This is a genomic window from Trinickia dinghuensis (assembly GCF_003367175.1).
In the GTDB taxonomy this organism is placed as follows: domain Bacteria; phylum Pseudomonadota; class Gammaproteobacteria; order Burkholderiales; family Burkholderiaceae; genus Trinickia; species Trinickia dinghuensis.
In genome coordinates, this window is the sequence record NZ_QRGA01000010.1 from 1 (window position 1) to 56,937 (window position 56,937).

52 protein-coding genes and 1 pseudogene (1 of these 53 only partly in view) are annotated in these 56,937 nt (G+C 62.9%); 21 read left to right on the plus strand and 32 right to left on the minus strand.

The annotated features are described in order from the left end of the window. Nucleotides 1–103: pseudogene (sdhB, locus tag DWV00_RS18140) on the plus strand (succinate dehydrogenase iron-sulfur subunit); the annotation flags it as partial. A 178-nt stretch (nucleotides 104–281) separates the two neighbouring features. Further along, nucleotides 282–1,025, plus strand: coding sequence for a sulfite exporter TauE/SafE family protein (locus DWV00_RS18145; protein WP_425452800.1), 744 nt, complete (start codon nucleotides 282–284; stop codon nucleotides 1,023–1,025). A 36-nt stretch (nucleotides 1,026–1,061) separates the two neighbouring features. Here the strand turns inward: DWV00_RS18145 and rbsD are convergent, their stop codons facing one another. The 6 genes from rbsD to DWV00_RS18175 form a co-directional block, all read right to left on the minus strand. Then, nucleotides 1,062–1,460: a D-ribose pyranase gene (rbsD, locus tag DWV00_RS18150; RefSeq protein WP_115535002.1), complete on the minus strand. Its 399-nt coding sequence runs from the start codon at nucleotides 1,458–1,460 to the stop codon at nucleotides 1,062–1,064. Nucleotides 1,461–1,469: 9 nt separating this feature from the next. Beyond that, on the minus strand, nucleotides 1,470–2,420 hold the full coding sequence (gene rbsK / locus DWV00_RS18155; RefSeq protein WP_115535260.1) for a ribokinase: 951 nt from the start codon (nucleotides 2,418–2,420) through the stop codon (nucleotides 1,470–1,472). A 5-nt stretch (nucleotides 2,421–2,425) separates the two neighbouring features. Next, nucleotides 2,426–3,463: a LacI family DNA-binding transcriptional regulator gene (locus DWV00_RS18160; RefSeq protein WP_115535003.1), complete on the minus strand. Its 1,038-nt coding sequence runs from the start codon at nucleotides 3,461–3,463 to the stop codon at nucleotides 2,426–2,428. A gap of 24 nt (nucleotides 3,464–3,487) precedes the next feature. Then, the gene (locus DWV00_RS18165; protein WP_115535004.1) at nucleotides 3,488–4,486 is read right to left on the minus strand and encodes an ABC transporter permease; all 999 of its coding nucleotides are present in this window, start codon (nucleotides 4,484–4,486) and stop codon (nucleotides 3,488–3,490) included. Between the two features lie 37 nt (nucleotides 4,487–4,523). Continuing rightward, on the minus strand, nucleotides 4,524–6,089 hold the full coding sequence (locus DWV00_RS18170) for a sugar ABC transporter ATP-binding protein (protein ID WP_115535005.1): 1,566 nt from the start codon (nucleotides 6,087–6,089) through the stop codon (nucleotides 4,524–4,526). Nucleotides 6,090–6,177: 88 nt separating this feature from the next. Beyond that, nucleotides 6,178–7,143, minus strand: coding sequence for a sugar ABC transporter substrate-binding protein (locus DWV00_RS18175; RefSeq protein WP_115535006.1), 966 nt, complete (start codon nucleotides 7,141–7,143; stop codon nucleotides 6,178–6,180). A 312-nt stretch (nucleotides 7,144–7,455) separates the two neighbouring features. On the opposite strand from DWV00_RS18175, the gene DWV00_RS18180 reads away from it, so the two are divergent. After that, a complete protein-coding gene (locus tag DWV00_RS18180; RefSeq protein ID WP_115535007.1) occupies nucleotides 7,456–8,091 on the plus strand; it encodes a class I SAM-dependent methyltransferase in 636 nt (211 codons plus the stop codon). A 39-nt stretch (nucleotides 8,092–8,130) separates the two neighbouring features. Here the strand turns inward: DWV00_RS18180 and DWV00_RS18185 are convergent, their stop codons facing one another. The 9 genes from DWV00_RS18185 to DWV00_RS18225 all read right to left on the minus strand — a co-directional run bounded on the left by DWV00_RS18185 (nucleotide 8,131) and on the right by DWV00_RS18225 (nucleotide 17,963). Further along, nucleotides 8,131–8,751, minus strand: a complete 621-nt coding sequence (locus DWV00_RS18185; protein ID WP_115535008.1) for an ANTAR domain-containing response regulator — start codon at nucleotides 8,749–8,751, stop codon at nucleotides 8,131–8,133. Beyond that, nucleotides 8,748–9,917, minus strand: a complete 1,170-nt coding sequence (locus DWV00_RS18190) for a transporter substrate-binding domain-containing protein (protein ID WP_115535009.1) — start codon at nucleotides 9,915–9,917, stop codon at nucleotides 8,748–8,750. Before DWV00_RS18190 ends, DWV00_RS18185 begins: the two co-directional genes overlap by 4 nt. Before the next feature lie 16 nt (nucleotides 9,918–9,933). Continuing rightward, nucleotides 9,934–11,217, minus strand: a complete 1,284-nt coding sequence (locus tag DWV00_RS18195; protein WP_115535261.1) for an amidase — start codon at nucleotides 11,215–11,217, stop codon at nucleotides 9,934–9,936. Nucleotides 11,218–11,255: 38 nt separating this feature from the next. Further along, entirely contained in the window at nucleotides 11,256–11,963 is a 708-nt protein-coding gene (locus DWV00_RS18200; protein WP_115535010.1) for a branched-chain amino acid ABC transporter ATP-binding protein, read from the minus strand. Continuing rightward, nucleotides 11,960–13,744 (minus strand): ABC transporter permease subunit, encoded by a 1,785-nt coding sequence (locus DWV00_RS18205; protein WP_245964950.1) that lies wholly within the window; start codon nucleotides 13,742–13,744, stop codon nucleotides 11,960–11,962. Before DWV00_RS18205 ends, DWV00_RS18200 begins: the two co-directional genes overlap by 4 nt. A 55-nt stretch (nucleotides 13,745–13,799) precedes the next feature. Then, nucleotides 13,800–14,633, minus strand: coding sequence for a branched-chain amino acid ABC transporter permease (locus DWV00_RS18210; RefSeq protein ID WP_115535012.1), 834 nt, complete (start codon nucleotides 14,631–14,633; stop codon nucleotides 13,800–13,802). Between the two features lie 72 nt (nucleotides 14,634–14,705). Beyond that, complete coding sequence (locus DWV00_RS18215; protein ID WP_115535013.1) at nucleotides 14,706–15,887, minus strand: substrate-binding protein; 1,182 nt, start codon at nucleotides 15,885–15,887, stop codon at nucleotides 14,706–14,708. A 60-nt stretch (nucleotides 15,888–15,947) separates the two neighbouring features. Continuing rightward, nucleotides 15,948–16,778 (minus strand): nitrilase family protein, encoded by an 831-nt coding sequence (locus DWV00_RS18220; protein ID WP_115535262.1) that lies wholly within the window; start codon nucleotides 16,776–16,778, stop codon nucleotides 15,948–15,950. A gap of 279 nt (nucleotides 16,779–17,057) precedes the next feature. After that, complete coding sequence (locus DWV00_RS18225; protein ID WP_115535014.1) at nucleotides 17,058–17,963, minus strand: LysR family transcriptional regulator; 906 nt, start codon at nucleotides 17,961–17,963, stop codon at nucleotides 17,058–17,060. A 241-nt stretch (nucleotides 17,964–18,204) separates the two neighbouring features. Here DWV00_RS18225 and DWV00_RS18230 point away from each other — a divergent pair, with 241 nt between their 5' ends. The 6 genes from DWV00_RS18230 to DWV00_RS18255 all read left to right on the plus strand — a co-directional run bounded on the left by DWV00_RS18230 (nucleotide 18,205) and on the right by DWV00_RS18255 (nucleotide 25,049). Beyond that, on the plus strand, nucleotides 18,205–19,095 hold the full coding sequence (locus DWV00_RS18230; RefSeq protein WP_115535015.1) for an NAD(P)-dependent oxidoreductase: 891 nt from the start codon (nucleotides 18,205–18,207) through the stop codon (nucleotides 19,093–19,095). 26 nt (nucleotides 19,096–19,121) lie between these two features. Beyond that, nucleotides 19,122–20,621, plus strand: a complete 1,500-nt coding sequence (locus DWV00_RS18235; protein WP_115535016.1) for an aldehyde dehydrogenase family protein — start codon at nucleotides 19,122–19,124, stop codon at nucleotides 20,619–20,621. Between the two features lie 27 nt (nucleotides 20,622–20,648). Continuing rightward, complete coding sequence (locus DWV00_RS18240; RefSeq protein WP_115535017.1) at nucleotides 20,649–21,653, plus strand: glutamate cyclase domain-containing protein; 1,005 nt, start codon at nucleotides 20,649–20,651, stop codon at nucleotides 21,651–21,653. 59 nt (nucleotides 21,654–21,712) lie between these two features. Next, the gene (locus tag DWV00_RS18245) at nucleotides 21,713–23,032 is read left to right on the plus strand and encodes a PLP-dependent aminotransferase family protein (protein ID WP_220274712.1); all 1,320 of its coding nucleotides are present in this window, start codon (nucleotides 21,713–21,715) and stop codon (nucleotides 23,030–23,032) included. A gap of 8 nt (nucleotides 23,033–23,040) precedes the next feature. Then, the gene (locus DWV00_RS18250) at nucleotides 23,041–24,048 is read left to right on the plus strand and encodes a glutamate cyclase domain-containing protein (RefSeq protein ID WP_115535018.1); all 1,008 of its coding nucleotides are present in this window, start codon (nucleotides 23,041–23,043) and stop codon (nucleotides 24,046–24,048) included. Between the two features lie 143 nt (nucleotides 24,049–24,191). Continuing rightward, nucleotides 24,192–25,049 carry an IclR family transcriptional regulator gene (locus DWV00_RS18255; RefSeq protein ID WP_115535019.1) on the plus strand — a complete coding sequence of 286 codons (858 nt, stop codon included), beginning with the start codon at nucleotides 24,192–24,194 and terminating at the stop codon, nucleotides 25,047–25,049. A gap of 107 nt (nucleotides 25,050–25,156) precedes the next feature. Here the strand turns inward: DWV00_RS18255 and DWV00_RS18260 are convergent, their stop codons facing one another. The 6 genes from DWV00_RS18260 to DWV00_RS18285 form a co-directional block, all read right to left on the minus strand. Then, complete coding sequence (locus DWV00_RS18260) at nucleotides 25,157–26,158, minus strand: asparaginase (protein ID WP_115535020.1); 1,002 nt, start codon at nucleotides 26,156–26,158, stop codon at nucleotides 25,157–25,159. Between the two features lie 8 nt (nucleotides 26,159–26,166). Beyond that, nucleotides 26,167–26,916 carry an amino acid ABC transporter ATP-binding protein gene (locus DWV00_RS18265; RefSeq protein WP_147297938.1) on the minus strand — a complete coding sequence of 250 codons (750 nt, stop codon included), beginning with the start codon at nucleotides 26,914–26,916 and terminating at the stop codon, nucleotides 26,167–26,169. 81 nt (nucleotides 26,917–26,997) lie between these two features. Continuing rightward, entirely contained in the window at nucleotides 26,998–28,134 is a 1,137-nt protein-coding gene (locus tag DWV00_RS18270) for an amino acid ABC transporter permease (protein WP_220274713.1), read from the minus strand. Then, nucleotides 28,134–29,420 (minus strand): amino acid ABC transporter permease, encoded by a 1,287-nt coding sequence (locus DWV00_RS18275; RefSeq protein ID WP_115535022.1) that lies wholly within the window; start codon nucleotides 29,418–29,420, stop codon nucleotides 28,134–28,136. Before DWV00_RS18275 ends, DWV00_RS18270 begins: the two co-directional genes overlap by 1 nt. A 60-nt stretch (nucleotides 29,421–29,480) precedes the next feature. Then, nucleotides 29,481–30,536, minus strand: a complete 1,056-nt coding sequence (locus DWV00_RS18280; protein ID WP_115535023.1) for a transporter substrate-binding domain-containing protein — start codon at nucleotides 30,534–30,536, stop codon at nucleotides 29,481–29,483. 403 nt (nucleotides 30,537–30,939) lie between these two features. Continuing rightward, nucleotides 30,940–32,256 carry a serine hydroxymethyltransferase gene (locus tag DWV00_RS18285; RefSeq protein ID WP_115535024.1) on the minus strand — a complete coding sequence of 439 codons (1,317 nt, stop codon included), beginning with the start codon at nucleotides 32,254–32,256 and terminating at the stop codon, nucleotides 30,940–30,942. Nucleotides 32,257–32,410: 154 nt separating this feature from the next. Between DWV00_RS18285 and DWV00_RS18290 the strand changes: the two genes are divergently transcribed. Continuing rightward, nucleotides 32,411–33,313, plus strand: coding sequence for a LysR family transcriptional regulator (locus DWV00_RS18290; RefSeq protein WP_115535025.1), 903 nt, complete (start codon nucleotides 32,411–32,413; stop codon nucleotides 33,311–33,313). Between the two features lie 35 nt (nucleotides 33,314–33,348). Here the strand turns inward: DWV00_RS18290 and DWV00_RS18295 are convergent, their stop codons facing one another. Together DWV00_RS18295 and DWV00_RS18300 are read right to left on the minus strand one after the other, a co-directional pair. Then, nucleotides 33,349–34,536 carry an aminotransferase class V-fold PLP-dependent enzyme gene (locus DWV00_RS18295; protein ID WP_115535026.1) on the minus strand — a complete coding sequence of 396 codons (1,188 nt, stop codon included), beginning with the start codon at nucleotides 34,534–34,536 and terminating at the stop codon, nucleotides 33,349–33,351. A 79-nt stretch (nucleotides 34,537–34,615) separates the two neighbouring features. Next, entirely contained in the window at nucleotides 34,616–35,488 is an 873-nt protein-coding gene (locus tag DWV00_RS18300; protein WP_115535027.1) for a LysR substrate-binding domain-containing protein, read from the minus strand. A 221-nt stretch (nucleotides 35,489–35,709) separates the two neighbouring features. Between DWV00_RS18300 and DWV00_RS18305 the strand changes: the two genes are divergently transcribed. The 9 genes from DWV00_RS18305 (at nucleotide 35,710) to DWV00_RS18345 (ending at nucleotide 44,593) form a co-directional block, all read left to right on the plus strand. Continuing rightward, entirely contained in the window at nucleotides 35,710–36,537 is an 828-nt protein-coding gene (locus DWV00_RS18305; RefSeq protein ID WP_115535028.1) for a transporter substrate-binding domain-containing protein, read from the plus strand. Between the two features lie 16 nt (nucleotides 36,538–36,553). Then, on the plus strand, nucleotides 36,554–37,246 hold the full coding sequence (locus DWV00_RS18310; RefSeq protein ID WP_115535029.1) for an amino acid ABC transporter permease: 693 nt from the start codon (nucleotides 36,554–36,556) through the stop codon (nucleotides 37,244–37,246). Nucleotides 37,247–37,250: 4 nt separating this feature from the next. Further along, the gene (locus DWV00_RS18315; RefSeq protein ID WP_115535030.1) at nucleotides 37,251–37,943 is read left to right on the plus strand and encodes an amino acid ABC transporter permease; all 693 of its coding nucleotides are present in this window, start codon (nucleotides 37,251–37,253) and stop codon (nucleotides 37,941–37,943) included. 27 nt (nucleotides 37,944–37,970) lie between these two features. Further along, nucleotides 37,971–38,732, plus strand: a complete 762-nt coding sequence (locus tag DWV00_RS18320) for an amino acid ABC transporter ATP-binding protein (protein WP_147297939.1) — start codon at nucleotides 37,971–37,973, stop codon at nucleotides 38,730–38,732. A gap of 82 nt (nucleotides 38,733–38,814) precedes the next feature. After that, the gene (locus DWV00_RS18325; protein ID WP_115535032.1) at nucleotides 38,815–39,411 is read left to right on the plus strand and encodes a cysteine dioxygenase family protein; all 597 of its coding nucleotides are present in this window, start codon (nucleotides 38,815–38,817) and stop codon (nucleotides 39,409–39,411) included. 149 nt (nucleotides 39,412–39,560) lie between these two features. After that, nucleotides 39,561–41,189, plus strand: a complete 1,629-nt coding sequence (locus DWV00_RS18330; RefSeq protein ID WP_115535033.1) for a rhodanese-like domain-containing protein — start codon at nucleotides 39,561–39,563, stop codon at nucleotides 41,187–41,189. A 108-nt stretch (nucleotides 41,190–41,297) separates the two neighbouring features. Then, a complete protein-coding gene (metC, locus tag DWV00_RS18335) occupies nucleotides 41,298–42,494 on the plus strand; it encodes a cystathionine beta-lyase (protein WP_115535034.1) in 1,197 nt (398 codons plus the stop codon). A gap of 118 nt (nucleotides 42,495–42,612) precedes the next feature. Then, nucleotides 42,613–43,971, plus strand: coding sequence for an NAD(P)/FAD-dependent oxidoreductase (locus DWV00_RS18340; RefSeq protein WP_115535035.1), 1,359 nt, complete (start codon nucleotides 42,613–42,615; stop codon nucleotides 43,969–43,971). Nucleotides 43,972–44,098: 127 nt separating this feature from the next. After that, a complete protein-coding gene (locus DWV00_RS18345) occupies nucleotides 44,099–44,593 on the plus strand; it encodes a phosphatase (protein WP_245964927.1) in 495 nt (164 codons plus the stop codon). A 39-nt stretch (nucleotides 44,594–44,632) separates the two neighbouring features. Here the strand turns inward: DWV00_RS18345 and DWV00_RS18350 are convergent, their stop codons facing one another. From DWV00_RS18350 to DWV00_RS18360, 3 genes are read right to left on the minus strand one after another with little or no spacing between them, the layout of a single operon-like run. Continuing rightward, on the minus strand, nucleotides 44,633–45,907 hold the full coding sequence (locus tag DWV00_RS18350) for a sensor histidine kinase (protein ID WP_115535036.1): 1,275 nt from the start codon (nucleotides 45,905–45,907) through the stop codon (nucleotides 44,633–44,635). 44 nt (nucleotides 45,908–45,951) lie between these two features. Next, entirely contained in the window at nucleotides 45,952–46,692 is a 741-nt protein-coding gene (locus DWV00_RS18355) for a response regulator (protein WP_115535037.1), read from the minus strand. Nucleotides 46,693–46,739: 47 nt separating this feature from the next. Beyond that, nucleotides 46,740–47,291: a redoxin family protein gene (locus DWV00_RS18360; protein WP_115535038.1), complete on the minus strand. Its 552-nt coding sequence runs from the start codon at nucleotides 47,289–47,291 to the stop codon at nucleotides 46,740–46,742. Nucleotides 47,292–47,636: 345 nt separating this feature from the next. Between DWV00_RS18360 and DWV00_RS18365 the strand changes: the two genes are divergently transcribed. Together DWV00_RS18365 and DWV00_RS18370 are read left to right on the plus strand one after the other, a co-directional pair. Beyond that, a complete protein-coding gene (locus DWV00_RS18365; RefSeq protein WP_181885511.1) occupies nucleotides 47,637–48,044 on the plus strand; it encodes an organic hydroperoxide resistance protein in 408 nt (135 codons plus the stop codon). A gap of 59 nt (nucleotides 48,045–48,103) precedes the next feature. Then, nucleotides 48,104–49,123, plus strand: coding sequence for an alpha/beta fold hydrolase (locus DWV00_RS18370; protein WP_115535039.1), 1,020 nt, complete (start codon nucleotides 48,104–48,106; stop codon nucleotides 49,121–49,123). Between the two features lie 49 nt (nucleotides 49,124–49,172). Here DWV00_RS18370 and DWV00_RS18375 read toward each other — a convergent pair whose 3' ends face one another. The 6 genes from DWV00_RS18375 to DWV00_RS18400 form a co-directional block, all read right to left on the minus strand. After that, on the minus strand, nucleotides 49,173–50,201 hold the full coding sequence (locus tag DWV00_RS18375) for an SGNH/GDSL hydrolase family protein (RefSeq protein ID WP_115535040.1): 1,029 nt from the start codon (nucleotides 50,199–50,201) through the stop codon (nucleotides 49,173–49,175). Nucleotides 50,202–50,540: 339 nt separating this feature from the next. Next, entirely contained in the window at nucleotides 50,541–52,220 is a 1,680-nt protein-coding gene (locus DWV00_RS18380; RefSeq protein WP_115535041.1) for an ABC-F family ATP-binding cassette domain-containing protein, read from the minus strand. A 154-nt stretch (nucleotides 52,221–52,374) separates the two neighbouring features. Beyond that, nucleotides 52,375–53,241, minus strand: a complete 867-nt coding sequence (locus DWV00_RS18385; RefSeq protein ID WP_115535042.1) for a PA4780 family RIO1-like protein kinase — start codon at nucleotides 53,239–53,241, stop codon at nucleotides 52,375–52,377. Nucleotides 53,242–54,132: 891 nt separating this feature from the next. Beyond that, nucleotides 54,133–55,098, minus strand: coding sequence for a formylglycine-generating enzyme family protein (locus DWV00_RS18390; RefSeq protein ID WP_220274714.1), 966 nt, complete (start codon nucleotides 55,096–55,098; stop codon nucleotides 54,133–54,135). An 80-nt stretch (nucleotides 55,099–55,178) separates the two neighbouring features. Next, nucleotides 55,179–56,645, minus strand: coding sequence for a sulfatase-like hydrolase/transferase (locus tag DWV00_RS18395; RefSeq protein ID WP_115535043.1), 1,467 nt, complete (start codon nucleotides 56,643–56,645; stop codon nucleotides 55,179–55,181). 79 nt (nucleotides 56,646–56,724) lie between these two features. Next, a protein-coding gene (locus DWV00_RS18400) for an MFS transporter (RefSeq protein ID WP_220274715.1) crosses the window boundary here: on the minus strand, nucleotides 56,725–56,937 show its end. 1,179 nt of this gene lie beyond the right edge of the window; only the last 213 of its 1,392 coding nucleotides appear in the window; the start codon falls outside the window, past its right edge; it ends in the stop codon at nucleotides 56,725–56,727.

Here is a 56,937-nt window from a genome sequence, read left to right on the forward strand (position 1 = left end):
TTGCCATACGATCATGAACTGCGTCGACGTGTGCCCGAAGGGGCTCAACCCGACGAAGGCGATCGGCAAGATCAAGGAACTGATGGTGCGACGGACGGTTTAAAGAACGGGCTTCAATCCGCCTCGAACTTTGGGACTCGAAAGGCCGGCGATTTTCGCTGGCCTTTTTTATTTGATTTGCCCTTGGTCGATCCTTGTTCGCGGCACCGACTTTGCTGTCGCACGCTTAAACAAGGTAGGATCGAGCCGTTCAGTACCGCCAACCTTTCCGCGCTCGATTCATGCTGCTAACCCTCGTTGTCGTCGCCGGCCTGTGGGCCGGACTCCAAAACACGCTCGCCGGCGGCGGCTCGTTCGTCACGCTGCCCGCCTTGATCATTTCGGGCATGACGCCGCTTGCCGCGAATATCACCTCGACGGTCGCGCTCTTTCCCGGGCAAGTCGTCTCGGGGTTCGCCGGCCGGCGCCTCATCAGCGGCGCCGCCAAGCTGCCGTTCTCCGTGTTGTTCGGCGTCAGTATTGTCGGCGGCGCGGTGGGCGGGATTCTGCTGCTCGTCACGCCGTCTTCGGTGTTTACGAAGCTCGTGCCTTGGCTCGTGCTGTTCGCCACCGCCGTCTTCACCTGGGGCAGCTTCTTTCGCAAAGCACAAGAAACGAAGGCGCACCTTTCGCCGATCGCCGCCGCCTTCGTTCAATTCCTGATCGCGATTTACGGCGGCTATTTCGGCGGCGGCATCGGCTTTCTGATGATGGCCGCCCTCACGATGGCAGGACTGCCCACGCGCAACGCGGGCGCCACCAAGAACGCCCTCGCCGGCGTGATGAACGCCGCGGCCGTGGTGATTTTCGTGACGTCTTCGCTGCTTCACTGGCGCGAAGCGATCGCGCTCGGAGCCGGCGCCATCATCGGCGGGCTGGCCGGTGTCTGGGCGCTGCGCCGCGTGAACGAGCGCGTCCTGCGTATCGCGATCGTCTGCATCGGCGTTGCGTTGACGATCGGGTTGTTCGTCAAACCGATTAGCTGATTGGCAGCCGCCTGGGGCGCCCGTCGCCCGGAAAAATCAGAAAGTCACCCCCGCCACCAGCATCAGGTTCGCGTAGGGCGTGCACTCGCCCGTACGCACCACGGCGCGCGCGAGACGCGACATCCGCTTCAGTTCCTCATGCGAGACCACTTGGCGCGAACCGATGCGGCCGGCCCATTCGCTCGCAAGCCAAGCGTCGTTGCGCGCCAGCGTTTCGCTTGCGACGACATGCGATTCGACCTGCATCTCGGTCAGCAAGATTCGCACGGTGGTCGCGAAGTCCGGCACCCCGCGCGTGAGCGCGAGATCGATGATCTCCGCCCCGGATCCATGCGGAGCCGGCATCCCGGCATCGGTGATCAGCACCCTGTCTCCGTGGCCCAGCGTCGCCACGAGACGTGACAACGCACTGTTCAGCAACTCCGTCTTCTTCATTTCCGTCAATCAACCTTGGAACGTGATTTCGTGCAAATAAGGAATCGAGGTTTGCGCCCCGGCCCGCGTCACCGATAGCGCCGCCGCGGCCTGGCCGAAGCGCACGGCTTCGTCGAGCGGACGCTTCGCGGCGAGCGCCGCGCAAAACCCGCCCACGAAGGTATCCCCGGCTGCCGTCGTGTCGATCGCTTCGACCTCGGCGGGGAGGTAGTGTTTGCCCGCCTCCTCGCCTTCGCCCTCGGCCAGCACCAGCACGCCGCGCTTGCCGAGCGTGATGATCACGTTGCGCGCGCCGCCCTGCTGCAGCACCTTCGCCGCGCGCCGCGCGCTCTCCGGCGAATCGACGGCAACACCCGAAAGCACCGATGCCTCGATCTCATTGGGGATCACGAAGTCCGAGGATTCGAGCCACTCGCGGGAAAGCGGTCCGGTCACGGGAGCGGGATTGAACACCACCGTCCGCCCCAGCGCGTGCGCTTTTTGCATTGCAGCGAGCACGGTCTCGCCCGGGACTTCCAACTGACAGACGAGCACGTCGGCCTGCGCGATTGCCGCCTCCTGCTCCGCGATCGCCGCCGGCATCAACGCACCGTTGCTGCCCGCCACGATGACGATCGCGTTTTGGCCGGCATCGTCGACGACGATCATCGCGACGCCGGTCGGCAGCGCTGCATCGGTCGCAACGCCGTTACAGTCGATGCCGTCGCGATGCAGCCCCGCCACGAGTTGCTTTCCATTGTCGTCGTCGCCGACGCACCCGATCATCGCGACTTGGGCACCCAGCCTCGCGGCCGCAACCGCCTGATTGCCGCCCTTGCCGCCCGGCACGTGGTCGAACGACCGGCCGGCCAGCGTCTCGCCCGCGCTCGGCAAGCGCGGAGCGCGAATCACGAGATCCATGTTGAGGCTGCCCACCACGGTCACGCGACCTGACTGTTGTTCCACTGCAGTAGTTCTCATCGATGTCATCGGGCTATTTGATTCGCTTCATGTCCCGCCCGCTCGACCACGCGCGAACTGGACTCGCGCACGAGCAGGCGCGGCTCGATCATATGCGTTTGCGCCGGGCCGGTGACCGTGCCGTTGATCCGCGCGAGCAAGGCATTGGCGGCCGCGTCGCCAAGACGCAAAATCGCCTGCCCCACCGTCGACAACGCCGGGTACACGTACCGGCTCATTTCGACATCGTCGAATCCGACGATGGAGCAATCGGCCGGAACGCGCAGCCCGCGTTCGGCGGCCGCGCGCAGCGCACCGATCGCCATCATATCGTTGCTCGCGAAAATGGCCGTCGGCGAAACGGCGTCCAGCAGTTCGCATGCCGCCGCGTAGCCGCCCGGGCACGTGAAACTGCCCTCCGCGACCGCACCCGGCAAGACTTCCACGCCGCGCTCCGCCATCGCGCGCCTGAAGCCGGCGACGCGGGTCGCGCTGACTGCCGTGTCGCTCGCGCCGGCAATGCACCCGATGCGCGTGTGACCGAGATCGAGCAGATGGCGCGTCGCCATCATCGCGCCGGCCTCGTGGTCGATCTGGACGAGATCCGCATCGAGCCCCGCAATGGGCCGATCGACGATCACGACCGGTACGCGCACGGCCTTCAAATCGTCCGCCACCGACGCGTCCTCGCCCACCGATGCGACGATCAGACCGTCGATGCGGTTCTGATGCAGCACGCGCAGGCACTCGCGCTGCGTCAGGATGTCGTTGTCGGAGTTGCACAGGATGACGCAGTAGCCGCGGCGCTTGAGCGAGCCCTCGATCCCACGCGCGAACTCGGCGAAATAAGGATTCGTGTTGTTCGGTACGATGAGACCGATCGTGGCCGTCGTCTTCGCCTTGAGCGAGCGCGCCGGCGCCGACGGCACGTAGTTCATCTCGGCAATGGCCGCCAGCACGCGCGCGCGCTTGTCCTCGCTGACCGGGCGCGTGTTGTTCAGGACGTGCGACACCGTCGTGTACGACACGCCCGCCCTCTGAGCTACGTCTCGGATAGTCCACATAATGAAAGTAACGCCCGGCTGCCCTTAATCGCGTCTCGCCCCGCGGCGGCTGCGATAGGTATCGAGCACGACTGCGACGACGATGACCGCCCCCGTGATGATACGTTTCGTCGGCTCGTTCGCGCCAATCTGCGCGAGCCCCGCTGCCAGTACCGAGATGATAAGCACGCCAAAAAACGTGCTGATCACCGAACCGCGCCCGCCCATGAGGCTCGTGCCGCCGATGACGACGGCCGCGATCACTTGCAGCTCGATGCCGACGCCGGCGTTCGGATCCGCCGCTTCGAGGCGCGAAACCTGAAACAGCGATGCGAGCCCGGCGAGCGCCCCCATCAGCGCGAACACGATCACCTTGTAGGGACGCGGATCGATGCCGGCGAGCCGCACCGCGGTTTCGTTCGTGCCGATACCGATGAGGCAGCGGCCGAACACGGTGCGCCGCAGCACCAATTGCGCCACCACCATGACGACCATCGCGATCACGAACGCCGGTGAAATGCCGCCCGCGAACGGGTTGGCCAGCCAATCGAACGTGCTGCCGATATAGGACGTGCGCGAGTCGGTCAACTGATAGGCGAGCCCGCGCGCCATTTCGAGCACGCCGAGCGAGACGATGAACGACGGGATTCTCCAGGCAACCGTCACCATCCCCGTCAAGCCACCAGCAAGCGCGGCGAGGGCGAGCCCCGCGAGGGCCGCGGGGATCGCGCTCCAGTGCCATTGCAGCGCGACCACGCTGACGGCCGAAGCCGCCAGTGCGAGCACGGAGCCGACCGAGAGATCGATCTCGGCGAGGATCAGCACGAACGTCATGCCGACCGACATGACCACGAGATCGGGAATCTGGTTGGCGATCGTGACGAACGTTTCGTACGTGAAGAAGTGCGAACTGAGCGTGGAGAACAGCGCGATCATCGCGGCGAGCGCAACGATCAGGCCGAGGTAGCTGGTGAGTTCGAACCGTGCGGGGCTTTTGCCTTTCGGAGCCGCGACGTCGACGGGCGTGTTTGAGGAAATCGTCATCGTGTTTCTCTCTTTAATACGTCAATACATCCATACATCAATACGTCAGTAGCTCGTCACGCTTCGCATAGCCGGAGAATGCCGCGGCCAGCAAATCGTCTTGGGTCCATTCGTCGCGATCGAAGATGCGAACGAGCTTGCCGGCCGACATCACGCCGATCCGATCGCAGATGAGCATCAGTTCGCGCAATTCGCTCGACACGACGACGAGCGCCTTGCCCTTCTTCGCTTCCTCGCCGAGCAGGCTGTAGATCTCGAACTTCGCGCCCACGTCGATCCCGCGCGTCGGCTCGTCGAACAGCAGGACATCGGCGTCGCGTTCGAGCCAGCGTCCGATCACGACCTTCTGCTGATTGCCGCCGGAAAGTTCGCCGACGCTCTGCTGCCCGCTAGAGCAGCGAATCCGCATCGCGTCGATATGGCGCTGCGCAAGCGCCCTTTCGCGGGCGCTGTCGATCCAGCCGAAGCGCGACACCACGCCAAAATTGTTGAGCTCGAGATTCGACGCGATCGACTGCGTCAGCATCAGGCCTTCGCTCTTGCGATCCTCGGTGATCAACGCCATGCCATGCCTGACGGCGTCGGAAGGCGTATTGATGTGCGCGGGCCGAGGCGGCGTACCGATCGATACCGTGCCCGCGTCTTTCGCATCGGCGCCGAAGATCGCCCGCAGCAGTTCGGTCCGTCCCGAGCCGATCAAGCCGCTGATGCCGAAAATCTCTCCGCGCTTCACCTCGAACGAGACGTCTTGAACCGCGGCCCCGCGCGAGAGTTTGTCGACACGCAGCATCGGCGCGCCGATCGTGCGCTCGCCGAAGTCGATCGTCTCGCCGATATCGCGGCCGACCATCTGCGTTACGAGTTGATCCGTGGTGTACTCGGAAATCGGCCCGACGCTGACGAGCTTGCCGTCGCGCAGCACGGCAACGCGTTCGGAGATGCGCGCCAATTCCTCGAGACGGTGCGAGATATAGACGATCGACACCCCGTCGCGCTTGAGCCGCTCGACTTGATGAAACAGCAGATCGACTTCGCGCCCGGTCAGCATCGCGGTGGGCTCGTCGAGTATCAGCACGCGGCAATCGCCGATCAGGTTGCGGGCGATCTCGACGAGCTGCTGGTGGCCGATCCCGAGTTCGCTGACGGGCGTATCGGGATCGAGCGCTTCGAGCCCGACGCGCGCCATCGCCACGCGCGCGTCTTCGCGCAGACGCTTGCGGGAAATCCAGCCAATCCCCTTGACGGCCGGCAGGTTGTTCAGAAACAAGTTTTCGGCGATGGTCAGCGTCGGCAAGAGATTCAGCTCCTGCATCACCATCCGCACGCCGAGCGCTTCCGCTTCCCGGCGGCTCGCGGGCGCGTACGCTTGCCCGAGATAGTGCATCGCGCCGCATGTCGGCTTCACCAGACCGCTGACGATCTTCGACAGCGTGCTCTTGCCCGCACCGTTCTCGCCCGTGAGCGCGAGCACTTCGCCCACGTTCAGGGTGAGATCGATGCCGGCCAGGACCGGAACCGTGTAGGTCTTGCCCACCCCGGCGACCGTGAGCACGGGACTGCCGGGCGGCGCAAGTTCCTGCGTGCTCGTTGTAACTGCTCTCATGCACCCACCTCCTTCAAGAGCACCAGGGCAAAGCCCCATCCGTGATCCGATCCGGCCATGCGGCTTGCTAGCTTGCTTTTCAGCGAACTTACTTCTTGACGACCAGTTCGACCGGCGTTTCGACGACGCTCGCCAGTTGGCTCTGCTTCTCGTGGTCATGGATCGCCTTGAGCGCCGTATCGATGCCGAACACGGCCTGCTTGGCGGCGAACTGGTTGACCGTGGCCAAGATGCGGCCGTCGGCCAGCATCGGCTTCACGGCGTCGATATCGTCGTAGCCGATGACAGCCACCTTGCCTGCCCGGCCGGACGCGCGAATCGCGGAGACGGCGCCGAGCGCCATGTTGTCGTTACCGCACAGCAGCGCCTTGATGTTCGGATCGGCGTTCAGCATTTGCAGCGCCACGGCGTTGCCCTTGTCGATTTCCCAGTCACCCGACTGCACCGAGACGATCTTGGCACCGGCCGTCGCCATGGCGTCCTTGAAGCCGGCCGTGCGCTGCTGTGCGTTCGTCGTCGTGGACACGCCTTCGACGATGCCGACTTCGTCGCCCTTGCTCAGCGTCTTGGCGAGATAGTCGCCGGCCAGGCGCGCGCCCTTGCGATTGTCGGGGCCTACGAACGGCACCGTGATCCCCTTGGACTTCAGCACATCCGGGTCGAGACGATTGTCGATATTCACGACGATGATGCCGGCGTCGATCGCCTTTTTGATCACAGGCACCATGGCCTTCGAATCGGCCGGCGCGATCACGATCGCATCGACCTTCGACACGATCATCTGCTCGACGATGCGGATCTGCGCGGCCGTGTCGGTTTCATCCTTGATCCCGTTCGACACCAGATCGAATTGGGCGGCGTGTTGCTTCTGGTAATCCTTCGCGCCGTCTTCCATCGTGCGGAAGAACTCGTTCGCGAGCGACTTCATGACGAGGGCGACCTTCGGTTTATGAGCGGCTTCCTGGGCCTGCGCTTGCGAGCCGAGCGGCAGCATGACGGCAGCGGCCAACCCGATGCATGCGGCGAGCATGCGGCGACGGACGGGGGTCTTCATGGGATGTCTCCTGGGAATCGTTCGATTTGGTTTTCCGCGACTGCTTACTGAATTTTCGCAGCTTGTTGCGCAACCGGTTGCGCAACAAAATCCGCTTATTTAACGGAAAAACGTGGCGCGCAACCGGTTGCGGATCGAATATTCGAGGAGACGATTTCTAAAGTCAACCAGTGGATGTTGTGCGGCGCGTCATGAAAAGGGCCGAGTTGGGAGGAAAACGAAAGATGTCTGAGGAGCGGTAGCGTTCGGGGCACCCGTGCGGTTGCCGGCGGCGAAGTGCAGTATCCTGGCGAGCACGAAAGGCCCTCTCCCATGACACTCATCCCGCCCGAACTCGAACAGATCAGTGCCGCCACATTGCAGCACTACAACGCGAACGCCGAGCCGTTCCGTGAAGGCACGCGCGATCACGACGTTACGCAGAACATCGCGGCGTTGCTGCGCCACATCGACGCCGAGCCGCCTTTTGCGATTCTCGACTTCGGCTGCGGGCCGGGACGAGATCTGAAAGCGTTCACCGCCCTGGGTCATCGAGCGGTGGGCGTCGACGGCGCCGAGCGCTTCGTCGCGATGGCGCGTGAAGAGACCCGTTGCGAGGTGTGGCTGCAGGATTTTCTGCACTTGGACCTGCCGGCTGCACGCTTCGACGGCGTGTTCGCCAACGCCTCGTTGTTCCATGTCCCGAGCCAAGAATTGCCGCGCGTCCTTCGGCAACTGCACGCGACACTGAAGCCAGGCGGCGTGCTATTCAGCTCGAACCCGCGTGGCACGAATCAGGAGGGCTGGACCGGCGGCCGATACGGCGCTTTCCACGATCTCGAAGCGTGGTCGCGGTATATGGTGGATGCGGGGTTCTTCGAGCTCGAGCATTACTATCGCCCGGCTGGATTGCCGCGCGATCAGCAGCCTTGGCTCGCGAGTGTCTGGCGCAAGCCGGCCGCAGCGTGACCTGTCGCGGCGGTTGCCCATACGACACGATTCGGCCGTTCAAAGCTTAGGCGCCTTCCCCAGCCCAAGCTTTTCGATCGCCTCGTACGCGTCGATCACCATCGTGGCGATCTCGCCCACCGTGACACGCAACCCTGTGGCGCGCGAGCGCATGTGCTCGTAGGCCTCGCTCTCACTAAGCCGCTGCGCCTCCATCAGGATGCGCACGGCCTTTTCGACATGGCGGCGTGCCTTGATTGCCTCTTCCAGCTTGCCGATCTTGTTTTGCAACCGTTGCTGGTAGCCCGACGAGGCCCGGGCGAGCACGAGCGTGCTCAGAATCCCGCTGGAACGGTACGGCTTCGTTATCACGCCATGTGCCTGCGTATCCACTAGCATTTTCAGCGCCGTGGGATTTTCGTAGTCGGACAAAGCAATCAGCGTCGCGGCTGTATCCGCCGCACACCAGTTGCCGGCACTTCGAAGCTCCGGTCCCACCAGAAAAAATATGACGTCGGCATCCGCCGGCAACTGGGTAGGAAACGGCCAAATCGCGCGAACCGGGCAGCCGATGCGGCGCAACTGCTCCTCCAGGACGCTTCGGTCCTCTCCCGGCGGATGGATGACGGCCACCCGCAGCGAGCGCAGATCATCGAATAAACGACGCGCGCCAGTGGTCATGAACGTTCCCCATCGAGCCAAAATTCGGCTAGGCCATACGTGGTGAGATAGGGATCCGGTTTGACAGGGCCGCGGCTTTCCCATACGACATCGAACGTGCCGTCCGCTCTGCAAATCGCGATGCGTGGCGTGAGGGTAGCGTGGTTGTTGCCGGGATCGATCCTGAGCATGCCTTCCGGCGAATCGAATTCCACTTCATGAACGGCTTCGACCAATCTCGCCGTATCGAGACTTTGCGCCCGCGCAAGCGCTCGGGCGAATAGATGCACTTGGTTGTAAGCCATCTCCGACCACATGCTGGCAGGCTCGTCTCCGAATCGCGTGCGCCACGCGTCCAAGTAGCGGCGATTGCTCTCGTTGTCCAGCGTATTGACGTAGCTCGCTGCAACGATATGGCCACCGCAAAGTTCCGGACCGATCATGCGAATCTCGCCTTCGGTCATGGTCAGACTGGCGATCGGATGGCGCGCCGGATCGAAGCCCCGCTCCCGGTACATCGTGTAGAAGGTCCGCGCCCCGCGACCGATCAGCGTCGAAAAAACCACATCGGGGCCGACGGACTCGATTTCGTCGATGACGGTTTTCAGCGAAGCCGGATCGGCGTCGCTCGGCAGGTAGACTTCTTCGACGATTTCGCCTCCATGGTCCTCCACGATGTCTCGAATGATGCGGTTCGATTCGCGCGGATAGATGTAATCGGCACCGACGAGGAAAAACCGGCGCCCAACGTGGCGCAGCAGCCAGGCCGCGAGTTGCATGCTGTTCTGATTGGGCACCGCGCCGGTGTAGATCACGTTGGGCGAATACTCGAATCCTTCATAGATCGAGCAATACCACAATAGCGCGTTGTTCCGCTCGATTACCGGCAGCACGGCCTTGCGGCTCGACGAAGTCGAGCACCCGAAGATGACCGTCACGTCGTCTTCCTGCAGCATACGCGTGGCTAGGCGGCGATATTCGTCCGCGTCGCCCTTGGGATCGTAGACGACCGGATCGAGAAGGTGCCCGGCGACGCCACCCGCCGCGTTGATTTCCTCGATCGCGAGCACGGTGCCGAAGAAGTGTTCCGATTCGGTCGCTGACGTCACGCCGGCTCGCGAATACAGAACACCGATGCGCCACTGTTCGTCGCGCCCCTTGCTCGAAGGTTGGCTTTCGTTAGTCATGAAGCAACTCCTGCGTTCACGCACGATACGCCGCAATCGCGCGTTCGGCGAACGCCGCGGCACTCAGGCATCGTGCGTCGTCCCACGGCCGGCCGATGATCTGCACGCCAATCGAGCCCCCTCGTTCGCCTTGCAATCCGGGCACGTTGACGCAGGGACACCCGAGGAGCGTCCAATTCCGATTGAACGCGGGGTCGCCTGTCGAATCGAATCCCACCGGCGCCTCATCGGGCGTGCTCGGTGTCAGGAGCGCGGTGACACCCTCGAACAATTGCGCGAGTCTATCCCTGGCATGCCCCATCAAGGCGCACGCCTTCGCATAGGTCGCCGTGTCCACTAAGCCCGCCCGATCCATGAATCCGGCAAGCAGGGGCGACAAGTCGTTTCGACGATGATCGTACTCGTATCCCAGCGCGCGCCACGCCTCGTAGCTTTGAATCGTGTCGTGCGCGTCGATCAGATCGGCCATCCAAGAATCGAACCGAATCCGCTTCACGCGGCCGCCCGCCCCTTCGATCGCTGCAATGGCGACATCCAGCACCGCGGTCGCATTGGCCGATGCCTTCGTCCATGGATAGCTTTCCGGAACGCCAACCACTGGCATGTCTCCCGCATCGCCGACCGCGAGTTGGCGCCCCGACAAGGCCTGAGCCAAGTAGGCCACGTCAGCAACGCTCGCGGCGAAAAGGCCTACCGTGTCGAACGACCACGAGAAGCATTTCATGCCGACAGTCGGCAGCAATCCGAAGGTGGGCTTATAGCCGGCGATCCCGCAAAACGATGCCGGGCGGATCGTCGAGCCGCCCGTTTGCGAGCCGATTGCGAACGGCACCATTCCGGCTGCCACGGCAGCGGCGGATCCCGACGACGACCCGCCGGGCGTTCTTTCCATATCGCACGGATTGCGCGTCACAGTCGGCGCCATATACGCGAACTCGCTGGTCGTCGTCTTACCGACGATGACCGCGCCGCTCCGGCGTAAAAGCGTGACGATGGCGGCATCGGATTGGGGCTGATGTCCGGCATAGATCGGCGACCCGTAACTCGTCGTCAAATCATGCGTGTCGTAAATGTCTTTCACCGCAACCGGAATGCCGGCCAAAGGCCCCGACGCAGCCACGGCATTCGCCATTGCCGCCTCGCGCGGTATCACGACAGTCATCGCATTGATTCGAGGATCGACTTCGTCGATGCGTGCGAGCGAGTCGAGCACCATGGCGCCACGGTCACGAGAACCGTCACCGGCTCCAAGCGCGAGTTTCAATCCCGAGACAGGCTGATAAAGAGAATTGGCAATCATCGGATTCATGTTTCCCGTTTTGAGCGATCAAAGACCCATCAGACGCGCAAGTGACCGAAGATCGATTCCGCCGCGCCTTCATCCTTCGCATCGCCGTGGTCGACGATCTCGCCTTGCTTCAAGATGGCAAAGCGGTCCGCAACCTGCAGGGCGAACGGAACGTGCTGTTCGACGAGCAGGAGCGTCGTGCCGTGGCGCTTGCGCTCCCACAGCAGCGCTTGTGCAAGACGATCGATGACCGAGGGTTGCAGGCCTTCCGTGATTTCATCGAGCAGAATGACCGACGGGCGCATCATCAACGCTCTGGCAACCAGCAGCATTTTCTGTTCGCCGCCGGAGAGCGTTCCGGCGTACTGCTTGAGGCGACTCTTGAACACCGGAAAAACCGGCTCGATTTCCGCGAAGCGCTCGTCGAAGACGGATACTTTCGGCAGTCCGAGCCGCAGGTTGTCGCGGATGGTGAGGTCTTGAAACAGCGCGTGCTCCTGGGGCGCATAGGCAATTCCGGCCCGAGCGATCTGGTGCGACGGCGCACGCGTGATGTCGAGTCCGTTCACGTGGATCGCACCGCTCTTCTTCGGCAGATAGCCCATGATCGTCTTGAGCAAGGTGGACTTGCCCATGCCGTTCTTGCCGAGCAATGCGACGGCCTCGCCGCTCGACACCGCCATCGACAGCTTGCGCAGCACGATCGAAGCCTTGTATCCGCTGGTCACGTCCTGCAAGTTCAATGCGATCGCGCTCATGATGCGTCCCCGTGATTGCCGGAACCGTTGCCCGCCGCGGACTGCGGCGTCCCCGCATAGATCGTTTTGACGAGCTCCGAATTGACGACTTCATCGAAGCTGCCTTGCATGACAATGCGTCCGTGATGAAGGACCACGATCCGTGTGGCGATCTCGGCGACAAAATCGAGATCGTGTTCGACGAGCAGACAGCAGAGCCGATATCGGTGGGCCAACGAGGCCAGGACGCTCCCGATCTGAGTGCGTTCGGTCTTGGTCAACCCCGCTGTCGGTTCGTCGAGCAGAACGATGCGCGGCTCCAGCGCCAGCACCATCGCGAGCTCCAGCGCTTGCTGCTCACCGTGCGACAGATCCTTCGCCACGGCGCCGAGCTTCCGGTCGAGGCCCGTCGCGCGAACGACTTCGAGCGCATAGGACGGTAGCGCCAGCGAGTTCGAGCGCCGAAACAGCGAAGGCCGCTCGATCAGCGTACCCGCGATCCGCAGACATTCCGCAACCGTCAGGCTATCGAAGATATTCGCATTCTGGAATTTCCGGCCCAATCCGAACCGCACGCCGCGATTCGGCGGAAGCTGCTTGATATCGTTGCCGCACAGCACGACGCGTCCCGCCGATCGTTCGGCGCCGTCGCTCATGCAACGCATCAATGTTGTCTTGCCCGCGCCGTTCGGGCCGATCAAACCGACCAACTCGCCGGCATCGGCATGCAGATCGATACCCTGCAGCACCTTCAGGCTGCCGAAGTTCTTTGCGACATCGTTCATTTGCAGCGCCGGTTCCGAGGCCGCCTGAGCGGAGGGCGCTTGTACGGCTCGCTCGACCAGGATCGGTTGTGTGCCGGCACCGGCCAGCCTACGGAACGGCCTCGCGAGCAGCGGCACGAGCCCCTGTGGAAGCAAGACGATGACGGCCACGAAGGCCGCGCCGAGAATCAATTGCCATGCGAACGGCAAGCTGCCGCTGAGGTACGACGTTACGACATTGATCAAGAGCGCGCCGACGACCGGCCCCCACAGTGTCCCTCGGCCGCCAAGCGCCACCCAGATGATCAATTGCGTGCCGAGCACGAACCCGGTGAGTTCCGGCGCGACCACGCCGCTGAACGCCCCATAACCAAAACCTGCGATACCGGCAACGATTGCCGCAACGATCAACAATACGATCTTGACGAGCGACGTATCGATACCGAGGTACAGGCACCGCGACTCGTTGTCGCGAATCGCCACCAACGTGCGACCGCCATCGCTGTGCACGAAGAACCAGGCTAGCGTTGCGATGATCAGCAAGCCCGCCCCCGCGACTCCGTACCATGCCTGTAGAGACAGATCGAATGTTTCGTACCCGGTCAGGCCGGAACTGGAGCCCGTCCATTCGCCGCCCGACAACAGCAATTGGGACAGCACGATCGGCAGCACGAGCGACATGACGGTCGCAAAGAACGGCGATGCACCGCGATAGAAGGACAGCCAGCCAAGCACCGCAGCGACGGCCGCGGCCACCGCGACCGCGGCGCCGAGTCCGAGCAACACGTAGCCCGGTGAAAACCCGCCATGTGTGAAGACGAGACCGGCCGCGTAGGCGCCGATGCCGAAGAAGGCGGACTGGCCGAACGTCAGATAACCCGTGTAGCCCCAGAGCACATCCACGGTCACCGCAACGATCGAAAAGAAGAACGCTTGAATCAGGACGTTCAGCAGATACGTGCCGAACAGGAATGGGCCGGCGATCAGAAGCGCGATCGCCGGCCCGCCGACGAGGAGCAATCCGCGCATATGCCGCATCCGATTGTCGGCCGCGCGCTGTCCAATGCCGACATTGCCCGGCGACGCAGTAACCTTAGCCATGAGAGAACCCCTGCGGACGGATGCGCAACGTGAAAGCGGCAAGCACGGCGATAGTCAGGCCGCCCAATACCGGACTGACGAAGGTGCTGACGAGAACCTGGCATGCGCCGAATACCACGCACGTGACCAGCAGGCTGACCATCGAATACCCGGCCACCATCACCAGCATGAAGGCATTGATCAGATAAGCGAGCCCCATGTTGGGCTCGACGCTCGACAGCGGGGTGATCAACGTTCCGGCCAACGAGCCGAGCGCGGCGCCGAGGCTGAACGTAATGAAGCGAATTCGGCCCGAATGAATCCCGAGTCCGCGCGCCAGGTCTTCGTTCATGATGACCGCGCGGGTCTTCACGCCGAAGCGCGTGCCGGAAAGCAGCGCGGTCAGAAGCGCGCACAAACCCACGGCGATCGGAATCAATAGCAGGCGGTACGCGGAATACTCGGTGCCCGCGACCGAGATCGCTCCTTTCAGCGGCGTTTCGACGAACTGCACCTCGCGGCCGAACGCCATGACGATGAGTTGGCCGATCACGATGCCGAGCCCCCATGTGGCCAGGATCGCGTCGAGGGGGCGCTTATACAGCGGGCGTACGATCACTTGTTCGACGACCATGCCCACTGCTACGCCGACAACCAGCGCGAGCGGCACGCCGACCCAAGGGTCGAGCTTCAATTGCGTCACCACGAAGCTCGCATAGGCGCCCATCGTGAGCAGCGCGCCATGCGCGAAGTTGACGATCTTCATCACGCCGAAAATCACCATCAACCCGGCAGTCACGATAAACAGAATCGCCGCGGTCGTTAAAACGTCCAATGCCAAAACCATGTCCCTCTCCCGTTCACGTTCGCCCGCCCATGCTGTTGATGGGCAAGCAGGCGAACGTGCTTTCTCAAACCGTTACTTGATATTCGGGCATTGCTTGCCCGGGTCGACATCCGTGAATGTCTGAAGGATCTTCACCGAGCCGTCCGTCTGGATCTGGCCGAGCCGCATCGCAAGCGGCGTGTGACGGCTCTCGTCCATTGTGACGGGGCCGCGCGGCCCGTCGAACGACACTTGACCGAGTGCCTTGATGACCTTGTCGGGATCCGTCGTACCGGCTTTTTCGACCGCGGCCTTGTAGAGGAAAAACGCTTCGTATTGCGGCTCCGAAAGCTCGTTCGGCGTCTTCAAGTTCTTGCCGAAGCGTTTGCGCATGGCCGCGAGGAACTTGCTGTTCTCGGGCGTATCGATACTCGTCAGGTAGGAGCCGGACATATAGATGCCGGTGGCAACATCCCCCATGCTCTTCGCGGTGCCTTCGTCGATGGCCAGGTTGCCGTACGGCAGCGTCAACCCCGACGCCTTCAATTGCTTGGCTAGCGCGACGTTGGGCGCACCGCCGGCCGTCGCGCTGATCAGCGCGTCCGGATGCGCCGAGCGGATCTTCGAGAGGATCGGCGTCCAGTCCGTGCCGTCGATCGGCAAGTATTCTTCGCCGATCACCGTTCCGCCGTGCAGCGTGATGTATTTCGCCGTGAAGTCGAGCATGCCGCGTCCGAAGGCATAGTCGTTGCCGATCAGGTAAAACGTCTTCGCACCTTTACTTTTCTCGAAGTAGTCGACCACCGGGGCGACCTGCTGGTCCGGCACCCAGCCGTTGACGTACATCCACGGGCTGCAGGACTTGCCTTCGTAGAACGACGTGTAGATGAACGGCTTCTTTCCCCGGGCCACGATGGGCAGCGCCGCGTTGCGGGCCGCACTCGTTTCCATCGATATCACGGCATCGACGTTCTTTTGAAAGACCAGCGTGTCGTAGGCCTTTTGCGCGCCGACTGCGCCGGAGGCGTCGTCCGCGATTTCGAGCTGAACTTTTCGCCCGAGGATGCCGCCCGCCGCATTGATTTCGTCGACGGCGAGTTGCGACGACTGCACGACCGCGGGCGCGACGACGCTGTTGGCGCCGGACAAACCGACGGCAACGCCGATCTTGATGGGTTCCGCGGCGTATGAAGCGGTACTCGACGCGAGCGCGGCCGCGACGATGCTGACGGCACCGACGGCGCCAACGATCATCTGTAGTTTGGACGGTTTCATGGTGTCTCCTTCACGTATCGTAGGATTGGATTCAGGTTCATGCGGACATCGTTGGCTCGCCTATGCCGGCGAGGAAGTCCAGCCAGTGCCCAGCATCGGGTCGTACACGTCGGAGCGCCGATCGCGCAGGACGTGATTGAATGCGTTCAGCGTGCGTCCGGCACGCGCGCGTTCTAGATCGAGCGCGGCATACAGGATTTCCTCGCGATCGCGACTGGCCGGGCCGGCCAAAGGCCATCCGTCGCCGCCGACGATCAGGCTCTGGCCGATGAAGGACTGGCCGCGCTCCGTGCCGATCCGATTCGCACAAGCGATCATCAAACCGTTGCTGTGCGCGGCAGCCATCGTGAGTGTCGTGGCCATGGCGCCTCGATCGGCCGGTTGTCCCGGCATCGGCACCCAGTTCGTCGGGACGCAGACGATGTCGGCACCTTGCGTGGCCGCCAACCGATAGACCTCGGGAAACCATCCGTCGTAGCAGATGGCGATCGAGATTCGTCCCAAGGGGGTATCGAATACCGGCACGCCGAGATTGCCGGGTTCGAAGAAGCGGTTTTCGTCATTCCACAGATGAAGCTTTCGGTATGCACCGATCACTCCCGTAGGACCGATAAAAACAGCCGAATTGAAGAGTCGCTTGCCTGCTCGTTCGGCAATGCCCGCGACGATATAAACACCGAACCGGCGTGCGGCATCCCCCCAGATCTGCGTTGTTTCTCCGTCCGACAGTTCTTCCGAGAGCGCGAGCGCTTCCTCTCTGTCGGCAAAGACGTACCCCGTGTTGGCTAACTCGGGCAGCACCACCAGGGAAGCGCCATTGCGTGCCGCCTCCTCGATGTAGCGAATCGATCGCGTCACGTTTTCGCGCTTCTTGCCGACGTGCGGCTCCATCTGCACGCAAGCGACGACGGGACTGTTGATGCCCTGCTCGACGGGAGTGCACTGCTTGATTTCCAATTTCGTTCTCCAAAAGCAAAAAGCCCCCGAACTGGCGTAGTACGCAAGTTCGGGGGCTGCATAGCCTTCCATGTGTAGCGCGGCATCGTTGCCGCTGATTGCCCATGAAGCCCGGCAATCGATGCGGCAAATTTACGAGGCCCCTATCCGGTCGTCAACCCCATCTTTCCAACTCTAGGGAAAGCACCTACTACGGCCGGCGGTGGGTGGTTACTACGTACACTCCCCCGCGGCAAGAGCAAGCGCATCGAGCACAGCCGCCACTGCCGGCCGCTTCGCCGTCCCATTCGGCAACGCGACGAAGACCCGCCGGTTCAGCACCGGGTCGATGGGAAGGATCGCGAAGTCGGGATCGTCCTCCACGTGCCGCAGTGCGAGCCGAGGCAGCACCGCGACCGCGCACCCCGTTCTGACCATCTCGAGCGTCACGGCCGTGTTGCGGCTGCTCGTCGTCACCTTGGGCGTGAAGCCGCCCGCAAAGCAGGCGTTGAGAAGAAACGTGTGGTATGTCGCGGCGGATTGATTCAACGCCCAACGCTCGTGCGCGAGATCGGAAAGTTGGATCGATTTACGTCCAGCGAGCTTATGTTTCGAGGAAACGACCGCGTCGAAGTGATCGATGCATAGAGGCCGAAACTCCAACACGTTCGCCAGCGCTTCGGCACTGACCAAATCATCGACGATCGCGATGTCGGTCTGCTTTGCCGCCGCGGCGCGCAGCCCTTCCGACGGCTCCAGTTCCGTGAAGACGACGTTTAGCTGAGCATGTTCGTCGAGCAATTGCTTGACCGCGATCGGCACGACGCTGCTTGCGAGCGACCCAAACGCCGACATGCGCACTTCCCCGCTGACCTCGGCATTCGCCGCGGCCACCTCGGCTTCGATTTCCTCGACGATCGCGAATAAATCCGTCGATCGCGCCACGAGCCGGCGCCCCGCCGGCGTGAGTTGCACGCCTCTGCCCGAGCGTTCGATCAACGCCGTTTCCAACTCATCTTCCAGCAGCCCGAGTTGCTGCGAAACGGCCGGACGCGTGAGATGCACCGCCTCGGCAACGGCCGAAATGGTCCCGAGGACGGACAACTCATGCAGCAAACGAAGGCGGCTGAGATTGAGCATGGCGAATTCCCTTCCCGACTTGCTGGCGATGGACGGAGGAGATGAACGAGGACGGAGCAGATAGGCGGATAGTAATAAAAATTTACGCATACCGTCACAAACTGTCGTCTTTTTTTTCCAAACCCCTCTCCCTATAGTCACATCACGGGGACGCGAATCGCGCTCCAACGGGTGTTAGCCGCTTCACGCCTGCGGCTCGAGCACGCAGGTCGAACTCATTCGAATAGGTTGGAGGAATCAAATGAAGGTTGCCTTTATCGGTGTCGGTCGCATGGGCAGCAGGATGGCGGCCCGCTTGATCGCAGCGGGTCATCAAGTGCGCGTGTTCGATCCCAGCCGCGCGGCTGTCGACGCACTCGTATCGAAAGGCGCGGTTGCGGCGAAGAGCCCGGCCGACGCCGCGCTCGACGCCGAGCGCATCTTGCTCAGCCTGCCGAGCCCGAAGACGCTGCGCGACGCGGTGACGGGTCAGGACGGCGTCCTTGCGAGCGCATCGGAAGGCGCCGTCATCGTCGACTTCAGCACCGTCGATCCCGCGACGACGAAGGAAATCGCCGCGGCCGCCGCGGAAAAGAAGGTGTCGTTCGTCGACTCGCCGGTCAGCGGCGGCGTTGCCGGTGCGGAGAACGGCAAGCTGGTTTTGATGGTCGGCGGCCCGGCTGCCGTGCTCGAACAACTGAAGCCGATCTTCGATGTGCTGGCCGGCCGCGTCGTTCATTGCGGCGACATCGGCGCGGGACAATTGACCAAGCTCAGCCACAACCTGCTCACCGCCATCAATACCGTGGCGCTCGGCGAGGTCCTGACCGCCAGCGTGAAGGCGGGCGCGAAGCTCGACGTGCTGTGCGATGTCCTCACTGCCGGTCTTGCGGGCAGCAAGATGCTCGACTACCTGCCCAAGACCTTGTTCACGGCCGAGCGTCCCGCCAATTTCGCCATCGATCTCATGCACAAGGACATCAAGCTGTGCCTCGATGAGTTCTCGAATCTGCCGATGCCCCTCGGCCAACTCGTTCTACAGACCTACAACGCCGCACGCGCCAAGGGCTTAGGCGGCAAGGACTCCACAAGCGTCAACGAGATCTACGAAGAGTTGCTCGGCGTCCGCCTGAGCCTGCCGGCTGCCCAGTAACCGCCCCGCACATCGAAGGAAACACTGTGAATATCCGTACCGATAATCTCCACGCTGAAGTCGTCCTGCCGAAGGCCGGGATCACTGGCCTGCTCATCGACAACGAATGGCGCGCGCCGGCCAACGGCAAGACACTCGATATCGAGAACCCGTCGCGGCGCGAAACGCTGGCCACGATCGGAGCCAGCGATGCCGACGACGTGAATGCCGCGGTTGCCGCGGCTGCGGCCGCATTCCCCGCATGGCGCCGCCTCGCCTCCCGCGCTCGCGGCGCGCTGCTGACCGAACTCGGCAATCGCGTGACGGCTCATGCCGAGGAAATCGCCCGCGTGCTCGCCGCGGAAAGCGGCAATGCGCTGCGCACGCAGAGCCGGCCGGAAGTGCTGGGCGCGGCCGAAGTACTGCGCTATTACGGCGGTGTGATCGCCGAGCAAAAGGGCGAGACCTTGCCGCTGGGCCCGGGTCTTTTCAGCTACTCGACGCGCGAGCCGCTCGGCGTCGTGGGAGCGATCATCCCGTGGAACTCACCGGTCGTGCTGGCGGCGGTCAAAATCGGCATGGCGCTCGGTACGGGCAACACCCTCGTTCTCAAACCTGCCGAAGACGCGCCGCTGGCCGTCATCAAAATCGCGGAGCTTGCGACCGGTCTCTTTCCGGCCGGTGTCTTCAACGTCGTGACCGGCACCGGCATTGACGCCGGCGCGCCGCTGGCCGCCCACCCGAGCGTCGCCAAGGTGTCGTTCACCGGATCGCTCGAAGTCGGCAAGCTGGTCGGACACGCGGTGGCGGATCGCATCGGTCACGCGACGCTCGAACTGGGCGGCAAGAGCCCGTGCATCGTCTATCCCGACGCCGCCACGCCCGAATACCTCGACGCCACGGTCACCGGCATCATCAACGCGATGCGTTTCGCTCGCCAGGGGCAATCGTGCACGGCCGGCTCCCGCCTCTATGTCCACAAGGACGCGTGGGATGCGGTGATGAAGCGATTGGTGGCCAAGGTCAAGGAATTGAAGATCGGCGATTCGCTCGACGAATCCAACGACATCGGCGCGATCATCAACGCGGAACGCTATTCGGAAGTACGCGCCTTCATCAAGGAAGCCATCGATGCCGGGGCACAGGTGCTCACGGGCTCGCTCCCGCCCACCGTCGAAGACGCCAAAGGCTTCTTCCCGGAACCCGTCATCTTTGCCGGGGTGGACAACAGCTGGCGCGTGGCTCGCGAGGAAGTGTTCGGTCCGGTGCTCGTCGCCATTCCATGGTCGGATGAGGAAGAAGTCATTCGATGGGCGAACGACACCGTGTACGGCCTCGCCGCTTATGTCTTCACCAACGACCTCACGAAGGCGCTGAAAGCGACCGAGCGCATCGACGCGGGCTGGCTGCAGGTCAATCGCGCGGGCGGCCAGATTCCCGGCATGTCGTACGGCGGGGCCAAGCAAAGCGGTATCGGCGCCGAGTACTCGATCGAAGGGGCACTCGAGGCTTATACCTCGCGCAAGAGCGTGACGATCAACGTTTGACGAAGATGCGCAGTGAGAGGCCTCGCAATGAAGCCGACGAACGAGCGGATGACCGGCGAACGCATCGACCGGCTGATGACCGTCGAGATCCGCCCGCTGACGGGCGGCGTGCCGGCCGGGTTTGTCGTCCCCATGTACGACGTATGCCGCGCCCATCACGGTGAGCCGCTCAGTTCACTGGCCGCGCGCAAGCTGGCCGATACCCTCTCTCGCGGCGACACGGTGTTCATCGCCACGGGAGCCGGCATTGCCCCCAAGCTGCCCCAGGGTGAAACGGACGGACCGGTCGGCGCGGCGGCGCTGGCTCGCGCGCTCGTGCTCGCGTTCGATGTCCGTGTCGTTTTGGTTACCGAAGACGCGCATGCGGCACCTGTCATGGCAGTCGCCGCCGTGATCGACCATGAACTCTCCGAGTACGGGAGAAACGGCGCTGTGTCGACCGTTTGCTTTCCGCTCGGCTTCGAGCGGGGGCGACAGCTTGCGCAAACGCTGATGGAAGCGCACCGGCCGAGCGCCGTCGTCTTCGTCGAGCGAGACGGCCCGAATAAAGAAGGCTTCTTTCACGGCGTACGCGGCGACTGCCGAAGCCCCGACGATGTTGGCCACGTGTATCTGCTGGCCGATCTGGCACGCGGGCGCGGCGTGCTGACGATCGGAATCGGCGACGGCGGCAACGAAGTCGGCTTCGGCGCGGTACGCAACGCCATCACCGCGGTACATCCACTGGGCGGGAAGTCGCTTGCGGGCCACCCGTCCGGGGTCGTGACCGTGACCGCGACCGATGTCGTGGTCAGTGCTTCGGTTTCCAACTGGGGCGCCCATGCCATCGCCGCGGCGCTTGCCGCTCGGATCGGCGACTTGAACGTTCTCCACACACCGGAGCTGGAACACGCGCTCATCGAAGCGACGGTGCGAGCCGGCGCGCGAGACGGCGCCACATCGAGGGCGGAGGTGGCGGTCGACGGCATCAACTGGGAAGGACATACGGCGTTCGTCGAACTGCTGCGAAGCATCGTCGCCGTATCGCTTTGACGGCACCGGCCACCGAAACAACGCTCTCGCAGCCTCCTTTGAAATGACAGGTGTAGCCCATGAATCACACAACGGAAATCGCCAAGGCCGCCGCGCCCGCAAGCATGAGTGCCGTGAAGACGGATAGCTTCGGCAATCCGATCGACCCGATGGTTGGCTTCGCTCGCGGCACCATCATCTGCTCGAGCCTCGAGGAGGCGCTCAGGCTTCGTCACGGCCAGGCGGTCGCGGCTCGACGTGCGCAAATGCTGGGCGCGGAATCGATCGGTGTCTTTACCGGGAATCAGCGCGACTTTCCCATCCACCCCGAAGACATTGCGACGCTTTGCGAGGAATGGGTAGGACCGGGCCTTGCCGCCGAAGAACTTCGCCAAGTCGCGATCGGACATATGGGCGGCCGCGGCGACGATGCGCTCGCCCTCTTCAACCGCACCAGCGCGGGCATTATCGCCACCATCGCCGCGCTCGCCGACGGCAAGCCGATCGTATCGGTCGTGCCGCCCGGCGGCCGCTCGCATGCCTCCGTGGTTCGCGGCGCAAAAATCGCGAGCGTCGCCGTGCACGAAATTCAGGGCGACAAAAAGTGGCTCGATATCATCGAGGTCAACCGCCCCGCTCTGGTTGTCGTCACGACGGTGACCAGCAGCCTCGAACGCCTCGAGGATCGCATCACCAAGGAAGTGATTCAGTACGCTCACGCGCTGGGTTCGACGGTGTTTCTCGACGAAGCCTACGGCGCTCGTTTGCGAACGGTGCTGCATGGCGGTCAACTCAGTCTGCAGCTTGGCGCGGATATCTCGATCACGAATTGCGACAAAGCCGGCCTATCCGGTCCGCGCGCCGGCGTTCTGGTCGGCAGAAGCGAATTCGTGACGGCCGCGGCAGCCAAAGGCGCAGAGTTCGGCATGGAAGCGCGTGCGCCGATCGCGGCGGCCGTGCTCCGCTCGCTCGAAAAGTACCGGCCCGACGATCTGCGCGAGGAATCGGCCGCGGGGCAAAAGCTCGCGGAGGCGCTAGAACGGAAAATGGGCAAGGACCTCGTCCAACGAAGCGACCTCGGGCCGATGGTCGACGAAGATGCCGTGCTGCGCGTGCTGTTGAAAATCGCAGGCCGGGAAAACGAAAAACCGGTGGTCGTCCCGTGCGAAGCAACTTCCGCGCTCGGCATGGTTTTGCTCGAGGACCACGGCATTCTCACGGTCAATACCCACGGACAGCCTGGCGCCCGCGTGTCGTTACGGCTGAAGCCGACGCTCGATGCACTCGACAGAACCGGCGGCTTCGATGCCGTCGTCTCCGCGGTCGCGCAATCGCTCGATAAGGTGGCAAAGCTCATCCACGATCGCCACGCGATCGCTCAACTTATCCTCGGCAAGTAAGGTAAATCATGACCGCAGACTTCAACCCGATCGACGATCGCCTCGACGCGCTCGTTTCACTCGACCTTGGCGGACGCGGCGTCGAACAGCTCTATCGCGCTGCTCGCGAACGGCAGGGGCGCGCGCTCGTCGGCGCGGCCGCCGACGCCCTCGCCGCGATTCCCGAAAAATCGAACGTATTCGTAACGACGGGGTCCGTGTCGCGCGCATGGATTTCCCCGTCCATCGGAGAAAACGACGGCCCCGCCGGTCTCGCCGCCGTGGTGAGAGCCGTGTCGCTCGCCAAGAAGGCGTTGTGCATCACCTTCGTGGAAGAGACGCTGATCGAGACCACCTCGGCCATCCTGACGACGGCGGGACTGACAGTGCTGCCCTACGAGCAGGCGAAGATTGCACGCGACGACGGCAGCCTTGCCGTCGTGTGCGTCGAGTCGTTTCCCGTCGACGATGCCGCCGCCAAGGCTGCTTGCAAAAAGCTCATCGAACGCTATCGGCCCGCTCTGTTCTTCTCGACCGAACGCGTCGGCCGCAATATCGACGGCATCTACTGCAGCATGCGCGGCATCGACTACGGCATGGGGCGGGCAAGGATCGATTTCCTATGCGACGAAGCGATCGAACAAGGCATCCCGACGGTCGCCGTGGGCGACGGCGGCAACGAGATCGGAATGGGCGTGGTCAGCGATGCCGTTCGAAAGTACGTCAAGTTCGGCGACAAGCGGCCGGACGGCAGTGCGGGGATCGGCGCGGTGAGCCGCACGGACGTGCTCGTCACCGCGGCCTGCTCGAACTGGGGATGCTATGCCATCGCCGGCGCGTTCGCGGCGCGGATGGGCAAAGCGTCGCTGGCACACGCGTCGGCGCTCGAAGAGGCCCTGCTGCGGCGAGGCGTGGACGTCGGGCTGATCAATTCCGTGTCGAACGTCGTCGACGCGAATGTCGACGGGATCCCCTTCGCGACCCATCTCGCGGTGGTACAACTCATTTCGACGATCGTCGCGCCGGCGTTCAAGTAGTGTCAAGCGGCACCCCACCCAATCGACGCTGCAGCGACACGACGATCGCTCATACCATTTTCCAGTCCTATCGATGCTTGTTTTTGGAACTATTTTGCGTATAGACTGAGGCGACATTCAACCCGTGTTGCAACGCCACGCCTATGCGCTCCCCCGCCCCCGATAACGAGATTAGTTCGGATAGCGAAGTATCTCCCACCGAACGCGCCTTCCACGTCATCGAACTCGTTGCGCGCTCGCTCAGCGTCTCGACGGTCGATCTGATGTCCGCGCTCGGGATTCCCAAAACGACGGCACATCGGCTCATCGGCAATCTCGAGGAACTGGGGTTCCTGCAACACGGTATCGAACGCGGCCGATATCAAGTCGGCCCGCGGCTGTTGGAGCTCGCCACGCACATCCTCTCGGGCACGGCGTCACACGGCCCGATTCATGCGCTGCTGATGGAGTTGTCTCGCCGCACCGCGGAAACGTGCAGCCTCGGCGTCATGCGGGGCGCGGAAGTGGTCTATATCGACAGCGTGAGCGGCAATTCGCCGTTGACCCTGCAGTTTCAGCAAGGCCAGCGCGCGCCGCTGCACTGCACGTCGAGCGGGCGAATCTTCCTCGCGCACATGGAGAAGAAGCAGCTCGAAGCGTATTTTCTGAGCGGTCCATGGGAGCCGATTACGCCGTACACCATCGTCGACCCGGACCGCCTGCGTGAGGAAATCGCGCTTGTGCGCAAGCAAGGCTATGCGACCAACGATTCCGAGTATGCAATCGGCGTCGTGGGTGCCGCCGTGCCGGTGTTCGGACAGAGCGATCGCGTGATCGCCTGCCTGAGCCTGTCCGCGCCCAAAGCGCGCAAGTCGCTCGAAGACATCACGCTGCACGTGCCGCTGCTGCAAAGCGTGGCGCAGCGGATCACGCGCATCCTGATCTTGCAAGGGGACGACGCCGACGCGGATGGCACACAGAGCGATGCCGCACCTACGGCCGGACGTCGGCGCAAAGGCTGAGCCTATGCGGCATCGGCGCGATATCGTCTCGTTCCTCGTGCCAACGCCTCATGCCGGAGCCGGCATCGATGTCCGCTTCTGTGTCAGCGTCAGTGCCGGGGTCAACGTCAGTAAATGCGAAACATCGTCGAGATTTCCTCGGCCGCATCGGTGCGAGTCAACGCCAGGGCAAGCAAGATACGCGCTTTCTGCGGGTTCAGGTTATCGGCGGCGATGAATCCGTTTTCCCGCAGTTCAATGCCGTCGCCCACCCGCCCACTGCCGGCGCGCGTCGACATCACCACCACAATGCCTGCCCGGGCCGCGTCCCGCAACGCCTTCGTTTCGGCCGGCGTGCAACAGCCCGGCGCGAACCCGGCCGCGACGATGCCTCGCGCACCGGCGTCGGCCAGCCCGGAGATCATACGGCCGTCCGCACCCGCATACGAGTAGTTGATGCCCACTAGCGGCAGACGTTCTAGATCGGAGACATCGAACGCCATGCGCGGCGGCCCTATTCGCACCGGACGGCGATAAAACGTCACGCCGTCCGCATCACAACAGCCGAGTGCGCCTGCATCGCGCGATTGAAACGCATGCAGCCGATAGGTCGAGGTTTTCGTCACGTCCCGCGCCGCATGGATTTCGTCGTTCAGAACGACGAGCACGCCAAGGTCGTGCGCCGCCGGATCGGCGGCAACACGGATCGCGTTGTACAAGTTGAGCGCGGCGTCCGACGACAATCCGTTCGACGGACGCTGTGAGCCGACCAGCACGACCGGTATCCGCGCGTCGAGCGTGAGCTGCAGAAAATAGGCCGTTTCCTCGAGCGTGGCCGTACCGTGAGAAATGACGATGCCGGCAAGGTCCGGCGCCGAGACTTCCAGCGCGCGGCACAGGGCCGTCAGTTCGCGCCACTCGTCGAACGAAACCGCCGTGCTGCTCATTGTCCTAAACGGTATCTCGACGATGTCCACATCGGCCGGCACGGCAGGCAGCAGCGCCAGCAATCGCGCGGTGTCGAGCATCTGGCCGTTCGCATCGTAATCGATCAGATCGAAGGCGTCCCGGCCGACGGCCGCAATGGTGCCGCCGGTGCCGATCACCGCAACCTTGCGCTTAATCGTCATGGGAGGGCTCAGTGCTTGAGCACGCGCGACAAGAACGATTGCGTCCGCTCGTGCTGCGGATGATCGAAGATCGCCGACGGCGGCCCCTCCTCGAGCACGCGGCCGTGGTCGATATAAATGACCCGGTCGGCCACCTCGCGGGCGAAGCCCATCTCGTGCGTCACGATCATCATCGTCATCCCGGAGCGTGCCAGCTCGCGCATCACTTCGAGCACCTCGCCCACCATCTCCGGATCGAGCGCCGAAGTCGGCTCGTCGAACAGCATCAGTTTCGGCTCCATCGCGAGCGAACGGGCGATCGCCACGCGCTGCTGCTGCCCGCCCGACAACTGCGCCGGATACTTGTTGACGTGATCGCCGAGTCCAACGCGCGCCAATAGTTTCCGCGCACTTTCCTCGGCCTTGGCACGCGGCACTTTACGCACGCGGATCGGCGCCAGCATGACGTTCTCCAGCGCTGTCTTGTGAGGAAACAGATTGAAGTGCTGAAACACCATCCCCACTTCGCGGCGAATCCCGGCAAGCTCCTTGCGAGACGTTCCGAAACCGTCGATGGACGGTGCAAGCTCGATTCCATCCACTGCCAATCGGCCGTCGCCGTAGTGCTCGAGGCCGTTGACACAGCGTATCAGCGTCGATTTCCCGGAGCCGCTCGCCCCGATCAAGACGACGACCTCACCGCTCTTGACCTCCAAGTCGACATCCTTCAAAACGTGGAAAGTGCCATAAGACTTGTTGAGCTTGTGCATCTCGACCATTGCCGACATACCGACTCCTTCGTTTGCCAATTCATCCGCGTCACGCGGAACATAATCCGATTCCAATGCGCCGAGCAACCCTCAGCGGGCGCCCTGCCCCATCTTGCGCTCGATCCTGCGCGCCACGTAGGAAATCAACGAGCCGATCGCCAGATAAGCGGCGAACAGAAAGCAATACACCTCGTATTGATGCGCGCTGTATTGCGGGTTCGACAAAATGAGCTGGCCCGACTTGAGAAAATCGGTCAGGCCGATGATGAACAGTGCCGGCACGTTGTTGAACAGATCGAGTACGTTGCCGACGAGCGCGGGAATCACAGCCTTCAACGCCTGCGGAAGAACGACGATGAAACACTCGTCGCGCTTGCTGAAGCCCAACGACTGCGCGGCCTCCACCTGCCCCTTCGCCACGCCCTGGATGCCGCCTCGCACATATTCGGCGGCGTAGGCCGCGTAGAAAAATACGAAGCCCGCCACGCCTCTAGCGAGGTCGGAAATGTACGCCTGGGGAGGAAAGACGAGCGGAACGATGATCCAGAGCCAATAGACGATGCAGATCAACGGCACGGATCGCACCAGTTCGATGTAGCCCGCGCAAGCCAAGCGCAGGCTCGCAAAACGGCTATTGCGGCCGAACGCGAGTGCAATGCCGAGCGGCAGGCTCAAAAGCGTGGCGATCGCGGTCACCAAAACGCTCACGAGCAGGCCGCCCCAATGATCGACACCGGCAGGCGCGAGCAGCGCGCAGATCGCACCCAGTCCAATTGCCCATAAGACGCCGATGCCGCGCCCAAGTTGCGGCCAGTGCACCGTGGCCGCACGCGCCGCAAGGAAGATCGCACCGTAGCCGGCCGTGCCGGCAATCCAATGCATATGCACACCGAAAGCGACGGCGGACAAGATGGCGAGCGCGGCAGCAATCACCGCCGAGCCGCGCCAGCGACGAGACGTCAGGACAACGCCCAGCGTAATGCCGACCAACGCGCAGAGCACGCCGCACGCAAGCAGCGCGCGCCACATTTGATCGTGCGGAAACGTGCCGACGAGCAGCACCGTCAGGTTATCGAACACCACCGACCACTGCGCGACCGTGAACACCCAGCGCGCAGCGAGATACGCCACATAGGCCGTGAACGGAATCGACACCAGTGAAAGCAAAGCGCTGGCAGGCGTGGCAAACAGGTTGTAACGCGTCCAGCGGCCGATCGTCGTCGCCATCATCGTGCTCCCTTCTTGACCACGCGCCGGTTGTACAGATTCATGAGCGCGCTGATCGATACGCTGATCGCCAGATAGACGGCCATGACGATGAGGATGCCTTCGAGCGACCGCCCGCTCTGGTTCGCCACTGTTCCGTAGACATTGAACAGATCGGGAAACCCGATCGCGATCGCGAACGACGTGCTCTTCGTCAAGCTGATGTACTGGTTGCCGAGCGAGGGCAGCATCACGCGCAACGCTTGCGGCAGCACGATGACCCACAGCGACTCCCTTCCGCCGAGCCCCAAGGCCGATGCCGCTTCCCACTGGCCTTTGTCGATCGCCTCCACCGCGCCGCGCACGATTTCGGCGATATAGGCGGCGGTATTCACGCTCAAGGCGGCGATGAGGCTCGCCATCTCGGGAGAACATCCGATGCCGCCCGACACGGAGAACAGGCTTGCCTGCGGATAGTCCAGCGAGAACGGCCGCCCGCCGACGAAGCATCCGGCGACGAGGAGCAGCGCGCTCACGGCGAATGCCCCGCGGCGCAGCTTGCGGGCACCCGGCACACAACCGGCCGCGGCCAGAAGGAGCGCCGCTGCGGCAAACACCATGAACGTTGTCGTGCCGGGCGTCGCAACGAGCCATGGAACAAAGACGCCCTGCCGGCTGGCGATGAGCGCACCGTGCAGCAGCGAGCCCTGCGAGAGGCTCGGCAGTTGCAGCACCACAGCGAAGTACCAGAAGAGGATCTGAATCAGCAGCGGCGTATTGCGAACGAGTTCGATGAATCCCCAGGCCCAGTTTTTAGCGACCCAATTCTTCGACATCCGTGTCACGCCGATCAGCACGCCCAGCACGGTCGACAGCACGATCGATATCACCGCCACGACCAGCGTGTTGTAAAGGCCGGTGACCAGTGCCTGGGCATTGGTCATTTGGGCGTTGAACGACGACAGCGTGAAGCCGTTTGCGCCGTGTGCGAAGGTGAATCCCTCGCTGATGTCGAATCCGGCCTGCTGACGCAGGAAATCCAGACTGAAGCCGATGCCGTGCCGGCGCAGCCCTTCCCACACCAGGCCCAGCAATGCGCCGAACACGGCAACGATTGCACCGAATATCAGCGTCTGCACGAGTGCCGCGCGCAAACGCGCCAAGCGCCGGCGCGAGAGCCGCGGCGGCCGGGCCGACGGCGGAAACGATCCAAACTGCGCGTCCTGATGTCCGGACAGATTCAAATGCCTCACCGCATGCTCTCCACTGTCGTCAGATTGCCGGCGCCGATCAGGCGAATAGGTCATGGTCGACTCCGCGGCCCGCCGCGCCGGCCTGCCTTGCGAGCAGCCGGCGCGGGATCCGTTTTAGTACCAAGGCGGCGAGTAGATGAGCCCGCCCTTGTCCCACAAGGCATTCAACGACCCTTCGCGTCCGATCGCGTAGGCGGTCTTCGGGCCGAGATTTCTATCGTAGATCTCCCCGTAATTGCCGACCGACGCAATCACCTTCTGCACGAAATCAGGCCGAATGCCCAAGTCCTGCCCGAACGTACCCGTGACCCCGAGGAACTTCGAGATGTACGGGTTGGACGTTTTCAGGAACGTGGGCAGATTCTTCGACGTGATCCCGTCTTCTTCCGCTTCGAAGGTCGCATAGATCACCCAGCGCAACGCGGCGTTCCAGCGCGGATCGTCTTGCGAGGTAAATCCGGCCAGCGGCGATTTGTCTAGCGTTTCGGGCAGGATCGTGAGTGCCGCCGGATCGGGCGCGTTGCCCTTCCAACCGGCCAGCGCGGATTTGTCGGTGCTCATGACGTCGCACCGTCCCGAGTTCAATGCGGCGAACAGCTTGTCCGTGTCCTGATAGGTGAGCACCTTGGTCGACGGCTTCCAGTTGTGTGCCTTGATGTAGTTGGCCCACATCACTTCCGTGCCCGATCCCTGCGTGGTGCAGATCGTCGCGCCGTTCAGATCGCTTGCGTGCTTGGCCTTGAGCGACGATTTGACGAGCATGCCCGTGCCGTCGTAGAAAGTGACCGGGAGAAAGGTCACGCCCACCGCCGATTCGCGCGTCGTCGTCACCGTCGAATGGGCGAATACGACGTCCACCTGGCCGGTGCGCAGCGCATTGAAGCGGCTCTTGTCGGTCACGATGACGAACTTGACCTTCTCGGGATCCCCCACCACGGCGGCGGCGACCGCCCGGCACAGATCGACGTCCATGCCCTCCATCTTCCCCGTCTTCGGATTGAGATAACCGAAGCCCGGCGTCGTGTTGTCCGTCCCGCACAGCAGCGTGCCGCGCTGCTTGACCGTGTCGAGATGTCCTTCGGCGTGAGCGGCGCCCATGCCCATGACGAGCAAGCCGCAGCTCAGCGACAAGGCTGTGAGCAACCGACTCGAAGAAAAGCTAAGTTTCATACGTGGTCTCCTGCCCGGAGAGCTATCGTCTCTACGCCTGGTCCGGGCACGGTCGGCGCGACGCATTCCAATTTGCTTAGCACTGCTAACTTGCCGGCGGTCTGCGCTTGCACATCGCCATCTCCGACTCTCCCGACCATTGCGCACTCGACTGCCGCGCTCGAACCTTGATGGAGGATCTCGATGACTGAATTTTATGTTTCGATTAGATTCCTAAAATCGGTGCTTTCCCTACCATTTTTTGGAACTATATCGAAGCGCGAAAGAAAAGCGGGAACGCCACGCGCTCTAGACCCACGATATGGCGAACCCAATAGAAAAAAAAGACGACACGCTCTTACATCAATCGAAAGTTATCCTTACTCATCGATGTCGCCGCGCCCCACCGGTCCACGGGTGCGACTCAACGCAGGTAATGCAGTTCGGAAAACCGCCGGCGATACTCGCTCACGGCCGGCGCGACATCCTCGGGCGCCTGTCGGCGCAGCAAGACATCGGCGATGAAAGCCGCCAGTTGCGGCATGTCGCCCGCGGTCATTCCCCACCGCGCAAGTTCCGGCGTGCCGAGCCGCAGCCCGTTGACGTCCCCCTCGATCTCCGGGAGCGGCAAACCGATGCCGCACGCAAGAATGTTGGCTCGCCGCAGAAGTTTGGCCATGGCATGGCCTCCTCCGAATCGATGGGCTTCGATCGCGAGTTGATGCGACGTCGTCGCGCCGCGGTCCCGGGCGAACACAGGCAAGCCCTGATCGACGAGCGCGCCGGCAAGCGCCTGGGCCGTCCTGACCATCTCCGCCGCATAGGCCTCACCGAACGCTTGCCAATCGAGCATCGTCATGGCGATCGACGCCGATTTCGACGCGTCGAAGTTGGCCGTCATGCCCGGATAGGCAATGGCGTCGAGCTTTTGGGCCATCCGCGCGTCGTTGGTCACGATCAATCCGCCGGGGGCGCCCGCCAGGCTCTTGTACGTGCTCATCGTCATCAGATGCGCGCCCTCCTCCAACGGCTGCTGCCACGCGCGGCCGGCGATCAGCCCGCACAGGTGCGCCGCGTCGTAAAGCACGATCGCGCCGATCTCGTCGGCAATCGCTCGAACCTCCCGGATGGGATGCGCAAACAGGTTCAGGCTCTGGCCCAGCGTGATGACCTTGGGACGCAGCCGCAGCGCGTCCTCGCGCAACGCATCCAGATCGACGGTATAGCCGTGACCGTCGAACGCCATGAGGTACGGCTTGACCCCGTACATCCCGGCGGCGCCGTTCGCGTGATGGCTGAAGTGGCCGCCCACCGTGGCGGACGGCACGAACACGGTGTCCCCCGGTTTCGCCGCCGCCATGTAGGCGTAGAGATTCGCGAGGGCGCCGGATGCTACGCGTATTTCCGCGTAGCGCGCGTCGAATACTTGGGCGACCAATTCAGCAGCCAGCACCTCGATCTTCTCGACGCCCTCCAAGCCCATTTCGTACTTGTCGCCCGGATAGCCGAGCGACGGCCGCGAGCCGACGCCCGCGGCCAGCAGTGCCTCGGCCTTGGGGTTGATGGCGTTGGTGGCCGGATTGAGGTTGAAGCAGTCGCGCTCGTGAATGACACGGTTTTCTTCGACGAACGCCAGCAAGTCTCTCTCGTTCTGCTCGGGCGTTTGCGCGGCAAAGCGTTTTGCCAGCGCCTGAACATAGTTTTCCGATTCCGGCGGGACCCAAGTACGCGCTTCCAACATGGCGAATTCCTTCTTGATCGGGCCGCACCGGCCCGTTGGTTGACTGGCGTTGACCAGCTTTCGATCAATCGTAGGAGGCCGATATGCTTATGTATATTTATGTTTTTTGACGATATACGTTAGCCGTTCTGTTCAATTGCAAAGGGGTGATGCGATGGATGTCGGACGTTTGCAAGCGCTGCGCGAACTCGCGCGCTGCGGCACGATAGCGGCCGCCGCCGACGCGCTGTTCCTGACGCCTTCGGCCGTTTCGCAACAGATCGCGCAGCTCCAGGACGAGGCCGGCGTCAAACTGACCGAGCGCGTCGGCCGCGGCGTGCGGCTGACGCCTGCCGGCCAAGCGCTCGTGGCGCACGCCGAGCGCATCATGGTCGTACTGGACGAGGCGCGTTCGGAAATGGCGCAGCTGCGGCAGGAAATCGCCGGCGAGTTGCGCGTGGCCGCGTTTCCTTCGGTCGCGTCGGCCGTGCTGCCCGAGACCGTGAAAGCACTGCAGCAGGCGTTTCCGCGTTTGGAAGTCGTGCTCGAAGAAATGGAGCCCGTCGACGGACTCGCGGCACTGCGGTCCTGGCGGACGGACATTGCGTTGATCGACGATCTGTCGATCGTGCTGGGTGAAAACAACGAGAGCGTCGGGCTCGTGCCGCTGGCCGAGGACGTGCTGCATGTCGTTCTCGCCGCCGGCCACGCGTTGAGCCGAAAAGCCTCGTTGAGCGTGGCCGATCTCAAACACGAAACGTGGGCGATCGATTCGACGTCGAGTGTATTCGGCGATTTCATCGCCAGCTTGTGCCGCCGCGCCGGGTACGAGCCGCGCACCAACGCCAAGTGCCGCGGATTCGAGATGGTGGGCGCCATGGTGGCCTCCGGCTGTTCGGTGTCCATCGTTCCGGGACTCCGGCAAACACGTCCGCTCGCCGGCATCGCATGGGTCAAGCTGAGACCGGAGGTGCGCCGCAAGATCTACGTCGCCTTCCGCCGCGGCGAGCGCAAGCACCCGGCCGTCAACGCATTCGTCGAGGAAGTCGTCCGGACGGCATCGCGGCTCCTGGGCTGACCGCCGCGCGCAGCGTCAAGCGACGATCATTGGCGTCAATCGACGTCGGCCGCCGCGTCCGACGTGCCGTCCCCTACTCCATCCGTCAGTCCGTGCCTGACGACTTCGGCGAGTCGATCGACATCTTCCGGCGTGTTGAACATGCCGAAGGAAACACGGATGCCGCCGCGCTCGGGCGACACGCGAACCCGATGACGCTCGAAATGGTCCGCCCATTTTTGAACCGGAACCTTGAGCACGTAGATATGCGCGCGCTGGCCGCGCTCGCGCGGGCCGATGAGTGCGATACCGAGTTCGTCGAGGTGGGCGATCAAGCGGTCGCCTAGCGCCGTTACATGCTTCAGGATTTCCGGCACGCCAATGCCTTCGATCAGGTCGATCGAAGCCGACAAGGCGTGCAGATCCGGCAAATTGAGGTTGCCGTATTCGAAACGGCCCGCGTCCGCGCGCAGTTCAAGATCGTCGGGGCGTGCAATGTAATCGGCCGGCGGGCGAGCCACACTGGACATGCCCACATAAGCGGGCTGCAATGCGTCCAATCCTTCCTTGACGTACAGAATGCCCAGCCCCTGCGGGACCAGCAGCCCCTTATGCGTCCCCGCGGCCAGCACCGAAATGCCGAGCGCCTTTACGTCCACCGGGACCACCCCGACGGACTGCATGGCATCGACCACGAGCAGAATCCCACGCTGCTCGCAAAGCCGGCCAATGCCGGCGAGGTCGTGTATTTGGCCGGCATGAAACGTGACGTGCGAAAGCGTGATGACTTTCGTCCGCTCGTCGATGTACGGCGCGAAAGTCTGCGCCGTTGCGATTTCGTCGTCGCGGAGCTTGGCAAAGCGCACTTGCACGCCCCTGCGCTTCAGATTGAGCCATGCGTAAGCATTGTTCGGGTGGTCGCCTTCGATGAGCACGACGTTGTCGCCCGCGTTCAGAGGCACGGCGTTCGCCGCGATGTTCAACCCCTCCGACGTGTTCTTCGTGAAGGCGATTTCATTCGGCGACGCATTGAAGAATCGCGCCACTTGCCGGCGCACGTCTTCGGCTCGGCTCAGCCAAACTGGCTTGGGGCCGGCCAATTCGTACCCTTGCGTGTAAAACGCCTCGAGCGCGGCCCGAACGCTCGTGGCGAGCGGTGTCTGGTGTGCGGAATCCAGATAGAGCAGGCGCTCCATCACGGGAAATTGGGCACGGACGGCAACGATTCTGTCAGACACGCTCATGGTGAACCTCGCTCTATGTAGGTTCCATTTTTTGACGCTACGGGTTCCATTGTCAAGAACTTTTTAGAACCCGCTCATGCTAGTCATGCCACGGCGGCCCGAAGCGCGTGGCGATCCGCTCCGTGGATTCGAACAGATCGCGCAGCACGGGGCTCGCGCACGTGGGCTGCACGTACAGGTAGAACGCGACCTCCGGCAAGCGTGGCAAACCGTCGTGCTCGGTCAGCACGCGCATGTTCGCGTCGAGCAGTTCCGTCGTCCGCGCGGTGATGCCCAGGCCCGCGCTGATCGCGGCTTTGATGCCCGTCAGCGTGCGCGACATGAAGCTCGTGCGCCAGGGGATGCCGTTCGCGTCGAGCTCGGCGATCGACAGCTTGCGAAAGAGGCTCAGCTCGTCGGCCATCACGAGCGGGACCGGCTCGCCCGGGTTGTACGTGAAATCTTCCGCGCAGATCCAAACCATCGGCGACGTGCGCAGCATCACGCCGGGAAACGCGTCGTCGTAACGCGTCGAAATCACGAGATCGAGTTCACCGTCGCGCAATGCGTCCATCAGGAACGGGCTGCGGCCGACATTGATCTCCATTTCCAATTCGGTGGACAGCTTCGACAGGCGCCGCAGCATATTCGGCAGGATCGAATCGGACACGTCGTGCGGCGATCCGATGCGGACTTTTTCGCCGACGCCGCGCGAATGGGCGAGCTGAACCGCCTGGTCGTTGAGCGCGAGGATCTTGTGCGCATAGGCAAGCAAACGCGAGCCGTCGGCCGTCATCGACTTCTGCCTGCCCCGCTTCGCGAACAGCACGCAGCCGACTTCCTGCTCGAGCCGCTGCATCTGCTGCGTGATCGCGGACTGGGTGCGGCCCACCTGTTCGGCCGCCGCCGCGAACGTTTCGCGCTGCGCGATCGCGACGAACGTGCGCAGAAGATCGATATCGAGATTTCTCATTTGGCGGGAGCCGATCGTTCAATCACACTAATGTTTTCGGGCAAACAATTAAATTGTTTGCCCAAATTTTGGCCTATAAGCTTGCCCATACTCAAGCACAACTTATGAAAACGGAAGATATACGAGTACGCCGACGCATGGCTGCGGCGCGGGACGGCGCACGTCCGAACGCACATGTCCATGGTCGCGGCACCTTTCACTCTTGGAGGAGACACGGCTCTATGTCGCAACGAAAATTAGCTGTCCTGACGATCATTCTCACTGCCGCGGCGATCGGCTGCGCACGCGCCGACGAACTCGCCGACATCAAGGCACGCGGCACGCTCGTTTGCGGCACGCAGAACGCCAGCGAACCGTATGCCTTCCCCGACCCGGCCACGCGTCAAATCGTCGGCTTCGACGTCGACGTCTGCCATGCACTCGCGCAAGGGCTCGGCGTCAAGCTCGAACATCGCACCCTATCGACCGACGCCCGCATTCCCGAACTGAAGACGCATCGCGTCGACGTGCTCGCCGCCGCGATGGCCTGGCTGCCTGCTCGCGCCGAGCAAGTCGACTACAGCAATCAGTACTACGTCGCGCCCATTCGCGTGCTGGTTCGCGCCGATTCGCCGATTCAGAGCCTCGATCAACTCTCAGGCAAAAAGATCGCGGCGTCCGAAGGGTCGAGTTCGGCCGCGGTATCCATCACGCGCCTGCCGAACTCGAACCTGCTCACGTTCCACGACATTCCGTCGGCGTTCCTTGCGCTTTCCCAAGGCAAGGTCGACGGTCTCGTCGCGGGGCAAAACATCCTCGCCCGATTCGCCATCGAAGCCGCGCGACAACATGGCCAGCAATACCGGCTGCTCGCCGCGCCGGTCTACGAGGAGCACTGGGGCGTGGTGATGAACAAGAACGAGCCCGCACTGATGGCCGCCGTCAACAAGATCCTCGGCAACTACGACAAGTCGGACGGGTTGCAAAAGAGCTTCGACAAGTGGCTCGGCGCGGATTCGCCCTACAAATTCACCCGCGATTACAAAGTCGAACCGATCAAGACGCAGTAAGCGGAGGCGCTTGGGCATGTTCCACTTCTCGTTTCTGATCGAAGGCGGGTATCTGCCGCTGCTGTGGGGCGGCGTGCTCACCACGCTCAAGCTATTCGCGGCGTCGGGCCTGTTCGCGATCGTCACGGCCCTCGTCCTCGCCACGCTGCGGGCGCTGCCGGTGAAGGCATTCAAAGCGCTCGTGATCGCGATCGTCGAATATCACCGGAACGTGCCGATGCTCGTGCAGATCCTCGTCTGGTACTTCGGCGTGCCGCAGCTGCTGCCCGCGCCGATCTACCACTGGGTCAACGCCGGGAACACCGAGTTCTTTTTCGCCACGGTGGCGCTCGCGCTCAACTACGGCGCGTTCATGTCGGAAGACCTGCGCTCGGGCCTGCGCACGATTCCGTACATGCAGCAGGAGGCGGCATGGTCGATCGGCCTCACGCATCTGCAGGCGCTGCGCTACGTGATCCTGCCGCAAGGCATTCGCGTGGCGCTGCCCGGGCTGCTGAACCAGGCGCTGCGGCTATTCAAGGACAGCTCGCTCGCGATGGCGATCGGCGTCCACGAGCTGCTCTACAACACGCGCCAAATCGACAACCTGACGTTCCGCACCTTCGACCTGTTTCTGATCGCGACGATCCTCTATCTCATCGGCACGCTCGCGCTGATGGCGCTGTCGGATCAATTCGCGAAACGCCGCACGACTCCGCTTGGAATCTGAGCCTATGTTCGCGATCCTGCACGACTATCTCGCGCTGTTTCTCGTCGGCAATTGGCCGCACGGCCCGCTCGGCGGCGTGGCGATCACACTCGTCATCGCGGGCCTGGGCCTCGTGGTGTCGTTTCCGATCGCCGTCGCGATCGGCCTCGCCCTCGTGTCGCCGTGGCGCGCCATGCAGCGCGCCGCCGGCGTCTGGACGCGGCTCATCCGCGGCATCCCGCTGCTGATGCTGATTTTCTGGGCCTATTTCGCGGTGCCGCTGCTGGTCGGCGCGGAAGTATCCGCGGTGACCACGGCCGTCTGCGCGATCATCGTCTACGAGAGCGCGTTCCTCGCACAGATCGTCCGCGCCGGTTTGGAAGGGCTGCCGCGCGGCCAGATGGAGGCCGCGCGCTCGAACGGCCTGTCGTGGCTACAGAGCATGCGCTACGTGCAGTTGCCGCAGGCGCTCGCCAACATGCTGCCGTCGATCGTCAATCAGTTCGTGTCGATCATCAAGGCGACGTCGCTCGCTTACGTGATCGGCGTGCCCGAACTCACGTACTCGGCCGCGCAGGTCAACACGATCACGCTCACCAAACCGCTGCAGACGTTCCTCGTCCTGGCGGCGTTCTATTTCGTTCTGTGCTTCGCCATCTCGCGCTTCGCGGGGCAGCTGGAGCGCCGTATCGCCCGCCGGCGCGCGGGCCTCGCGTAATTTCGCCGGAGCAACGCGACCATGACCATGCTCGCCTTCGAACAGGTGGACAAGTACTACGGTGAGCACCACGTGCTCAAAGGCATCGACGCCTCGATCGAAAGAGGAGAAGTCGTAGTCGTATGCGGGCCGTCAGGCTCCGGCAAATCGACGTTGATACGCACTGTCACGCGGCTCGAGGCCATTGCGCGAGGCCGCATTCTGTTCGAGGGCCGCGACGTGAACGGCGGCGACGTCAAGCTCAATCGGCTGCGCGCACGTATCGGTTTCGTGTTTCAGAGCTTCAACCTGTTCCAGAACCTATCGGTGCGGCAAAACCTGATCCTCGGCCCGACCAAGGTGCTCGGCATGACGCGCGACGAGGCCACGGCCCAAGCCGAAAGCCTGCTCGCCAAAGTCGGGCTGGCCAACAAGATCGACGCGATGCCCGCGAATCTGTCGGGCGGCCAGCAGCAGCGCGTGGCGATCGCGCGCGCACTCGCGATGAAGCCGCCGTTGATGTTGTTCGACGAGCCGACCAGCGCGCTCGATCCGGAAATGGTGCAGGAAGTGCTGCAGGTCATGCGCGGTCTTGCCGAAGAAGGCCTGACGATGATGATCGTCACACACGAAATGGGCTTCGCGCGTGAAGTCTCGAGCCGCGTCTGGTTCATGGACCAGGGCCGATTGCTCGAGGACGCGCCGCCCGCCCGCTTCTTCAGCCGGCCGGCGCACGAGCGCGCGCAGCGCTTTCTGCAGGACGTCCTGCGTCCATCTCCGCGCGAACTTGCCATGCAAGGCGCGGCTTAACGCCTCCGACGCGACCGACACGCGCGTCGCCCCCTTTTTCATCATCGTACTCACGCACTTTCGATTCGGAGCCCCGCCCCTCATGTCCACATCCTCTCAGTCCGCACAACGCCAAGCCGTCGTCGCCGACGCGATCGCCGCGATGAAAGCCCAGCTCGCGCCGGCGGGCGAGACGCGCGCCGCGCTCGCCGCCGTGCTCGAGCAGGTCAAGTCGCTCGCGGCCCGCCGCGAACTATGGAACGAAAGCGATTTCCCGCCGCCCGCCGACGGTGAACTGCAAGCGCGCTACCTCATTCACGAAGATGCCGATCAGACGTATGCGCTGTATCTGAACGTCATGCGTCCCGGCAAGAAGATCACGCCGCATAACCATACGACGTGGGCCTGCATCGCGGCCGTCGACGGCATCGAACATAACTACCTCTATCGGCGAACCGACGACGGCAAGACGCCGAATGTGGGCTCGGTCGAAGTCACGCAGACGGTCGTGGTCGAACCCGGCCACGGCATCGCGCTCGCCGCGGAAGACATTCACGCCGTGGAGATCAAGGGCGAGACGCCGATCCGTCATCTGCACATGTACGGCCGCGCCCTCGAAACGCTGACCGAGCGCATCACGTTCGACGTGGAAAAAGGCACCTACCAGGCGATGGGCATCGGCGTGAAGACGCGCCGCTAGCCCAACAGCGATTTTCTAAGTCCCAGGCGAAGCCCCCCGCGGCGGCGCCTTCGATCGACGCAGGTCCGCGCCATTCGCGCGCAGGACCCGGGCGCCGTATTGCCTCGGCAATCGGTGTGGTTCCGTACAACTCTAAGCAACACTGCGACATGACCTCACTCACCCCATCGTTGGTCGATGCTTCCACGCTCAAGCGCTGGCTGCGCGACGGCGCCGAGATCGCGCTGATCGACGTGCGCGAACACGGCCAGTATGGCGAAGCGCATCTCTTTCACGGCGTGCCGCTCCCTTACAGCCGTCTCGAACTCGAGATCGGACGGCTCGTTCCACGCCGCACGGCGCGCACGGTGCTGTACGACGCCGACGCGACGGTCGCGCTCGATGCCGCCGAGCGGCTCGCCGAACTCGGCTATACGAACGTCCATGTCCTCGCGGACGGCACGCGCGGGTGGCAAAAGGCCGGCTATACGCTATTCGCCGGCGTGAACGTGCCGTCGAAAACATTCGGCGAGCTGGTCGAGCATGCCTACGGCACGCCGCGCATCACGGCACGCGAACTCGCGGCGAAGCGCGAGCGCGGCGAGGCGGTCGTGATTCTCGACGGCCGTCCGCTCGGCGAGTACCGGAAGATGACCATTCCGTCGTCGATCTGCTGCCCCAACGGCGAACTCGGCTATCGGATACGCGAACTGGTCCCCGACGACGCGACACCGATCGTCATCAATTGCGCGGGCCGCACGCGCAGCATCATCGGCGCGCAGACGCTGATCAATCTCGGCCTCCCCAACCCCGTCATGGCGCTCGCGAACGGAACACAAGGATGGTTCCTGGAAGATCTGCCGCTCGAGCATGGCAGCGCGCGCCGCTATCCCGAGGCAGTAGCGCCCGCTGCGCTCGATTCGATGCGGGATGCGAGCCGGACGCTGGCGGGCCGCTGCGCCGTGCCCGAAGTCGATGCCGAGACCTTCGCGCAATGGGCGCACGACGCCGCGCGCACGCTGTATCTGTGCGACGTGCGTACGCCCGAGGAATTCGCTGCCGGCTCGCTGCCCGGCGCGCAACATACGCCGGGAGGACAATTGATCCAGGCGACGGACCAGTACGTCGCTGTCCGTCATGCGCGCATCGTCCTGTTCGACAGCGACGGCGTGCGCGCGCCGATCGTCGCGGCCTGGCTGCGGCAGCTGGGCCACGACGCGATCGTGCTGCGCGGCGGTCTAGCGAGCGGCGTGTCGCTGCCGGTCGTGCCGGAATCGGTCGGCACGACGCTCGAGGAGACCGGCGCCGCCGCGCTCGCCGATGCATTGGAAGCGGCGCGCGTGCATGTTGTCGATTTGCGGCCGAGCATGCGTTTCCGCGGCGCGCATGTGCCGGGATCGCGATGGGCGATCCGTCCGAGATTGCCGGACCTGCACGAACGCCGCGAACACCGCGGGCTATCGCCCGAGCGTGACATCGTGCTGATCGCGGACGAACGCGGCGTGGCGGAGCTATTCGCCGCGGAGTGGCGCCGCCGCACCCCCGACGACCGACGTCGCGTCATGGTGCTCGCGGGCGGCTTCGCCGCATGGGCGGCGGCCGGACTGCCAGTGAGCAGCACGCCCGATGCCCCGCCCGACGAAGCATGCATCGATTACCTGTTCTTCGTGCATGATCGCCATGACGGCAACAAGGCCGCGGCTCGCCAATATCTCGCGTGGGAGACCGGCTTGCTGGCGCAGCTCGACGACGACGAACGCGGCACGTTCCGCATCGGGGCGTCGGCCGTGACGAAGTGACCGTTGGGTGTGCAGGCCGTGCCGGCCTGTACGCCCAGAAAAACATCAATCTGCCCGCGCCTAGCGCCCGCACTTAGACGTCCATCCTTTAGACGCTCATCCTTACCCATGCCCCGAGAACCCCGAGATTCGCACTCCCCTCGCCTGGCCACCCGCCTCGTCAAAGGCGGCACGTCCACGCCGGTCGATGGAGGCCGCGCGGTCAACCCATCGGTCGTGCGCGCATCGACTGTGCTCTTCGATACCATGGCCGACATGAACGACGCACGCCGCCGCCGCGGCACCGAGCGGCTGTTCACGTATGGTGCCCGCGGCAATCCGACCGCGTTCGCACTCGAGGATGTCGTGGCCGAACTCGAGGGGGGCTATCGCACGCGGCTCTTTCCAACCGGGCTCGCGGCGATCGCGATGGTGTTTCTCGCGTACCTGCGCCCCGGCGATCATGCGTTGATTTCCGACTGCGTGTATCAGCCGCTGCGGCATTTCGTCAGCACCTTTCTCGAGCCGTGGGGCGTGAGCGTCACCTATTTCCGCGCGGACGGCTCCGATGCGGCGAGCCGCATGACGCCCGACACGCGGCTCGTCTACGCCGAATGCCCGGGATCGCTCGTCTATGAAATGTGCGATCTACCCGCGCTCGCCGAGATCGCGCATCGCCATGAAGCGCTGCTCGTCGCCGATAACACGTGGGGATCCGGCCTGCAGTATCGGCCTCTGACACTGGGTGCCGATGTCTCGATCATGGCGGCGACCAAATACTTGGGCGGTCACTCCGATGTGATGATGGGCACCGTCACGACAACGGAAGCGGCGTGGCAGCGGCTCGCGACGATGAGCGATGCGCAAGGCGCCGCAGTGAGCCCCGACGATGCTTATCTAGTGCTGCGCGGTACACGCACGTTGAAAGCAAGGCTGACGATGCACGAACGGCACGCCCTCGAGATCGCGCATTGGCTGACGGCACACCGCACCGTCGCACGCGTGTTCTGCCCCGCGCTTCCCGATCATCCGGGCCACGCGCTATGGCAACGCGACTGCACGGGCACCAACGGACTGGTCTCGTTCGAGCTGGCGAACGCGTCGAACGAAGCCGCGGAACGCTTCGTGGACGGCCTCTCGCTTTTCGGCATCGGTGCATCGTGGGGCGGCTTCGAGAGCCTCGCCACGGTCGTCAACGTCGCGAAAACGCGCACGCGCGAGGATTGGCACGACGCAGGGCCCATCGTCCGTCTACACGTCGGACTCGAAGACCCGCGAGATCTGATCGCCGATCTCTCGAATGGCCTCGATGCACTCGAGGCGTGACTGATAAGCAAAAACCTATGAGTCGGCTATAAACATTAAATTGTTTTTGCCGACACGCTCCCCTATTGTCGAGTCTCGAAAGCGGTCATTCACATCGACTCAACTGAGGAGCACTATCATGGTGAACACCCAGCTCACTCCCGCTACAGAGCGCGGCACGCGCACTCCCTGTATCGTGATCGTCGGTGGCGGCGCAGGCGGCCTGCAGTTGGCGACGCGCCTCGCAAACACCGTCGGAAAACGCGGCCTTGCCGAGATCGTGCTCGTGGACCGCTATCCGACGCATTTCTGGAAACCGCTTCTTCACGAAGCCGCGTCGGGCCATCGCGATCCCGCGACGCATACGATCGAATACGCCGCGCAAGCGCGGCAGTACGGTTTTCGTTTCGTCCAGGGGGATCTCCAACGTGTCGATCGCACCCGCCGTGTCGCGAAGATCGGCGCGGTACTCGATGCGGAAGGTGCGCAGATTCTTCCGGCCCGGGAGTTGCACTACGACGATCTCGTGCTCGCGGTCGGCAGCGTGACGAATTTCTTCAATGTGCCGGGGGCGGCGGAACATGCGCTTCCGCTCGAAAACCTCGAGCAAGCGGAGGATTTTCGCCGGACGTTTCTCGCCGCCTGCACGAAGGCCAACTATCAAGCCGAGGAACAGCCGGGACAGCCGGTGCAGCCCGTCTGTGTCAATGTCATCGGCGCGGGAGCGACAGGCGTGGAGTTGGCCGCCGCCCTCCGGCATGCGATGAACCAATTGACGACGTACCGCTTCAAGGCGTTGGTCGCGGAGCGGGACGTTTGCATCCGTCTGATCGAGGGCGGCCCGCGCATCCTCCCCGCGCTCGACGAGCGCTTATCCGGGAAGACTCACGCGCGGCTCGAGCAGTTGCACATCGACGTGCTGACCGGCATTCGCGTGGCGGAAGTCACGCACGATGCGATCGTCACCGCAACCGGCGATCGACTGGCCAGCGACATCACGATTTGGGCCGCGGGTGTCGCGGGGCCCGCGATGCTGAAGCAGCTCGGCGACATTGCCTTGAATGCGTCGAACCAAGTGATCGTCACGGATACGCTGCAAACGCCGGACGATCCGCACATCTTCGCATTCGGCGATTGCGCCGCGTGTCCGGTGCAAGGCAAGCGCGGATTCCTGCCGCCGCGCGCGCAAGTCGCGCATCAGCAGGCGTTGTATCTCGTGCGCGCGTTCGAGCAGCGCTTGTCGGTGAAGCCCGTCGCCGGGTTCGCGTTCCACGATGCCGGCACGGTCGTCTCGCTGGGGCAAGCCGGGGCGGTCTACCAGACCGAGCCGAGCACGCGTTCGCGCGCGCTGATCATCGACGGGCTCGCCGCGATCGGGCTGTACAAGTTTCTTTATCGCAAGCACCTGCTCGGCCTGCATGGGACGAAGCGGACGCTGCTTCAATCGCTGAGCCATTGGCTGCAAAGCCGCAATCGTCCAGCGATCAAGCTGCACTGACCGAAGGACGGGAATCGGGCAGGTGAACAGGTAATCAGGGATCGAGAGGGCAGCGAGCCTAGGCTCGCTGCCCGCATCGGCGGCGGCATGCCGCCTTATTGTGAAGTCTATTGAAGGAGGACGACACGTGGTCATCGAAGCTATCGTCGCGACACTCGATGCGGCATTCGCACAGATCGAAGCGAAACCCGATTCGACCGAATCGCACCGCCAACGAAACGCGATCATGCGATGGGTCGATAAAGTGTCGAGCGAAGGATATCGCCTAGGGCTGGTAACGACGCTGCCCGCGTCGCGGCTCAACGCGATGTTCGAGGGTACGCTCGGCTCACAGATGCTCGACCAGTTCTCGGTTGTCGTCACGGACGCGCAGCAAACGGCCGTGGGCACGAAGCGGCATCCGTTCGATGCGGCGCTCGATGCGCTCGGCGTTCCGCGAGAGTGCGCCGCCGCGGTCGTCGGCAGCGAGCGGGAACGCCAAGAAGCCGAGCAATACGGCATGCCCCATTGCGTTCGATTCGGCGACGAAATCCCCACATCGAAGGTTGGGCACGGCCCGAGCCTTTGGAATGTTTTGCACGGGGATCCACGACGCGCAGCGCTGACGCCAAACAGCCGCTGAGCCCCGAAGCCGGTCGCCGCGTGCTCGCCGGCTTTGACCTCATGGCAAAGTCACGACCGCGGCAAGCCCGCCCCCTTCGCGATTGGAAAGTTCAAGGCTACCGCCGATGGCGCGCGTCAATTGCGTAGCGATGGCCAACCCCAACCCGGCACCGCCCGTATCGCGATTGCGCGAGCCTTCCACTCGATAGAACGGTTGCAGCACCTCGTCCAATAGCGCGTCGGGAATGCCCGGTCCGCGATCGCGCACGGCGATGCACATCGCACCTTCCTCGGTACGCCAGGCACCGACCTCCGCCGAACCGCCATATTTGACGGCGTTATCGATCAGATTCCCGAGCACCCGCCGCAGCGCTTGCCGGCGAACCATGGCTGCGCCGCCGATGGATTCCACCAGCGCGACGGGTTTGCCCATATCCTCGTAATCGAATACGAGACTCTCCAAAAAAGCCTTCACGTCCATGCGCACCGGTACCTCGGCGCCACCATGCGCACTGCGCGCGTAAGCGACGCCCTCGCGAACCAGATGCTCCATCTCGTGCAGATCGCCGAGAATCTTTCGCTGCTCTTCGCCCTCGTCCAGCGATTCCGCGCGCAAGCGCATGCGCGTGATGGGCGTCTGCAAGTCATGCGAGATCGACGCAAGGATATGCAGCCGCTCCTTGAGATGGCGGGCGATGCGATCCTGCATCGTGTTGAAGGCAATCGCGGCACGCGCCACCTCGACAGGGCCGTCTTCGCTCATGCGCGGACCATCCGCCGTCGGCGTCATGCCTTCCGCAGCCTGCGCCAGTTGCGCCAAGGGCCGCGCGGCCAACTGCACCGCCAGCCAGGTGCATGCGAGCAGCAGAGCAAGCTCCAAGACGAGCACGACCGGCAGCCACCGCGCGATGGGCGGCACACCTCGCGGAATCACTTCCAGCGTGAGCGGAGCACCGTCGTGCAACGTGAAGTGCACTTGATAGCGCCCAGGCGTCGCGACGATCGCGTCAGCTTGCACGTGATAATTGGGGCCGACCTCTTTCGCGATCCGGGCCGTGAGTTGCCGCGAACTCGCCGCCGTCAGCGGCATGCCCGGCTGACCGTGTCCGAGCACGAAGCGATAGTTGTCGCGCTGCAGAAGGCCCAGCCAGTTGGCGCGCTCGGCTGCGGGCAACCGGTCGAGCATGGCGACCGAAGTGCCGACTTCGTGCTCGACCGTGTCGAACATGGTCGTGGTGGCACTCTGGTTGCGCTCGTAGAACATCAGCGCAAACGACAGGCCCTGTGCCAGCATCAGCCCGACGAGGATGATTAGGTAAATCCGCGAGGCCATGCTGCGAGGCAACCAGCGCCTCGGTGCAATGAATGCCGAGCTGCTCACGCGTTGTCCCCGTGTACGGTGATCGGCATGCTGAACACATAACCTTCGCTGCGCACGGTCTTGATATACGACTGATCCTTGCTGTTATCTTCCAGACGACTCCGCAAGCGGCTCACCAAAAGATCGATCGAGCGATCGAACAGCTCTGCATCCCTACCCTGCGTCAGATTGAGCAGCTGGTCGCGCGACAGCACGCGCTGCGGATGATCGAGAAATACGCGCAGCAACCGAAACTCCGCGCCGCTCAGCGGCACGATCGTACCTTCCTCGTCCAGCAGGTGGCGTGCGGAAGTATCCAGCCGCCAACGTCCGAACGCCACCATCTCGACCGTTTCGGTGATGCGCATATTCGGCGGCAGCATGCGCGTGCGTCGAACCACGGCCTTGATCCGCGCGAGCAGCTCGCGCGGCGAGAACGGCTTGACCACGTAATCGTCGGCGCCCATCTCCAGGCCGACGATGCGATCGGTTTCGTCGTCGCGCGCCGTCAGCAGCAGGATCGGCAACGCGCGATGCTTGCCGCTTCGCAGCGTGCGGCAAAGCACGAGACCGTCGTCGCCGGGCATCATGATGTCCAGCACGACGAGGTCGAACGCCGAGGTATCCAGCTGCGCAAACATGTCGCGGCCGTCCACGGCCGCACTGGCGCGCAAACCGTTCTTGCGAAGGTACTCCACGACACCCGTGCGGATCTCGCGATCGTCATCGACGACGAGAATATTGTCGACGTGTTCCATGCTGATTGACGTGCTCCCAACGTTGCGTTGCCGATGTTGTGTTGCCGTTACTTGCTCTGCGGTTTGTCCAGCAACTGCCGAATGCGCTGGTCGGTCTCGTCATAGTCCCCCTCGCCGACATGGCGATAGACCACATGACCTTGTTGATCGACAAGGTAGAGGGCCGGCCAATAACGGTTTCCGTACGCATTCCAGATACGAGCGTCATTATCCACCGCCACGGGCCAAGTGATCCCGAATTGAGCGATCGCTTTCTGAAGCAAGGCCGGATCGCGCTCCTCGTCGAACTCGGGCGTATGCACGCCGACGATCACGAGCCCCTTTCCGGCGTACTTGTCGTAGAGCGCCTTGGTATGCGGCAAGACATGGATGCAATTGATGCACTCTCGCGTCCAGAACTCCACGAGCACGACCTTGCCGCGCAGGCCGCCAATCGTCAGCGGAGCCGAATTGAACCAGCGATCGGCGCCGGTGAAATCGGGCGCCGGCGCGCCGACGGCGGGATCCTCGGCGCTTGCCGCCGTCCAGGCGGTGGGCCAGCAAACAACCGCGGCCGCGCTCAGGGCGGCCAATACGGCGGCGATTCGAAGCGATTTCATGATGGGTCTGCCTTTGCTTGAGCGGGTAGGTGGCAGTGCGGGCGCGCCGCCATGACGGGTATTTGATCTCCCGGACGTATCTCGAACGTGTCGGCTTCGAGGGCCTTTTGTATCCGTTTGTACGAACGGATCCTGCAAACGGATGCGCCCGCCAGCCGGCCTCGGGCGTCGAGATTTGTATCGGAACGTATCCGGACCCGGCCGCTACACATTTCGATGCCTTTCGGCGCCTGCTTGGATACAACCCGGATACGTCATCGCGGTTTCATATGCACACCGGCCAACGCATCGCTACCCACCCCGGGCAGGCCGATCTCAATAGTTCAATCGACAAGGAAACCGATCATGTCCATCGTCTACACCGGCAAGACCTACACCACCGGCGGTCGCAGCGGCCTCTCGCACAGCGACGACCATCGCCTCGACATCAAGCTCTCGCCCCCGGGTTCCAGCGGCGAAGGCACCAATCCGGAGCAGTTGTTCGCCGCGGGCTGGTCCGCCTGCTTCATCGGCGCGATGGGGCGCGCCGCTCAGGAGATCGGCGTCAAGGTGCCGGCGGACACTTCGGTCGCCGCGGAAGTCGACTTGTGCTCCGATCCGGACAAGGGCTTCTTCCTTCAAGCGCGGCTGAACGTGACGCTGCCGGGGCTCGCACATGACGTTGCGCAATCCCTCGTGGAGCGTGCGCACCAGATCTGTCCGTATTCGAAGGCGACCCGCGGAAACATCGAGGTTGCGCTTTCCGTCCTGTAAATCGTTTAAGCCCTTTACGTTTCCGCGCCAATCACCGCACACACATCCAGGAGCACACCATGAAGCGCACGTCCGCCGCACTTGCCGGAGCCTTTGCCCTGAGCCTCGCCTGGCTCGCCCCGGTTGCACATGCCGAAGACCAGCCGGCTCAATCGCCCACGGCGCAGGCTGCATCGCAAGACCCTTGGGGCCCCTTGAAGCACGTCCGCGCCGGCGTGCTGGACGTCGCTTATGCCGAGATGGGGCCTGCCGATGGGCCGGTGGTGATTCTTCTGCACGGATGGCCCTACGACATCCACAGCTACGAGCAGGTCGCACCGGCGCTGGCGGCGAAGGGGTATCGGGTGCTCGTCCCGTATGCACGCGGCTACGGGGAGACGCGCTTTCTATCCGCCAGCACGGTGCGCAACGGAGAGCCCGCGGCATTGGCGCAGGATCTCATCGACTTCATGGACGCGCTTAACATCAAGCAGGCCGAACTGGGCGGCTTCGACTGGGGCGCACGCACGGCCGACATCGTCGCCACGCTGTGGCCGCAGCGGGTGAAAGCGCTGGTGACGGTGAGCGGCTACCTCATCGGCAGCCAGGAATCCGGCACGAAACCGCTGCCGCCCCAAGCCGAGCTGCAGTGGTGGTACCAGTATTACTTCGCCACCGACCGCGGCCGCGTCGGGTACGAGAAATACCGCGACGATTTCGCCAAGCTGATCTGGCAATTGGCTTCGCCGAAATGGAAGTTCGACGATGCCACGTTCGAACGCAGCGCCGCCGCCCTCGACAATCCGGATCAGGTGGCGATTACGGTTCACAACTATCGCTGGCGGCTGGACCTCGCCAAGGGCGAAGCGAAATACGCGCCCCTCGAAAAGCGGCTGGCGACGTTCCCCGCCATCACCGTGCCGACGATCGCCCTGGAAGGCGACGCCAACGGCGCCCCGCATCCGCAGCCGGAAGCCTATGCCAAGCGCTTCACGGGCAAGTACCAGTTCCGGCTGATTACCGGCGGCATCGGCCATAACCTGCCGGAAGAGGCGCCGCAGGCGTTCACTCAAGCGGTGATCGACGCCGGCCGCCTTTGACGGGCGATGACGGCAAGGAGAGCGCTACGTCTCTCCAGCCGTCATGAGGTCAATGCCCCAGCCCGCTCGCCGCGATTTGCTGCTCCACGTACTGCGCGAACAACGCGTGCAGATGCGTGGTCGGATGTAGGTCGTCGGCAAACATGTATGTCTGGTCGGCATTGGATGCCACGTAAGTCGCGGGCGAGCACAGCAGCGAGGTCTGATCGGGGGTTTTGGAGGGATCGCAGGCAACACTCGTATTGGACACGGTAAAACCGTTCGCTTGATAATTCGCGATCATCTGATTGATCCAGGTATACGAGTCGACCTGAATGACCTTGCCTTGCAGGCCGTCGGCCTGCAAGGCTGCGTTCAAGCTATCGTTGAACATTTGCGATAACTGGGTCAGATTGGCGCCGCCATCGGTCTGGGAGAGGCCCTTCGGGGACAATCCGACATTCGGCACATTGACCACGACAACATGCGCGGCGCCGTTTTGGACGATCTGTCCCACGACTTGCGCCAGTGTGGTTGCGGCCGTTTGCACCGTCGTCGCGGCAGCAGGGAGCGCCCCGGCGCGCAGCACGTCGTTCGCGCCGGCCCAGACCAGCACCAGCTGATTCGAATTGAAACTGCCATGCGCCGACAAATAGCTCGACACTTGCTGAGTGACCGGCATTTCGACATTGCCGATGACATCGGTCAGAAAGCTGTAGAGGTTCGCCGACGTCGCCACCGTTGCCCCGCCCTCCGCATAGCCGAGGCCGCTCTGCGCCTTCAATTCATGAGCGATGTCGATCGTGTACGCGGCGGTGAGCGTGTCGCCGTAATACTGCGCGACATCCTGAGACCACACTTGGCCCGGATTCGTGGTGAAGCGGCCCCCGCCTACCACGCTTGCAATCGGGGCATAGGTCCCGACGTCGGACAGGCTATCGCCGAACGAAACAATTTGCAGATGAACACCGCCCGTGGGCGCGGTCGTGCCGCTTCCGGCACCACTTCCGATGCTCACGCTCGATCCGCTCCCGCATGCGGCCAGTAGCGACATCGCTGCCGCAAAGATCGCCGCGGACACCCTGGAACTGGTTCGCATAGCATGCCTCCCGCTCGGCTACCGATCGATTGGACTCATGCTGAAAGGCGCCACGGCCACGCAGAACTGAGCGCGCCGTGGCGCCCCTCTTCAATGAGGATGCGACGCCAAAAGCATGGCGTCGCGCCGTGATAGCGAGCACAAACGGTGCCACGCCGGGATGCTGATCCTCCGCGTCGATTCGGTCATGCAAACTTAGCGTGCGAGGTCGGCGCAGCAAGCCGCTGTAGCCGGGCCCGGGCGAACTTCCGTAGTCGCCCCTATATAGATGACCCGTTCCGCTTTCGCTGATACGAGTTGCACTGGCAGCTTCCAATCTGGAACTGCCAAAGCGTTAACTCAGGCGATGACCTTCTGCTCTCCGGCAGCCTGCTCGCGCATGCGACGGGCTTCGTCGCGCAGGAACTGCTGGTAATCGTCCAGATCGCCGTCGAAGGGCTCGACGCCACCCTTGGTGACGAGCCAGAACTCGTCGCATACCGCGCGCAGCAGGGACCGATCGTGACTGACCAGCATCACGGTGCCTTCGAATTCGTTGAGTGCCATGCCTAGCGCTTCGCGTGTGGCCAAGTCGAGGTGGTTGGTTGGCTCATCCAGCAGCAGCAAGTTGGGGCGCTGCCACACGATCATGCACAACACGAGCCGCGCCTTTTCGCCGCCGCTCATCGTGCTAACCGCCTGATGGACCGTGTCTCCACTGAAGTTGAAGGTGCCGAGGAAGGTGCGAAGCGATTGCTCGGTGCCGCTCTGGCCCGGGGCGCGCATGTGCACCGGCGTGTCCTTGGCAAGGCGGATCATGTGTTCCATCGGCGAATCAAGAGGACGCAGCACGTCGAGTTCCTGCTGGGCGAAGTAGCCGATGTTCAGGCCTTTGCCTTCGCTGATTTCGCCCGCAATCGGCGCCAGCGCGTGCGCCACGGTCTTCACCAGCGTGGACTTGCCTTGGCCGTTGGCACCGAGGATGCCGATGCGCTGTCCGGCCAGCACGGATCGGTTGATGCCCCGAACGATGACCGTGGGCGGCGTGCCCGGCAGTGCACCGGCCGGCGCCGGATAGCCGAAGCTCGTATCCAGCATCGACAACAGCGGGTTCGGGACGTTGAGCGGCTCCTTGAACTCGAAGTTGAACTCCGCGTCGGCAAGCACTGGCGCGATCTTCTCCATGCGTTCGAGCGCCTTGACCCGGCTCTGCGCCTGCTTCGCCTTCGAGGCTTTGGCCTTGAAACGGTCGATGAATTTCTGCAGGTGGGCGATCTTGTCCGCTTGCTTGGCCATCGCGGCCTGCTGCAACACGAGCTGCTCGGCGCGCATGTCTTCGAACTTGCTGTAGTTGCCGCCGTAACGCACGAGCTTGGCGTTGTCGACGTGCACCGTCACTTGCGTCACCGCGTCGAGAAATTCGCGATCGTGACTGATCACGACCAAGGTGCCTTGATAGCGCTTGAGCCACGCTTCCAGCCAGACCAGCGCGTCGAGGTCCAGGTGATTGGTCGGCTCGTCGAGCAACAGCAAGTCGGACGGACACATGAGCGCGCGCGCCAGTTGCAGCCGCATGCGCCAGCCGCCGGAGAAACTGTTGACGGGCTGGCTAAGCTGCGCCGCACTGAAGCCAAGGCCCAGGATCAGCGCTTGGGCACGTGCGGGAGCATCATGTGCACCGGCGTCGTGCAGGGCCATGTAGGCGTGCGCCATGCGCATGCCATCGTCGCTGGCCTCGGCGGCGGCTACTTCGGCCTGCGCGGCCAGCAGCACGGCATCACCATCGATGACGAAATCGGTCGCACTCTGCTCGGTCTCCGGCATCTCTTGCGCGACCTGGCCCATCTTCCATCCGGCGGGAATCGAGAACTCGCCGCCGTCTTCGTGCAGCGTGCCGTTGAGAAGGCCGAAGAAGGATGACTTGCCGGCACCATTGCGGCCGACAAGGCCAATCTTTTCGCCGGGGGTGAAGGTGACGGACGCGCGGTCGAGTACGACATTGACGCCGCGGCGCAGGGTGACATTACGGACAGAAATCATAAGGAGCTACTTCGGAGAGGATAGGCATGATAGCCGACCGGCGTAGCGGCCAGCCAACCGGGAGCGGCCCTCCTGTTCAGTTTCGACCCGCAATTGCCGCTGCCGCGCCAGCCATCGTCGTCGCACTGGCCCGGTTGCCGGACATCGAGCACGGTTACCGGGCTGCGTGGGCGGCGCTCAGTTCCTGCTGTCGCCGCACTCGCGCGTCTTCCTCAAGACGTGTCTCTTCGAGTTCCTGCAGGACGCCTTCGAGGTCCACAGGTCCTGTGTCGATTTCGACGCGGCCGGTCAATTCGGCATCCACATGCAGCCGCCCTGCTTCGAAGAGCGCCCAGATCTCCATGCCATAACTCGCGGTGAGTATTTGCGGTGCAAACCGTCCGAAGTACGCGGCGAGGTTGTCGACGTCTCGCTTGAGAATCGAGGCGGCTTCGTTGTTGCAGGCTGCGTCAACGGCCTGTGGCAGATCAATGATCACTGGCCCATCCGCTGCCAGCAGGATGTTGTATTCCGAGAGGTCGCCGTGAATCATCCCTGCGCAAAGCATGCGGACAACCTGGTTCAGCAGGAGCGTGTGCAGTTCGAGGGCGCGGGTTTCGGTCAGATCGACGTCGTTGAGCCGTGGCGCGACGTCACCCGCCTCGTCGATCACCAGTTCCATCAGCAATACGCCATCAGTACAAATATAGGGCTGGGGCACGCGCACACCTGCGTGGGCGAGCCGGAACAACGCATCGACTTCGGCGTTCTGCCATGACGCCTCCTGCATCTGACGGCCGTAGCGCGTACCTTTTTCCATTGCTCGCGCCTGTCGGCTGTTCTTGACTTTGCGACCGTCCCGATACGACGCGGCTTGCCGAAAACTGCGCTGCTTCGCGTCCTTGTAGACCTTTGCGCAACGCGTCGATTCGCCACTGCGCACGACGTAGACCGTCGCCTCTTTGCCGCTCATCAACTGGCCGATGACTTCGTCAATGAGTCCTTCTTCGAGAAGCGGCGCAAGTCGCTTGGGTATTTTCATACGATCGCCGGCTGCAGCCTGTGGAACATGCATTCCACAGTCTTGGATGATGAATCGCCCGCAGGGGTATGCGGGACCAACAAGCCGATGAATCGCGCAGCCGGTGCTCGTGGGCGCGGGCTTAGTGCGTGGGGGACGGGTAGAGGCATGCCGGATTATAAGGGAGGACGTGCCGACGCAAGTCTACCGACGACGGCATCGATGCGTTGCGCCCGAACTCCAGTTCGCTCGCTCCTTGGCACGACGGGCGGAACCCGCCCCAAACCCGCCGTCCACCATCTCTCAACCGGGACGTCCGGTTACCAGAGTTGAGCAGCCGATCACTCGTCCCGGCCGCAGCGACGGTCATGGGCGACCTTATGCCGAGATCACGCGGTCGTATTATCTTTGCTATCCCGAGAGCGAGCTTGACCGACTTCCTGCGTCGATGCACGAACTGATTCGGGTCGGCAACCGTGGACAGGTCGTCAAAGAGATGGCGAAAACCTCCGCTTTCCGGTCGAGCAGATATATCAGCAGCGTTAAGCAGTAGTACCGCGGAGGCGTCCATTCTTCAAATCGACAAGAAGTACGGACGCTTCAACTGAGAAGGCCAGAAAAGACGATCGGAGCGTCACCAGAGTTCGACGAACGAATGACCGTTTGCGAAGTGGAGCAGCTTATCGAGTGTCCAAAGAGGAAGTTGAGCGAACATCAAAGACCGACTACCGACAGACGCGCGTCTCGCACGGATACACGAGAGCGATACCAAAAGCCTTGCCAAATTTAAATGCGTCTTTTAGATGGACTTGCTCGCGTACTCCTCTGTAGGATCGGGCGTTTTTCTGAAAGCTGTATCCTTGCCGCTATCGAAGGCGACACTCCAATGACATGCGTACGATGTTGGCCAACTTAGTAGTCGTATGCCACGCGAAACCCTGTATGACCTGCTGCGCTATCCGACGGCATTCCCAAGCGAGCAGCGATCCGATAACGATAGCAGTAGCTCTTGTGACAAAGGTATGAGCCTCCTTTGATGACTCGCTCATTCTCTCGCAACGCGCGCTTGTTTCTGATGCGCGCGCTCTTGGAGATCGAATGTATCCGGTACATGTCCGCGCACCACTCCCACACATTCCCCGCCATATTGAACAACCCGTATCCGTTCGGGTTGAAACTATTGACCGGAGCAGTTGCAAGATAGCCATCAGCGGCCGTGTTCTCGTGCGGGAAGATCCCTTGCCAGATATTGCAGTGGATGAGCTCATCCGTAGGCTCATCGTCACCCCACGGAAAACGTGGATCCAGCAACCCACCGCGCGCAGCGAACTCCCATTCGGCCTCAGTCGGGAGACGCCCGCCAGCCCAAGCCGCATACTCACACGCGTCTGCCCAGGAAATATGTACAGCCGGATGGTTTTCGCGCTCCTCGAAGGTCGATCCGGGGCCTTCAGGATTCGCCCAGCAAGCACCGTCGACCTTCCGCCACCACGGCGTCCCAGCTGGCATCTCATACCGTTCGGGGTTTTCAAGCAAGAGGTGGAATACAAAGCTCCATCCGAATTTCTCCGCCTCGGTCACGTAACCCGTAGCCCGGACGAATTCACGGAATCGTGCGCCACTTACCGCGTATCGTTCAAGCGAAAATGGCCGCAGCTTAACTTTGCGTGCAGGACCCTCTCCGTCGTTTCCGATGATGGGTGAATGCGTTCCGACAAAAGACGGTCCACCACATAAAGTAACTGCTTCGCGCTCGTACTTGGGATCGACATGTGTGCCGGCAGGAGAGATCGAACCGACCGTTGAAGGAGGGTTCGCGGAGCGTCGTTCCCGAGCGCAACAACTTCTCTGCTTCGATTCGTTTTGCAAGGTTTCCAAGCCACATTCGTTGGATGAAGCCAGCTACGTGCGCCTTCCCGCCGTAGTACGGGAAGGCCTGCCAACCTGCCGAAAAGGACTCACACTGAGTAGAGGGCTTGTGTGAGATCCGAAGCCGGCTGCGGTGGCCAGTGATGTCCACGCTGGCTAGAAAGATCTCGATTGATTCTCGGATTTGCCGGACGATTTGGGAATCCGACGAACTTTCCGTCCCTCAACCATTCGACATCGTCTCCATACAACTCAGACGATAGTCTCGCTGTGAGTTCCGCACGGATATCTTCGTGCTCGGCGCTATGCGCCAGATTCTGCAACTCCTTCGGATCTTTCTTGAGATCGAATAACTGGAAGGTATTGCCGACCGGATAGTAAATGAGCTTGTATCGCTCGTTGCGAATCATCCTCGACGCGGTGTCATCGGTCCCATACTCCGCATACAGGGTCGACCGGCGAGCCTCCTCGACCATCGACAAACCATTGCAGGTCGAAGGTACGGGGATCCCCGTCATTCCCAGCAGGGTCGGCATCACATCTGAAAGGGTTACGAGACGATCGTCTGCAACGCCAGCGCCGATCGAGGTGTCGCCTCGAGTCGGCACGAGGATCATGGGCACGTTACAGGATCCTTCGTAGAAGGATGCCTTCGCCCATAAACCGTGGTCACCCAGTGTGTCCCCGTGGTCCGCCGTGAACAGGATGATCGTGTCATCGAGCAGTCTTTCTTCCCTAAGCGTTCCAATGACACATCGCAGTTGATGGTCGATGTGGGTACAGAGCGCATAGAAGGCGCGCCGAATGTTGGCAATCTGCATCGCACTATGTTTTTCGTTGCGCTTGCGCTTCGAAGCTACCATCCAGGGAAGCTCCTCGTCGTACCAGTCCCCCGCGAATGGCGGGTCCATCTCTACGTCGCGGTACATGTCGAGATAGCACTGAAGCGGGACCAGCGGTGGGTGCGGATGGCGATAGGACAGGTACCAGAAGTTGGGGCGAGTCGGATCGCGACGCTTGATCTGCCGGATCATTCCTTGAGTTGCCCAGTTCGTCACGTGGAGGCGCTCCGGAAGGTGCCACGGCCGGTGCACATACCCGTCCGTACACATGCCGTGGTCGAACTGCTGACCGACGTATCCCTGATCGCCCAGGAACAATTCATAGTCGTCCGTCACACCGTATTGCGCCCGTCCCTCCTCGTCGAGAAGCACGTCGTCGAAACCGATGCGATTACGTTGCGGGAAGACGTGAAGCTTGCCTACAGCGAAGGTCTGGTAGCCCGCGGCGCTGAAGGTTTCCGCGAGCGTTCCCGTTGGCATTGGCGACCGCTCGTTATACACCCGATCACCATGGCCGCGCGGCGACGTACCCAGCATGAGACTACGCCGGGCAGGAATGCAGATCGGACATTCGGTCGTAGCATTTGGGAAGCGAACACCGGCTCTGGCAAGATCATCCAGCGTGGGCGTCTGGACGACCGGATGACCTGCGATGCCAAGCAACTTGCCGGGCCAATGATCCACAGTGATCATCAGGACGTTGGGCTTACTCATTCTTTCTCCTTCAGAAAATTACGTTCAGGTAGATGACACAAGCGTCATCCGCGCTGTCGGTCCCTTGGGGAAGACTCCTTCAACGGAGCGTGCGGTCTGCTCGGTCGATCGAGCCGGCCATGCGCGCAGACGGCGACAGCCTCTCTTCGCCAGGGCCGATTGACGAACCGAGCTCGCCAAGCTTTACGTCTCGTGTCTCGGGCGCAAACACGTGGCAAAACACGCCACCAAACACTAACGTCCCGACGCAGACCAGCAGCGATGTCTCGATGCCGAAGCGTTGAACGGCGAG

Excerpts from the sequence above, each read along its gene's own strand:
- DWV00_RS18145 (WP_425452800.1), top strand. The coding sequence starts at position 282 with ATGCTGCTAACCCTCGTTGTCGTCGCCGGCCTGTGGGCCGGACTCCAA.
- rbsD (WP_115535002.1), bottom strand. The coding sequence starts at position 1,460 with ATGAAGAAGACGGAGTTGCTGAACAGTGCGTTGTCACGTCTCGTGGCG.
- rbsK (WP_115535260.1), bottom strand. The coding sequence starts at position 2,420 with ATGAGAACTACTGCAGTGGAACAACAGTCAGGTCGCGTGACCGTGGTG.
- DWV00_RS18160 (WP_115535003.1), bottom strand. The coding sequence starts at position 3,463 with ATGTGGACTATCCGAGACGTAGCTCAGAGGGCGGGCGTGTCGTACACG.
- DWV00_RS18165 (WP_115535004.1), bottom strand. The coding sequence starts at position 4,486 with ATGACGATTTCCTCAAACACGCCCGTCGACGTCGCGGCTCCGAAAGGC.
- DWV00_RS18170 (WP_115535005.1), bottom strand. The coding sequence starts at position 6,089 with ATGAGAGCAGTTACAACGAGCACGCAGGAACTTGCGCCGCCCGGCAGT.
- DWV00_RS18175 (WP_115535006.1), bottom strand. The coding sequence starts at position 7,143 with ATGAAGACCCCCGTCCGTCGCCGCATGCTCGCCGCATGCATCGGGTTG.
- DWV00_RS18180 (WP_115535007.1), top strand. The coding sequence starts at position 7,456 with ATGACACTCATCCCGCCCGAACTCGAACAGATCAGTGCCGCCACATTG.
- DWV00_RS18185 (WP_115535008.1), bottom strand. The coding sequence starts at position 8,751 with ATGACCACTGGCGCGCGTCGTTTATTCGATGATCTGCGCTCGCTGCGG.
- DWV00_RS18190 (WP_115535009.1), bottom strand. The coding sequence starts at position 9,917 with ATGACTAACGAAAGCCAACCTTCGAGCAAGGGGCGCGACGAACAGTGG.
- DWV00_RS18195 (WP_115535261.1), bottom strand. The coding sequence starts at position 11,217 with ATGATTGCCAATTCTCTTTATCAGCCTGTCTCGGGATTGAAACTCGCG.
- DWV00_RS18200 (WP_115535010.1), bottom strand. The coding sequence starts at position 11,963 with ATGAGCGCGATCGCATTGAACTTGCAGGACGTGACCAGCGGATACAAG.
- DWV00_RS18205 (WP_245964950.1), bottom strand. The coding sequence starts at position 13,744 with ATGCGGCATATGCGCGGATTGCTCCTCGTCGGCGGGCCGGCGATCGCG.
- DWV00_RS18210 (WP_115535012.1), bottom strand. The coding sequence starts at position 14,633 with ATGGTTTTGGCATTGGACGTTTTAACGACCGCGGCGATTCTGTTTATC.
- DWV00_RS18215 (WP_115535013.1), bottom strand. The coding sequence starts at position 15,887 with ATGAAACCGTCCAAACTACAGATGATCGTTGGCGCCGTCGGTGCCGTC.
- DWV00_RS18220 (WP_115535262.1), bottom strand. The coding sequence starts at position 16,778 with ATGGAGCCGCACGTCGGCAAGAAGCGCGAAAACGTGACGCGATCGATT.
- DWV00_RS18225 (WP_115535014.1), bottom strand. The coding sequence starts at position 17,963 with ATGCTCAATCTCAGCCGCCTTCGTTTGCTGCATGAGTTGTCCGTCCTC.
- DWV00_RS18230 (WP_115535015.1), top strand. The coding sequence starts at position 18,205 with ATGAAGGTTGCCTTTATCGGTGTCGGTCGCATGGGCAGCAGGATGGCG.
- DWV00_RS18240 (WP_115535017.1), top strand. The coding sequence starts at position 20,649 with ATGAAGCCGACGAACGAGCGGATGACCGGCGAACGCATCGACCGGCTG.
- DWV00_RS18245 (WP_220274712.1), top strand. The coding sequence starts at position 21,713 with ATGAATCACACAACGGAAATCGCCAAGGCCGCCGCGCCCGCAAGCATG.
- DWV00_RS18250 (WP_115535018.1), top strand. The coding sequence starts at position 23,041 with ATGACCGCAGACTTCAACCCGATCGACGATCGCCTCGACGCGCTCGTT.
- DWV00_RS18255 (WP_115535019.1), top strand. The coding sequence starts at position 24,192 with ATGCGCTCCCCCGCCCCCGATAACGAGATTAGTTCGGATAGCGAAGTA.
- DWV00_RS18260 (WP_115535020.1), bottom strand. The coding sequence starts at position 26,158 with ATGACGATTAAGCGCAAGGTTGCGGTGATCGGCACCGGCGGCACCATT.
- DWV00_RS18265 (WP_147297938.1), bottom strand. The coding sequence starts at position 26,916 with ATGGTCGAGATGCACAAGCTCAACAAGTCTTATGGCACTTTCCACGTT.
- DWV00_RS18270 (WP_220274713.1), bottom strand. The coding sequence starts at position 28,134 with ATGGCGACGACGATCGGCCGCTGGACGCGTTACAACCTGTTTGCCACG.
- DWV00_RS18275 (WP_115535022.1), bottom strand. The coding sequence starts at position 29,420 with ATGACCTATTCGCCTGATCGGCGCCGGCAATCTGACGACAGTGGAGAG.
- DWV00_RS18280 (WP_115535023.1), bottom strand. The coding sequence starts at position 30,536 with ATGAAACTTAGCTTTTCTTCGAGTCGGTTGCTCACAGCCTTGTCGCTG.
- DWV00_RS18285 (WP_115535024.1), bottom strand. The coding sequence starts at position 32,256 with ATGTTGGAAGCGCGTACTTGGGTCCCGCCGGAATCGGAAAACTATGTT.
- DWV00_RS18290 (WP_115535025.1), top strand. The coding sequence starts at position 32,411 with ATGGATGTCGGACGTTTGCAAGCGCTGCGCGAACTCGCGCGCTGCGGC.
- DWV00_RS18295 (WP_115535026.1), bottom strand. The coding sequence starts at position 34,536 with ATGAGCGTGTCTGACAGAATCGTTGCCGTCCGTGCCCAATTTCCCGTG.
- DWV00_RS18300 (WP_115535027.1), bottom strand. The coding sequence starts at position 35,488 with ATGAGAAATCTCGATATCGATCTTCTGCGCACGTTCGTCGCGATCGCG.
- DWV00_RS18305 (WP_115535028.1), top strand. The coding sequence starts at position 35,710 with ATGTCGCAACGAAAATTAGCTGTCCTGACGATCATTCTCACTGCCGCG.
- DWV00_RS18310 (WP_115535029.1), top strand. The coding sequence starts at position 36,554 with ATGTTCCACTTCTCGTTTCTGATCGAAGGCGGGTATCTGCCGCTGCTG.
- DWV00_RS18315 (WP_115535030.1), top strand. The coding sequence starts at position 37,251 with ATGTTCGCGATCCTGCACGACTATCTCGCGCTGTTTCTCGTCGGCAAT.
- DWV00_RS18320 (WP_147297939.1), top strand. The coding sequence starts at position 37,971 with ATGCTCGCCTTCGAACAGGTGGACAAGTACTACGGTGAGCACCACGTG.
- DWV00_RS18325 (WP_115535032.1), top strand. The coding sequence starts at position 38,815 with ATGTCCACATCCTCTCAGTCCGCACAACGCCAAGCCGTCGTCGCCGAC.
- DWV00_RS18330 (WP_115535033.1), top strand. The coding sequence starts at position 39,561 with ATGACCTCACTCACCCCATCGTTGGTCGATGCTTCCACGCTCAAGCGC.
- metC (WP_115535034.1), top strand. The coding sequence starts at position 41,298 with ATGCCCCGAGAACCCCGAGATTCGCACTCCCCTCGCCTGGCCACCCGC.
- DWV00_RS18340 (WP_115535035.1), top strand. The coding sequence starts at position 42,613 with ATGGTGAACACCCAGCTCACTCCCGCTACAGAGCGCGGCACGCGCACT.
- DWV00_RS18350 (WP_115535036.1), bottom strand. The coding sequence starts at position 45,907 with ATGGCCTCGCGGATTTACCTAATCATCCTCGTCGGGCTGATGCTGGCA.
- DWV00_RS18355 (WP_115535037.1), bottom strand. The coding sequence starts at position 46,692 with ATGGAACACGTCGACAATATTCTCGTCGTCGATGACGATCGCGAGATC.
- DWV00_RS18360 (WP_115535038.1), bottom strand. The coding sequence starts at position 47,291 with ATGAAATCGCTTCGAATCGCCGCCGTATTGGCCGCCCTGAGCGCGGCC.
- DWV00_RS18365 (WP_181885511.1), top strand. The coding sequence starts at position 47,637 with ATGTCCATCGTCTACACCGGCAAGACCTACACCACCGGCGGTCGCAGC.
- DWV00_RS18370 (WP_115535039.1), top strand. The coding sequence starts at position 48,104 with ATGAAGCGCACGTCCGCCGCACTTGCCGGAGCCTTTGCCCTGAGCCTC.
- DWV00_RS18375 (WP_115535040.1), bottom strand. The coding sequence starts at position 50,201 with ATGCGAACCAGTTCCAGGGTGTCCGCGGCGATCTTTGCGGCAGCGATG.
- DWV00_RS18380 (WP_115535041.1), bottom strand. The coding sequence starts at position 52,220 with ATGATTTCTGTCCGTAATGTCACCCTGCGCCGCGGCGTCAATGTCGTA.
- DWV00_RS18385 (WP_115535042.1), bottom strand. The coding sequence starts at position 53,241 with ATGAAAATACCCAAGCGACTTGCGCCGCTTCTCGAAGAAGGACTCATT.
- DWV00_RS18395 (WP_115535043.1), bottom strand. The coding sequence starts at position 56,645 with ATGAGTAAGCCCAACGTCCTGATGATCACTGTGGATCATTGGCCCGGC.